This window comes from Alphaproteobacteria bacterium (assembly GCA_026400645.1).
Taxonomy (GTDB): Bacteria; Pseudomonadota; Alphaproteobacteria; order Paracaedibacterales; family CAIULA01; genus JAPLOP01.
The window spans coordinates 1-47902 of record JAPLOP010000016.1; the positions used below are offsets into that span (position 1 = coordinate 1).

Annotated in this window: 40 protein-coding genes; 21 read left to right on the forward strand and 19 right to left on the reverse strand. The window is 45.1% G+C overall.

Translation table 11 applies throughout. From position 1 onward, the window contains the following. Positions 1 to 69 precede the first annotated feature (69 nt). The 5 genes from NTX76_02230 to NTX76_02250 all read right to left on the reverse strand — a co-directional run bounded on the left by NTX76_02230 (position 70) and on the right by NTX76_02250 (position 7502). Entirely contained in the window at positions 70 to 1776 is a 1707-nt protein-coding gene (locus tag NTX76_02230; protein MCX7338086.1) for a hypothetical protein, read from the reverse strand. Positions 1777 to 2393: 617 nt separating this feature from the next. Further along, positions 2394 to 3224, reverse strand: coding sequence for a DMT family transporter (locus NTX76_02235; GenBank protein MCX7338087.1), 831 nt, complete (start codon positions 3222 to 3224; stop codon positions 2394 to 2396). A gap of 10 nt (positions 3225 to 3234) precedes the next feature. Beyond that, a complete protein-coding gene (gene rho / locus NTX76_02240) occupies positions 3235 to 4497 on the reverse strand; it encodes a transcription termination factor Rho (GenBank protein ID MCX7338088.1) in 1263 nt (420 codons plus the stop codon). Positions 4498 to 4530: 33 nt separating this feature from the next. Beyond that, entirely contained in the window at positions 4531 to 4971 is a 441-nt protein-coding gene (gene hemJ / locus NTX76_02245; protein ID MCX7338089.1) for a protoporphyrinogen oxidase HemJ, read from the reverse strand. Between the two features lie 134 nt (positions 4972 to 5105). After that, on the reverse strand, positions 5106 to 7502 hold the full coding sequence (locus NTX76_02250; GenBank protein ID MCX7338090.1) for an AAA family ATPase: 2397 nt from the start codon (positions 7500 to 7502) through the stop codon (positions 5106 to 5108). Positions 7503 to 7609: 107 nt separating this feature from the next. Here NTX76_02250 and surE point away from each other — a divergent pair, with 107 nt between their 5' ends. The 16 genes from surE (at position 7610) to NTX76_02330 (ending at position 21815) form a co-directional block, all read left to right on the forward strand. Then, on the forward strand, positions 7610 to 8380 hold the full coding sequence (gene surE / locus NTX76_02255) for a 5'/3'-nucleotidase SurE (protein MCX7338091.1): 771 nt from the start codon (positions 7610 to 7612) through the stop codon (positions 8378 to 8380). Then, positions 8377 to 9267: a M23 family metallopeptidase gene (locus tag NTX76_02260; GenBank protein MCX7338092.1), complete on the forward strand. Its 891-nt coding sequence runs from the start codon at positions 8377 to 8379 to the stop codon at positions 9265 to 9267. The genes surE and NTX76_02260 overlap by 4 nt, the downstream gene beginning before the upstream one ends. 23 nt (positions 9268 to 9290) lie before the next feature. After that, the gene (gene yajC, locus NTX76_02265; protein ID MCX7338093.1) at positions 9291 to 9698 is read left to right on the forward strand and encodes a preprotein translocase subunit YajC; all 408 of its coding nucleotides are present in this window, start codon (positions 9291 to 9293) and stop codon (positions 9696 to 9698) included. Further along, complete coding sequence (gene secD, locus NTX76_02270) at positions 9699 to 11300, forward strand: protein translocase subunit SecD (protein ID MCX7338094.1); 1602 nt, start codon at positions 9699 to 9701, stop codon at positions 11298 to 11300. A gap of 26 nt (positions 11301 to 11326) precedes the next feature. Further along, positions 11327 to 12265 carry a protein translocase subunit SecF gene (gene secF / locus NTX76_02275; GenBank protein ID MCX7338095.1) on the forward strand — a complete coding sequence of 313 codons (939 nt, stop codon included), beginning with the start codon at positions 11327 to 11329 and terminating at the stop codon, positions 12263 to 12265. 88 nt (positions 12266 to 12353) lie between these two features. Next, positions 12354 to 12707, forward strand: coding sequence for a type II toxin-antitoxin system RelE/ParE family toxin (locus NTX76_02280; protein ID MCX7338096.1), 354 nt, complete (start codon positions 12354 to 12356; stop codon positions 12705 to 12707). Continuing rightward, a complete protein-coding gene (locus NTX76_02285) occupies positions 12704 to 13078 on the forward strand; it encodes a helix-turn-helix transcriptional regulator (GenBank protein MCX7338097.1) in 375 nt (124 codons plus the stop codon). Before NTX76_02280 ends, NTX76_02285 begins: the two co-directional genes overlap by 4 nt. Before the next feature lie 29 nt (positions 13079 to 13107). Then, the gene (locus NTX76_02290) at positions 13108 to 13425 is read left to right on the forward strand and encodes a nucleotidyltransferase domain-containing protein (GenBank protein ID MCX7338098.1); all 318 of its coding nucleotides are present in this window, start codon (positions 13108 to 13110) and stop codon (positions 13423 to 13425) included. Positions 13426 to 13433: 8 nt separating this feature from the next. Beyond that, on the forward strand, positions 13434 to 13913 hold the full coding sequence (locus tag NTX76_02295) for a hypothetical protein (GenBank protein MCX7338099.1): 480 nt from the start codon (positions 13434 to 13436) through the stop codon (positions 13911 to 13913). Positions 13914 to 13929: 16 nt separating this feature from the next. After that, positions 13930 to 15900 (forward strand): NADH-quinone oxidoreductase subunit NuoG, encoded by a 1971-nt coding sequence (gene nuoG, locus NTX76_02300; protein ID MCX7338100.1) that lies wholly within the window; start codon positions 13930 to 13932, stop codon positions 15898 to 15900. A 23-nt stretch (positions 15901 to 15923) separates the two neighbouring features. Then, positions 15924 to 16925, forward strand: a complete 1002-nt coding sequence (nuoH, locus tag NTX76_02305) for an NADH-quinone oxidoreductase subunit NuoH (GenBank protein ID MCX7338101.1) — start codon at positions 15924 to 15926, stop codon at positions 16923 to 16925. Continuing rightward, the gene (gene nuoI / locus NTX76_02310) at positions 16925 to 17425 is read left to right on the forward strand and encodes an NADH-quinone oxidoreductase subunit NuoI (GenBank protein ID MCX7338102.1); all 501 of its coding nucleotides are present in this window, start codon (positions 16925 to 16927) and stop codon (positions 17423 to 17425) included. The genes nuoH and nuoI overlap by 1 nt, the downstream gene beginning before the upstream one ends. 15 nt (positions 17426 to 17440) lie before the next feature. Further along, positions 17441 to 18058 carry an NADH-quinone oxidoreductase subunit J gene (locus tag NTX76_02315; protein MCX7338103.1) on the forward strand — a complete coding sequence of 206 codons (618 nt, stop codon included), beginning with the start codon at positions 17441 to 17443 and terminating at the stop codon, positions 18056 to 18058. Next, positions 18058 to 18366: an NADH-quinone oxidoreductase subunit NuoK gene (gene nuoK, locus NTX76_02320; protein MCX7338104.1), complete on the forward strand. Its 309-nt coding sequence runs from the start codon at positions 18058 to 18060 to the stop codon at positions 18364 to 18366. Before NTX76_02315 ends, nuoK begins: the two co-directional genes overlap by 1 nt. A 3-nt stretch (positions 18367 to 18369) precedes the next feature. Next, positions 18370 to 20319, forward strand: coding sequence for an NADH-quinone oxidoreductase subunit L (gene nuoL / locus NTX76_02325; GenBank protein ID MCX7338105.1), 1950 nt, complete (start codon positions 18370 to 18372; stop codon positions 20317 to 20319). Further along, positions 20319 to 21815 (forward strand): NADH-quinone oxidoreductase subunit M, encoded by a 1497-nt coding sequence (locus NTX76_02330; GenBank protein ID MCX7338106.1) that lies wholly within the window; start codon positions 20319 to 20321, stop codon positions 21813 to 21815. Before nuoL ends, NTX76_02330 begins: the two co-directional genes overlap by 1 nt. Before the next feature lie 14 nt (positions 21816 to 21829). On the opposite strand, the gene NTX76_02335 is transcribed toward NTX76_02330, so the two are convergent. The 7 genes from NTX76_02335 to NTX76_02365 form a co-directional block, all read right to left on the reverse strand. Beyond that, positions 21830 to 26263: a hypothetical protein gene (locus tag NTX76_02335; protein ID MCX7338107.1), complete on the reverse strand. Its 4434-nt coding sequence runs from the start codon at positions 26261 to 26263 to the stop codon at positions 21830 to 21832. A gap of 133 nt (positions 26264 to 26396) precedes the next feature. Continuing rightward, positions 26397 to 27203, reverse strand: a complete 807-nt coding sequence (gene lpxA / locus NTX76_02340) for an acyl-ACP--UDP-N-acetylglucosamine O-acyltransferase (GenBank protein ID MCX7338108.1) — start codon at positions 27201 to 27203, stop codon at positions 26397 to 26399. 13 nt (positions 27204 to 27216) lie between these two features. Then, positions 27217 to 27717 (reverse strand): 3-hydroxyacyl-ACP dehydratase FabZ, encoded by a 501-nt coding sequence (fabZ, locus tag NTX76_02345; protein ID MCX7338109.1) that lies wholly within the window; start codon positions 27715 to 27717, stop codon positions 27217 to 27219. Beyond that, positions 27717 to 28751 (reverse strand): UDP-3-O-(3-hydroxymyristoyl)glucosamine N-acyltransferase, encoded by a 1035-nt coding sequence (gene lpxD, locus NTX76_02350; GenBank protein MCX7338110.1) that lies wholly within the window; start codon positions 28749 to 28751, stop codon positions 27717 to 27719. Before lpxD ends, fabZ begins: the two co-directional genes overlap by 1 nt. A gap of 23 nt (positions 28752 to 28774) precedes the next feature. Then, a complete protein-coding gene (locus NTX76_02355; protein MCX7338111.1) occupies positions 28775 to 29365 on the reverse strand; it encodes an OmpH family outer membrane protein in 591 nt (196 codons plus the stop codon). Further along, a complete protein-coding gene (locus tag NTX76_02360) occupies positions 29355 to 31271 on the reverse strand; it encodes a SurA N-terminal domain-containing protein (protein MCX7338112.1) in 1917 nt (638 codons plus the stop codon). Before NTX76_02360 ends, NTX76_02355 begins: the two co-directional genes overlap by 11 nt. Before the next feature lie 89 nt (positions 31272 to 31360). Next, complete coding sequence (locus NTX76_02365) at positions 31361 to 32248, reverse strand: LysR family transcriptional regulator (protein MCX7338113.1); 888 nt, start codon at positions 32246 to 32248, stop codon at positions 31361 to 31363. A gap of 109 nt (positions 32249 to 32357) precedes the next feature. Here NTX76_02365 and NTX76_02370 point away from each other — a divergent pair, with 109 nt between their 5' ends. Together NTX76_02370 and NTX76_02375 are read left to right on the forward strand one after the other, a co-directional pair. Beyond that, positions 32358 to 32960, forward strand: coding sequence for a hypothetical protein (locus NTX76_02370; GenBank protein MCX7338114.1), 603 nt, complete (start codon positions 32358 to 32360; stop codon positions 32958 to 32960). Positions 32961 to 33013: 53 nt separating this feature from the next. Further along, the gene (locus NTX76_02375) at positions 33014 to 33868 is read left to right on the forward strand and encodes a cytochrome c oxidase subunit 3 (protein ID MCX7338115.1); all 855 of its coding nucleotides are present in this window, start codon (positions 33014 to 33016) and stop codon (positions 33866 to 33868) included. A gap of 723 nt (positions 33869 to 34591) precedes the next feature. Here the strand turns inward: NTX76_02375 and NTX76_02380 are convergent. From NTX76_02380 to tpiA, 3 genes are all read right to left on the reverse strand, one after another. Beyond that, a complete protein-coding gene (locus tag NTX76_02380) occupies positions 34592 to 35758 on the reverse strand; it encodes a hypothetical protein (protein MCX7338116.1) in 1167 nt (388 codons plus the stop codon). Positions 35759 to 35964: 206 nt separating this feature from the next. Continuing rightward, a complete protein-coding gene (gene recJ, locus NTX76_02385; GenBank protein ID MCX7338117.1) occupies positions 35965 to 37752 on the reverse strand; it encodes a single-stranded-DNA-specific exonuclease RecJ in 1788 nt (595 codons plus the stop codon). Continuing rightward, positions 37742 to 38458, reverse strand: coding sequence for a triose-phosphate isomerase (tpiA, locus tag NTX76_02390; protein MCX7338118.1), 717 nt, complete (start codon positions 38456 to 38458; stop codon positions 37742 to 37744). Before tpiA ends, recJ begins: the two co-directional genes overlap by 11 nt. A gap of 90 nt (positions 38459 to 38548) precedes the next feature. Here tpiA and grpE point away from each other — a divergent pair, with 90 nt between their 5' ends. Next, a complete protein-coding gene (gene grpE, locus NTX76_02395; protein ID MCX7338119.1) occupies positions 38549 to 39151 on the forward strand; it encodes a nucleotide exchange factor GrpE in 603 nt (200 codons plus the stop codon). Here grpE and NTX76_02400 read toward each other — a convergent pair. Beyond that, positions 39148 to 40185 carry an L-threonylcarbamoyladenylate synthase gene (locus tag NTX76_02400; GenBank protein ID MCX7338120.1) on the reverse strand — a complete coding sequence of 346 codons (1038 nt, stop codon included), beginning with the start codon at positions 40183 to 40185 and terminating at the stop codon, positions 39148 to 39150. The genes grpE and NTX76_02400 overlap by 4 nt on opposite strands. 193 nt (positions 40186 to 40378) lie before the next feature. On the opposite strand from NTX76_02400, the gene pflB reads away from it, so the two are divergent. Beyond that, the gene (gene pflB, locus NTX76_02405; protein ID MCX7338121.1) at positions 40379 to 42637 is read left to right on the forward strand and encodes a formate C-acetyltransferase; all 2259 of its coding nucleotides are present in this window, start codon (positions 40379 to 40381) and stop codon (positions 42635 to 42637) included. A 222-nt stretch (positions 42638 to 42859) separates the two neighbouring features. After that, entirely contained in the window at positions 42860 to 43591 is a 732-nt protein-coding gene (gene pflA, locus NTX76_02410) for a pyruvate formate-lyase-activating protein (protein ID MCX7338122.1), read from the forward strand. A gap of 8 nt (positions 43592 to 43599) precedes the next feature. On the opposite strand, the gene NTX76_02415 is transcribed toward pflA, so the two are convergent. The 3 genes from NTX76_02415 to NTX76_02425 form a co-directional block, all read right to left on the reverse strand. Next, positions 43600 to 44097, reverse strand: coding sequence for a DnaA/Hda family protein (locus tag NTX76_02415; GenBank protein ID MCX7338123.1), 498 nt, complete (start codon positions 44095 to 44097; stop codon positions 43600 to 43602). A 194-nt stretch (positions 44098 to 44291) separates the two neighbouring features. Further along, positions 44292 to 46880 carry an ATP-dependent chaperone ClpB gene (gene clpB / locus NTX76_02420; GenBank protein ID MCX7338124.1) on the reverse strand — a complete coding sequence of 863 codons (2589 nt, stop codon included), beginning with the start codon at positions 46878 to 46880 and terminating at the stop codon, positions 44292 to 44294. Positions 46881 to 46892: 12 nt separating this feature from the next. Further along, a complete protein-coding gene (locus NTX76_02425; GenBank protein ID MCX7338125.1) occupies positions 46893 to 47450 on the reverse strand; it encodes a DUF4167 domain-containing protein in 558 nt (185 codons plus the stop codon). Between the last annotated feature and the right edge of the window lie 452 nt (positions 47451 to 47902).

A 47902-nucleotide genomic window follows, 5' to 3' on the forward strand; every position in this document is an offset into this window, starting at 1 on the left:
CAAAAGATCTATGGCACTTGTGTGCAAAGGTTGGAAGAAAGATCTTAGCTCATACAGTTTGTTTTATGTTTAATAAGGTCGAGAATCCAGATCAGCCACTAGCATTGGAATTGCTGATAGGGTGAAACTTGCACACTGCGTGCTATAGATAAATGACTCATCCATTTGCGGTTGCAAAGGAAACGACGAAAAATTATTTAAAAAGACAAAAGGCCTGCAGAGGTTTTCATCACCATTCCTTGGTCCATTGATGACTATCTTATGAAGATCTGTGAGTGTGTTAGGAATCGATATTTCCGGGTGTTTTTCTTTGAATTGAATAAAAAATCGCTTGTGTTGCGCACCCTTATAGGTACTGACGTTTTCGCCAAACAATCCAAATAAATTTTCAGCATATTCAAGAAGTTCAGCATTTGAAACTGCCTTTCTTATGCTGTCACTGAATTTTAAAATTTCTTCCCTAAACGTGGTGGCAGAAGGGAGGCCCCGTAAATGAAAAACTTTGTTTGTTAAAGATTCGACGCGATTTTTTAAAGATGCGCTCTCGTCATAAAGAATAAGATTGCTGACAGTTTCTAAAAGTTCTGGACGCAACAGTGCAAAAAAATGATTTGTTTTGCTCCAAGTTGAAACTTCTCTAGCTGCTTCAATAAATGCATGGACTTTTGTGAGGGCAACAGTTCTATCTGTAACAACCTTATCAAGCGTCAAATGACAAAATTCAGCCCATGGCAAATGCAGATTAATCCCACTGGAAATATCCCAAAAATCTATAAACTGTTCACGAAGTTTTATTTGGTAAGGTTCTTTTAAGGAAGGCTCTGTCGCTTCACTCAGATGGGTCCAGAGACTCTGCAGTACATGCAAAAATTCATGTCTTTTAGAGATCGCATAAAGGTCATCGTATCTATATAGGGGTTGATTAACTAAAAATTCTTGGTAGTTTTCAAAAAGTTTAGTAATAAAAAAATCTTCTCGCCAGGAAAATTCACTTTTATTATCAAGATTTCTGAGTATCGCCGTAAATGCTCTATCAGCCTTTTCTTTTTCAAGTTTTAAAAAAGGTAAAAATTTGTCTGCCCCCACGTTATCATTCCGGAGAATCACGGGCATTGCATCCAGAATTTCTGCATGATAATCAGAGAACTGGCTCAAATGACGCAAGATAAATTCTAATGCGTTCTTGAAATTCGTATCCTCTTCAGGCTCACAGTTCTTTGCTAAAGTGGTCCTGACCAGGAGTTGTAAATGAATAGGTGTATCATTAAAAAGTGAGGCAACTTCAGGGGTTTCTATATAAGCTTCAATTAATTCTTTAGCCCACTCATTGAACAATTCTTGAGCAAGCGTTAAAAACGCACCCGGGTAAAGTTCATTGAGCAAAGCAAGCGTTTTTAAAGATCGAGAGGTGGGATATCTATTGAGTTCTTTAACAGCATAAAAAAGACTTGACTTGCAGGCAACAGGGTCGATCTCGTAATACTCACGCGCAGCATCAAAAAAATCGTGGCTTATTTCCACTGAAGATGGCGAATCTGTTACCCCGTAGATAATGTCTGAAAGATTTTCCGCCCGTCTTTTTTGAATCTCAGTGTTGGCTATTACACCAAGCGTTATCGAAGGGGATGGACGTAATGCTGTTGCAGATGAGTGATCTTCTGACGTATATGCCATTGTACAAAGCGGCACACTGCTTACAATTGCAAGGGCTCTTAATGTCATTTTTAAAGTAGATGTCGTTGATGTGGTGAGTTTCACTGGTGCAGTTACTTTCATTAGAGATATACCCAATTACCTGGCAGGCACGGCGTACGTTCACCTGGATATCATTGGGTTCTATTAAAGCATGGCTAAAGTGGACCTCGTTGTCTAGAGCAATTTTTTGAATAGACCCATTCCCGATCATTTCCCGAGGATGACAAATGCGGAAAATCATGCGAAAGGGGTATATACGTCATTGGCGTATAAGAAGCAGCTCAATAAACTTATATTCGCTATGATATAGTGTTTTTCTACGTGATCAATAGAGAGATAGATTTCTGGATGGCCACACTCTCTTCGTTCGTTCGCCATGACGTCATGGCGAGGAGGGCGAAGCCCGATGGGACCATCCAGAAATCTATCCTGTTGTCAATTGACTTTGCAGGCAAATACTATAGTTCAGTCGTTTATTTGATCATAAAAAATGATCTTCCCGTCATTCCGCGACTTGATCGCGGGACCCATGTATTCTGTTGTGGATCCCGTGGTCAAGCCACGGGATGACGGGAGTATTCTTTGGGATTAAATTAAAATAGTAAATAGCGTGAACTCGTATTTATGTAATAAATACGAGTTTGTTGAAATGCTTCTAAGTCAAGAACACATAAAACGTGGCTACGGCGGCGGCCCGCTTACCCCTGGCGTCGTTCTTGTTCCTCTAGGCGTGTCAAATAATACGTAATCGAAATAATGACAGCCGCCCCAACCAGGACATGGAGGGTTGGATACTCACCAAAGAAGAAAATTCCAAAGGGGACCGCCACAACGATTCGTGTGTACTCAAACGGTGACAGGAATGAGGGATTCCCCAATTTAAGCGCCCGTATATAACAAAATTGTGAAAATGCACCAAACAACGTGACTGCGGCGGATATCAGCAGGCTGGCTATGTTTGTATAGGTTATGATGAGTAACGGATTCTCGGTCGCCGATAGTTTTTTGGTGGTGATTAAAGCCAGGCTAGCCAAAAAATTCGCCGCTATCAAAACGTAAAACGCCTGATTAACGTCCAGGCTTGCTGGTTCAACCACGATAAGGACCCCAAGATACCCCCCCAGGATAGCCGCCAATTTTTTCCACGTGACGTGATCTTTTAACAAGATGATCGCCAACGTGGTGGTGATTATGGGGCCTGTGAATCCGATGGCAGAGGCGGACGCCAGCGGCAATCGGCGATAGGCATAATAGGTGCATCCCATGCTGCAGCAGACCAACAAGGTTCTGACCAAATGCAACCCAGGACGCTTTGTTTTAAAAAACGTTGGACCCAATTTCACAATAAAAGGTAGCGAGAAAACCAACGCAAAACTGCTTCGGAAAAAAACTAACAAGCTTTCATGAATGGACGAATCCAAAGATTTTGCGAAAGACATGGCGGTCGTGTGGCTTAATGCCCACAGGAGCATCCAGCAAATGGACACACCCATGGGTGACAGGGCAAAGCGACCTTTTAAACGCGACATACCTTTGTGCTTAGCTGTTCATTGTCTGAAAGAAATCAGCATTCGTCTTGCAATATTTTAGCTTATCAAGCAAGAATTCCATGGATTCTGTCGTGCCCATTGGGTTCAAAATACGACGCAGGACCCACATTTTGGAAAGCTCAGCCTTGTCGGTGATGAGCAATTCTTCTTTTCGTGTGCCTGATTTATTGATGTCGATCGATGGGAAAAGTCGTTTATCGGCTAATTTGCGATCCAGGATGATTTCTGCGTTTCCTGTGCCCTTGAATTCTTCGAAAATGACTTCGTCCATTCTGGATCCTGTATCAACCAGGGCCGTTGCGATAATGGTCAGCGATCCACCATCCTCGATATTACGGGCTGCCCCAAAAAAGCGTTTTGGGCGTTGCAGGGCATTGGCATCCACGCCACCGGTTAACACCTTTCCAGAGGAAGGGATGACGGTGTTGTACGCACGCGCTAGGCGGGTGATTGAATCTAACAAAATAACGACATCGCGTTTTTGTTCCACCAATCGTTTGGCTTTTTCAATCACCATTTCGGCAACCTGTACGTGGCGGGATGCTGGTTCATCGAATGTAGAGCTCACAACTTCGCCCTTGACGGATCGGGCCATGTCGGTGACTTCCTCTGGGCGTTCATCAATCAGCAAAACGATCAGATAAACTTCGGGATGATTTGCCGTAATGGAATGCGCGATGTTTTGCAGCATGACGGTTTTTCCGGTCCGCGGAGGGGCCACGATTAGGGCGCGTTGTCCTTTGCCCATGGGGGAAACTAAATCAATCACGCGGGATGTATTGCCGCGTCCATTGGATTCGGATTCAACCTCTAGCTTTAATTTTTCATCGGGATACAGGGGGGTCAGGTTATCAAAGTTGATGCGATATTTGATCTTGTCGGGGTCTTCGAAGTTAATTTTGTTGACTTTGAGCAGGGCAAAATAACGTTCACCATCCTTTGGGGCGCGAATTTGCCCCTCGACCGTGTCACCAGTCCTAAGACCGAATCGACGTACTTGGCTTGGTGAAACATAAATATCATCAGGTCCGGCCAAGTAGTTAGATTCAGGTGATCGTAAAAAACCAAATCCATCTTGCAAGATTTCAACAACGCCATCGCCATAAATAGCGATTTCTTTTTCTGCGAGTTTTTTGAGAATAGCAAACAGAAAGTCTTGTTTCCGCAAAGCGCTTGCGTTTTCGATTTCGTGTTCTTCTGCGAACAACAACAAGTCAGCGGGCGACTTACGCTTTAATTCTTGCAAATGCATATATTTTTCCTGGGGTAAGATACTTTGATGAGATTAAAAAGGTTTAACAACAACGGAAATGATGATGATGATCAAAAGGATGGTTGGTATTTCATTGATGATTCGAAAGAATCGAGATGTTTTTTGGCAACTGCCAATCAATAACTGGCCCCGAAAGACCTCTAGGGAATAGTGAAACATAATTAATAAAAAAACGCAAAGGAATTTTACATGAAAGGAGGGGCTATAATAATTTCCAGTGGCAATTAAAAGCAGCGTCCCTGAACCAATGGTGGCCATCATGGCGGGTGCCATGATCATTTTATACAGCTTTCTTTCCATGATCGCCAATGTGTCTTTGGTTGTTTTTTCTGTGGCTTCTGTGTGGTACACAAAAAGTCTGGGCAGATAAAACAAGCCAGCCATCCACGCTGTTACGCTAATCAGATGAAATGCTTTAATCCATAGGAAATAGTCAGACAAAAGAACGGTCATTTATATCGATTTCTGGTGATTTTTGGACAGCATAAAACGCTGTCAGATTTATATAGTATCATTTTCGTTCTAATACCATTTTCATAAATAGTCAATCAATCGTTCAAATCCTGGAGTGGCCAAAATCTCCTTTCTCATCCTTTGCGTCCAGCCCCTTTTGTCTGGGCGGATTTTGAGTATTTCTCAAGTTGCTTGGCGACGGCTGAAAAAACGCTGTTTGTTGAAAAGCAATAATCGGGATATCCACGAAATGTTGGCATCGCATCGGTCAGGCGAATTCCGCATTTTGTGCCCATGAGAATCTCGATCGCCTCAAAAACAGAACGGACACTCCAGATAAAGAATTTTTCTTGCGCGATGTCCGCTGTGACATTTTCCCGTAATGTTAAGTGTGCCATGTTGGAAAAGGGGACAATGACCCCTTGTGTTCCGGTGAAGCCCTGAGATTTGCAAACCCGGTGAAACCCTTCGATCTTATGGTGAACGCCCCCAACGGATTGCGTCAGGCCAAATTGATTCATTGATCCCGTGATTGCAATATCTTGTCGAACGGGGATGCCGGAAAGGGATGAGATGATGGCGATAACTTCTGCCATGGATGCGCTGTCCCCCTCGATCCCGCCGTAATTTTGTTCAAACGTCAACGAACACGAACATGACAATGCATTTTTTTGGGCGAATAGGGCGCTTAAAAATCCCTCTAGAATTAACGCGCTTTTTTGTTGGATGGGCCCGCCCATATCCGTTAGTTGTTCGATGTTCACAACACCCGCTTCACCCGCAAATGTACGGGCACTAATGCGACAGGGCATCCCAAAGTCATGATCCCCTGTTCCCTGAACGGACAAGCCATTGACCATGCCGATGGCTTTTCCGGATGTTTGGATTAGAATTTGACCTGCTGAGATTTCGGCGTGGGCGCGGTCCTCTGTTCTGGCATTCCGAAGGCGTCTATTGGAAAGGGTTTGTTCAATCAAAGCTTTTGATAGGGTATTTTCTTCGCAAGAAATCGCCGCAGCCTCTGTCAAGATATCGCCAATCAATTCAAACCGGGCGCTCAGTTTTTCGCGATGGCCGGCCCATCGGGTGCTGTATCCGACTATGTAATCGGCGGCGTCCTCTGATATAGTTCTGTCAACCAACGTCCTGGCTGTTTGGTGTATTAGGCGCTTATACACATGAATATTGTCCGGGGTTGCATCCATGTCGGGATCAATATCAGCCTTAATCTTGAAATGGGATTTAAAATCAGGATCATTGATAAAAAACGAATAATACCAAAGCGGGGAAGCGATTAAAAATACTTGCACATCCAATGGGATCGGCTGTGGTTCTGGTGCATCCAAAAGGGGAAACCCGTTTTCTCGGTTGGTTTCTTCGGTTCGAATGCATCGATCTCTAAGGGCAGATTTTAACGCCTCCCACACATCTGGATTTTTGGCGATGGCATCCGCCCGCAGAACAAGAATTCCACCATTCGCATGATGCAGGGCACCTGGCTTAATCATGGTAAAATTTGTTTCCATATTTCCGTTGGATCCACCCCGATATTTGATTGACCCAAATAAATTTGCATACGTGGGGGACGCCTCTAATAAAACTTGCGGTGATTCTTTGTTTGCATTATCAACAAACAAATTAACGCCATACCATTCATCACTATTAAGGCTGGGCCCGGCTGAATCTGCGTCTTGGTCGATCACAAAGGCATCGATATTCTTTAGGATGTCTGCCTTAAATTCATCAATCCAATCCCCGAGATGAGTCGAAAATTCATTCTGAAATTGATACATCAGCGGTTTGATCGCTTTTTGTGCGGTCCGATTTTTAAGATCTGCCGCTTTCCTTGCAGCTTTTTGTCCGGTCAGATGCACCAACAGGGAAAGCCGATTCAAACGATCCTTTATTTTTTGTAAGACTGGATAAGGACTTTCATCGATGTTTTCGCCGCCTTTTACTGCCTCAATAGTGAACCCTTCTGGGCCTTGGATAACGTCGTACCCATGGCTTTTGGAAAAATCCTGTAATTCTGAAAGGTTTTTGTCAATTTTATATTGAAAAGAATCTGTTAAAGAATCGAGCTGTCGCAAATAATGGGGGCTGGTTAATGTTTTTTCCAGGACATGCCCCAGGTTTACAATTAATTCTTTTAGGGCGTTCCGTAATACCCTGCCCATTCCAGCAGGTAGGGAATACGCTTTTGGACTGCAGGGATGATTGAAATTATTCAAATAAACCCAATCCAGGGGTGGGGGCATATTTTTAACATGCTGTTTTAAATAGGAAAGCGTCGCATTCATACGCCCGCTTTTATCCTCGCCCACAACAAAAACATGAAAGCCCTTGTCGCGCATCTTTAACCCAAAACGAATCGCATCGCGTGCCCGTGTGTGAGAGGAGAGATCAAAAAGGGTTAACTCAGGGCCGCTATCACCCTGGGTTTTTTCGGCAAAATCCTCCCCCGGATTTGTACAACCCGTTGAAAATGATGGAATGCCGACTTGGTCATAAGATAAAGATTTTGCTTTCATAAGATCAGTATCACAAAAAAAGATTAAGGATACGTAAAGAACGATACATTTTCATAACGTTTGGGTATAATCGCTCCATACACGTAAAAATTAGGGAATCATGTTCAATGCGTATATTAATTAGTAATGATGATGGAATTCATGCGCACGGCCTGAAAGTTTTGGAAAAGATAGCACATACGTTGTCGGACGATGTATGGGTTGTTGTGCCAGAGCTGGATCAAAGTGGTTCCGGGCATTCCCTGACATTGCGGGATCCATTACGCCTAAGGGAAGTCAGTGACCGCAAATTTGCCGTATCGGGAACCCCGACGGACTGCGTGATGTCGGCGATTTATCATCTGATGAAGGATCACCCGCCGGAACTTGTCCTGTCAGGGGTCAATAATGGCGCAAACCTTGCCGAGGATGTGACCTATTCCGGGACCATTGCTGCCGCGATGGAGGCGAAATTGCTGGGGGTTCCGTCAATTGCCCTCAGTTTGGTGACGTCCAACAAGCATCCGCCAAAATGGGCAACGGCAGAACATTATGCGCCGGATATTTTGAAAAAATTAATCGCCCAAAAAATTCCCGAACATGTTTTGATTAATATCAATTTTCCTGATTTTATTGTGCCGTCGGTCAAGGGGATCAAGATTACCAGTCAGGGATATCGGAATATGACGGATAATTTGGTTCAATGTACGGACCCAAGGGGGAATTTTTATTACTGGATTGGGGCCGGTGATCATCGCTTTTGCGAGCCACCCGTTCCACCGCCAGCGGGGACTGATTTAGCTGCCGTGAGGGAGGGTTATATTTCCATCACTCCGCTTTCGCTTAATCTAACGCACAAGTCAACCGCAAGCATGCTAGAGGGAGTTTTTGCTGAATGAGGACCAGTGTCGATCGTGTTTTTATTTTGATTGGGACATCTTTTCTTGTTTTGTTAAGTGGCTGCGCCAGGGACGAAGCTCCATCAGAGGTTGTCCAGATTCGCCGTCCGTCACCCTATCATGCCGTAAAAAAGGATGAGACTATAGCGGATATTGCGCGTCAGCATGGCATGAAGGAAGACGAACTTATCCAATTGAATAAATTGAATCCCGAAAAAGAATTGATTCCAGGGAAACGTTTGTTGGTACACCCACGGGATTCTGGCGCAGCTGAATCCGTTGAAAAAGCAGAGGGTGATGTGTCTGTTCGTCACCTGGATGACAAGGTCACCTCGGATAAGGAGGCTCCCCACTCGGATGAGGCGCCAAAATTGGGCGAACAAAAACCAGGGGAAGGTGGCGAGGAGCCCCCTGTTTCAATTTCCCCTAAAGCCGAATCTGCTGCACCCGCACCAGAAAAAGCCGCAATGCCACAGGCTGCCGCGGCAACAACAACCTATGAATGGCCCGTAAAAGGGGATATAATTCAAAAGTTCGGTCAAAAACTTCCCGATGGAAGCCTGAACGAGGGAATCAATATCAGTGCCCCGGCTAATTTGCCCGTCAAGGCTGTTGCTGATGGCGTTGTTAAGGATGCTGGTTCCCGCATTAAGGCCTATGGTAATATGGTGGTGTTGAAGCATCCGGATGGTAAGTTATCCATTTATGCTCATTTGCAAGAAATTGCCGTAAAGCAACCGGCCACTGGGGAGGCGATCACTGTAACCAAGGGTCAAGTGATTGGACGAATCGGAAAGTCAGGTATTGCAAAGAAACCACAGCTTTACTTTCAGATCAGAGGAAAGGATTTGAAGCCCATTGATCCAACGACAATATTGCCGCAATAACAACCAACTTTTAAGGAAAAAAAATGTTTATTAGTAAAGCGTTCGCCGACACCCCGGCAGCAGCCGGTGCTGCTGGTGGATTTGATTTTATTGGATTTCTTCCGCTCGTATTAATCTTTGTTGTTTTCTATTTTTTGATCTTAAGACCGCAACAGACAAAACTAAAGCAACACCAACTATTATTGTCAAACCTTCGCAAGGGTGATCGCGTTTTGACGGGTGGTGGCATTATCGGGACGATTTCAAAGCTGACCAATGATAAAGAGGTTCAGGTGGAAATTGCGGATGGCGTGAAGGTTCGACTTGTTCGATCAATGATCACCGAAGTATTGGCAAAGACAGACCCTATTGCCAACAAGGATCAAGATAAGGCACAATCAAAGACATCTAAAAAAGAACCCGTTAAAACAGAAGAAGATGAGTCTGCATAAATGTTGATGATACCCCGTTGGAAAATTTTCGCTAGTATTGGTTTGTGCGTATTGGGGATGGTTTTTGCCTCCCCCAATCTTTTTCAGCCGCAAACGGTGGAACAGTTTCCATCTTGGCTCAGGCATACAGTTAACCTGGGCCTGGAATTACGGGGTGGATCTCATTTACAGTTGGAGGTTGACTTACGGGGTGCCACAAAAGAATATCTAGCCAATCTTTTGGATGATGTTCGTGCGGGTCTGCGTAAGCAGCAGATTGGATACCTTGGTTTGTCGATTGACACAAAAACAACAAAGCCGACCTTGTCGCTTACTTTGCGAAATCCAGCGGACGCTAGCAAGGTTGAGCCCATATTAAAGGCCGTTGATCGCAACCTGGATGTCAAGATTTCAGCAGATGGACAGGTGTTAGCTGTCTTGTCTGAGGAGGTTTTACATCAGCGCAATAAATCCATTATCGACCAATCCATAGAAGTCATTCGCCGACGTATCGATGAATCGGGAACAAAAGAACCGATTATCCAACGCCAAGGGGAGGATAGAATCATTGTGCAGTTGCCAGGGGTGGATGACCCAGCGGAGGTTAAAAATACGATCGGTCGTACGGCAAAAATGTCATTTCGTTTGGTTGATCCGAATTCATCACCTGTAGCAGGAGAGGGCCCATCCAATGCAGTGCCAAAGATAGCGCCGCCAGTCGGTTGTGAATATCTGGCCGAAACCCATGACGACGGGCGGGTTTTATATTTGCCCGTTAAAAAGCAAGTCATGGTTAGCGGGGAAAGTCTAATCGATGCCCAGGCAACCTTTAATGAACATGGGCAGCCTGTTGTCAGTCTAAAATTCAATTCGGTTGGTTCCAGAAAATTTGCCGATATGTCCGCTCAAAACATTAAAAAGCAATTCGCCATTGTTTTGGATGACAAAATTATCAGCGCGCCCGTTTTCCAATCAATCATTAATGATGGCGGTGGTGTTATCAGTGGCCATTTTACTGTCAAAAGTGCCAATGATTTTGCCTTGCTATTGCGTGCTGGTGCATTGCCGGCACCATTAAAAGTAATCGAGGAAAGAACCGTTGGGCCAAGCCTGGGGGCCGATTCCATTCATGATGGACGCAAGGCAACTGTTATTGCGTTTGGGATGGTATCTGTTTTCATGATCCTGAGTTACGGTGTATTCGGGGCGTTTTCCAGTATCGCCTTGGTGTTCAACCTTATCCTGTTGTTTGCTGGATTATCTGTTTTGCAGGCCACGTTGACGCTGCCGGGTATTGCTGGTATTGCGCTTACAATTGGTATGGCTGTCGATGCCAACGTTTTGATTTACGAACGCATAAAAGAAGAATTACGGGGCGGTGCCAAACCGATTACGGCGGTTGATGCCGGGTACAAGCGGGCGATGACGACCATTATCGATTCCAACCTGACGACGCTTTTGGGCGCGGCGGTTTTGTATGAATTTGGAACGGGTCCGATCCGGGGGTTTGCTGTCACGCTGGCGCTTGGTATTCTTATTTCTTTGTTCACGGCATTGTCTTTAACGAAACTAATCATTGTTTTCTGGATGCGTAGTCGTAAAGTGGCGACTCTTCCTATATAAATAAACATTCCTAAAAGGATAACCCTATGCGCCGCCTGCACCTTGTTCCCTATAATACAAACTTTAATTTTATTGGATTCCGGTTCATCACCTTTTTGATTGCTGGGCTCATCACCATTGTATCGTTAACGGCGGTGACCTTTAAAGGGCTGAACTACGGGATCGATTTTAGGGGGGGCTATACCCTAGAAGTCAAAATGCCTGAGGTTGTTGATGTCTCTGTCTTGCGGGAAAAATTAACACAGCTAAAGCTTGGTGAAGTCGTTTTGCAGAATTTTGGCACTGAACATGATTTGTTGATTAAGCTTGAAAGACAAGAGGGTGACGATACAGTCCAAGCATCGGCGATTCAAAAGATAAAGGATGCGCTGGGACCCAATGTGGATTACCGCCGCGTTGAAACCATCGGACCAAAGGTTGGCGGGGAACTTGTTCGTAATGGTCTTAAAGCCGTTGCGTTTGCTTTGTTGGCGATGTTGGTTTATATTGCCGTGCGGTTCGAATGGCAGTTCGCGGTTTGTGCCATTCTGGCATTGGCCCATGACTGTATCGCCATATTGGGTTTGTTTTCTTTGACCCCTTTAGAATTCAACGAAACCGCCATTATTGCTGTTTTGATTACGGCCGGGTATTCGATTAACGATACCATTGTTATTTTTGACAGAATTCGGGAAAATATCAAGAAATTCAAACGAATTCCGTTGTCTGAACTGATTAACAAAAGCGTTAATGAGACATTATCCCGGACAACATTAACAGCAACAACCACCCTGTTGGCCTTGTTGGCGTTATACTTTTTTGGGGGCAAGGTTATCTCCACATTCAGTTTGCCGATTATCTTGGGAATTCTTGTTGGATCATTTTCATCAATTTGTTTAGCAGCCCCTTTGCTTTTGTATCTTAACGTCAAAAGAAATGATTTTGTGAAAGTGGACAAGGCAACCGAAGAGGGTTCCATTGTTTAGAGGAAGTCTATAGTACTTTTTGCGCAGTAAACTTTTGGCCTTTTATTTTTATGCTTGAACAGGCATACTACAAACTGTAGGATGGATTATGAAGTCAATCGAGTGGGTCGGCTCCTCAAAGAGGGATATCTTGGGATTACCTGAGGCCGTGCGCAGTGAAATTGGTTTTTCTTTGTTTCAGGTTCAAAATGGCATAATGCCTGAGCAGGCCAAACCATTAAAAGGGTTTGGTGGTGCTAGCGTTCAGGAAATTATGGCTGATCACAAAAGTGATACCTATCGGGCAGTCTACACGGTGCGGTTTACAGCAAAGATTTATATTCTTCATGTTTTTCAGAAAAAATCAAAGTCAGGAACCTCGACACCAAAAAAAGATATGGACCTTATAGAAAAACGTTTAAAGCAAGTTGTTGAAATGGAAAGCAGGAGAACGCAGCTATGACACAGCATACGAAGCACGAACCTATCGAGAGTGGATCTAATAATATTTTTGCCGATCTTGGTCTGTCAAATCCAGAAGAACATTTAGCAAAGGCAACGTTGGCAATCCAAATTGCTAAAATAATTAAGGAACGAGGGTTGAGCCAATCAGCCGCTGCTGCAATTCTTGGGATAGATCAACCAAAGGTGTCTGCGCTTATGCGAGGACAACTCAAGAATTTTTCCCTTGATAGGCTATGTCGTTTTCTTAACCACTTTGACCGGGATGTTGATATTATCGTTAGGAATAAATCCTGCAATCATGCCCATGGAGAAACACATGTGATTTTTCATGAATCAGCCGTGATAGAGACATCGTCAGCAAGGGCATGAGCTGAGTGTTGCACAAAAAAGTATTGGCAATGAAAGAAATACGTCTGGCTGATTGGGAAATATCGGCCATTCGCACAGCCTTTTCAGAATCTTTTCCGGATACCGATCATTTATGGTTGTTTGGATCGCGCATCTATCCAGAAAAACGAGGCGGTGATATTGATTTGTACATAGAAACAACCATGCAAGACGTAGATGATATCGGAAAATCAGAATCTAAATTCCTGTTCATGGTTGAGGATGCTATTGGTGAACAAAAAATTGACATTGTTATCAAGTGCGTTAATAGCGATTTTGATCTTTTGATTTATCACGTTGCAAGGAAAGAAGGGGTGCAACTCGTATGAGCACGACAATGGACACAAAAGACCTGTTGATTCACTCGTTGGATATCTGCAAAGTTCATGCTGAAAGATTAAGCCTGGCAATCGAAAAAACAGATCATCTTTTTCCTTTTTGTGAAAATACTGTTACCGCTCTGGCTGAGGAAAATCTTGCTTATCTAGAGCTACTCATGTCCAGATTTGGAAAGTTGCAAGATGTAGCGGGGGAAAAGGTTTTTACCTTCCTTCTTCAACAACTGGGCGAATCTGTCAGTAATAAAACTTTTATAGACAAACTCAATAAACTTGAAAAACTAGAGATTCTTCCTGATGCTCATTGGTGGATGGACCTTCGAAAGTTAAGTAATAAACTCACTCGTGACTATCCTGACAATCCTGATTTTATGGCTAAAAATATTAATAAAGCCATTATTCAAGCAAAAGAATTATTGGTTTTTTGGGAGTCACTTGTGATCTATATTGAGGCTAATGTTTTAACGCAACCAACATAAGTGCAAACCCTCACCCATGATCACTTTAACCATCAATGATACTCGTATTGACGTAGAACGGGGCACAACAATCCTTGGGGCTTGCCGAAAGCTTGGCATAGAAATCCCTGTGTTTTGTTACCATCCCAAACTTTCCATAGCGGGAAATTGTCGTATGTGTTTGGTGGATGTTGCAGGCTCCCCAAAACCAATGACGAGCTGCTGCACAGCCGTATCCGATGGGATGATCGTCAATACCAACACTCCCAATGTTGAAAAAGCCCGCAAGGGTGTTTTAGAATTATTGCTGATTAATCACCCGCTTGATTGCCCTGTTTGTGATCAGGGTGGCGAATGTGATTTGCAGGATATTACCTTTAATTACGGTTGCGGGACCAGTCGCTTTGATTTGGATAAACGAATTGTTGCTGACAAAAACATGGGCCCCCTGATTAAAACAGTGATGACGCGGTGTATCCATTGCACGCGGTGCATTCGCTTTGCCCAGGAAATCGCTGGCATTCCGGAGATTGGAACCACCGGGCGTGGGGACAATACCGAAATCACCACGTACCTCGAAAAGTCGCTGTCATCTGAATTATCGGGAAACCTTATTGACATCTGTCCCGTCGGGGCATTGACCAATAAACCAGCTGCGTTTCAATGCCGGTCTTGGGAACTTACAAAAATGGACACGATTGATGTGATGGATGCTGTTGGATCGAACATTCGTATTGATGCGCGGGGTCAGGAAATCCTACGTATTGTGCCGCGATCTAATGATCTGATTAACGAGGATTGGATTAGCGATCGCACGCGTTTTTCATATGACGGGCTGAAAGTTCAGCGGCTTGATAAGCCATATATGCGGGTCAATGGTAAGCTTCAACCCTGCAGTTGGGATCAGGCGTTTGCGGCCATACAATCCAAAATCAAGGGGGTCCAGGGTTCTGAAATTGCGGCCTTTGCGGGGGACCAGGCTGATTGTGAATCCATGCTGGTGTTAAAGGAATTGATGACGCATCTTGGCAGCCCCCATACGGAATGTCGTCAAGATGGATCCCGTTTGCCAGCAGATGCCCGATGCCATTATATTATGAACACAACGATTGCCGGAATTGAACGGGCCGATTGTTTGTTGTTGGTTGGAACGAACCCCCGTTTTGAAGCGCCTCTGGTCAATGCTAGGATTCGTAAACGATACCTAATGGGAAATTTTCCCATTGCCCTGGTCGGAGAATCGCTGGATTTAACATACCCCTATGAATTTCTTTCCCAAACACCATTAATTTTAACGGACCTGTTGCAAGGGTCACATCCGTTTAGCGAAACTTTGGGACAGGCTCAACGTCCCGCATTGATATTGGGGCAGGGGGCCCTCAACCGGGCGGATTCGCATGCGATTTTAAAAACAGTGCAAGACTTGCTGCATCGCTATCGTTTCCTTCGGGAAGACTGGAATGGATACAATGTCCTGCACACAGCTGCGGGACGCGTTGGTGGATTTGATATGGGGTTCACATCCGACCATAAAAAAAAGGATTCTAAGATTGTCTATTTATTGGGTGCCGATGAATTGGCGATGGATCAATTTGGGGATGCCTTTGTCATTTATCAGGGGCACCATGGTGATGTGGGGGCCAACAGGGCCGACGTGATTTTGCCAGGCGCTGCCTATACAGAAAAAAACGCTACCTTTGTTAACACCGAGGGGCGCGTCCAGCAAACCCGCCAGGTTATCGCCCCCCCAGGCGACGCAAAGGAAGATTGGCGCATCATTTGTTTGTTGGCTGAAAAACTTGGGGCACCGCTTTCCTATCGCAATCTGGATGATATTAGGATCAAAATCAATGATCGTATAGCACCGTCATTATGGCAGGATTTTACATCTTTAGTATCGGAAGACTTAACGGACAAACCATTTTCTTTGCCAATATCCAATTTTTATAAGGTCGATCCCATCAGTCGTCATTCCCAGATTATGACTCAATGTATGGATGCAGTGTAATGGATGAACTTTTAACAAATCCCATGCTCCTTGACTTGATGGACTGCTGCGCAACCCTTGTTTCGATTGCGATCAAAGTTATCCTTGTAATGATCACATTGGTTCTTGGTGTTGCGTATTTAACGCTTGCTGAACGAAAGGTCATTGGTGCCATGCAATTGCGCATAGGTCCCAATACGGTTGGGCCATTTGGGCTTTTGCAGCCCATTGCTGATGGTTTAAAGCTTTTGCATAAAGAAATAATCATTCCGGAATCATCAGACAAGCTTCTTTTTCTGTTTGCGCCTGTTTTTACATTTAGTTTAAGTCTTTCTGCTTGGGCTGTTATCCCCTTTGATAGGGAATTCGTCTTGGCCGATATTAACGTTGGTGCGTTGTATTTGTTGGCAATCTCATCCCTCGGGGTTTATGGAATTATTATTGCCGGGTGGGCAAGTAATTCGAAATACGCTTTGCTGGGGGCGCTTAGGTCGGCGGCACAAATGATATCGTATGAGGTTTGCATTGGATTGGTTTTGGTTAGCGTTATTCTGTGCGCGGGCTCGTTGAACCTTCGGGATATTGTCATGGCCCAAAGGCATATCTGGTTTGTTTTTCCATTATTTCCCCTGTTCATTGTTTTTTTTATTGCAAGCCTGGCAGAAACAAATCGCACACCCTTTGACTTGCCAGAGGCTGACGCAGAATTGGTTTCTGGGTACAATGTTGAATATTCTTCCTTTACCTATGCATTATTTTATTTGGGGGAATATGCCAACATGATCCTGATGAGTGCTATGAATAGCCTTTTATTTTTTGGCGGATGGCTGCCCCCTTTTGATCATCCTTTAACAAAGATGGTGCCAGCCCCGATGTGGCTTGTGATCAAAATTTGTGGGCTTCTTTTTGTGTTTCTGTGGATCCGTGCAACGCTACCACGGTATCGATACGATCAGCTGATGCGTCTTTGCTGGAAAATATTTTTGCCTATTGCTTTGATTGGGGTTATTGTTGTTTCTGCCTTTATTGTCTTTGGGGATTATTAATGCGCTTCTTTTTTCGCAAAATCAAACAGTTGCTGCAGGCTTTTGGTCTGGTGGAAATTCTTTTGGGGCTGTGGACGACTTTGCGGTATTTTTTTAAACCAAAAGTCACATTAAACTATCCCCATGAAAAGGGTCCCCTAAGTCCCCGCTTTCGGGGTGAACATGCCCTAAGGCGATATTCGGATGGTACAGAGCGTTGCATAGCGTGCAAACTATGCGAAGCAATATGCCCAGCACAGGCCATTACCATAGAAGCAGTCGAGAAAGAAGATGGCAGTCGCCGCACAACCCGTTATGATATAGATATGACAAAGTGTATCTATTGTGGTCTGTGCGAAGAGGCTTGCCCGGTTGATGCAATTGTCGAGGGGCCAAATTTTGAATTTGCCACATGCACCCGCAAGGAATTGCTTTATACTAAAGAAAAACTTTTGGCAAACGGTGATCGGTTCGAGGCTGAGATTGCAGCGAATAGTGAATCTGATGCAGCGTATCGTTAAAGGACAAGGCCCATCATGCTAACACATTCACTGTTCTATCTGTTTGCAACGGCGCTTCTTCTTGGCGGCTCCGGTGTTATTTTTCTTCGTAATCCTGTTTATGCGGTTCTGTGTTTGATTATTGTTTTCTTTAATACGGCGGGACTTTTCCTTCTGTTGGGTGCAGAATTTTTAGCTATGCTTTTGGTTATTGTCTATGTTGGTGCTGTTGCAATCCTTTTTCTGTTTATCGTCATGACCCTTGATATCCAGAATGAAGTTGCCCAAAAAAACACAGTGAAGGGCAGAAAAGGGGCATTTTTTTGTATACTTTTGTTTGCCTCAGAACTTTTGTGTATTGCTTATAATTGGTGGGAATCGCCGGATTCTATTGATTTGGCCGCTTATGAAATCCCAGCAAACATTACCAACACAGAAGCCATAGGTGATCTTTTGTACACACATTATTTTCTGGTATTTATTGTTTCGGGGCTAACGCTGCTTGTTGCTATGGTTGGTTCTATTGTGTTAACGTCACCATCGGCGGTAAAAAACACGCGTCGCAAGACTGATCCCCGGTCTCAAATAATGCGAACAAAAAAGGAAAGCATTATCCTGGCAAGGCCAGAATTTCACAAAGGGGTGGAGATTTAATGTTCACCGATGTGTACTATTTTTTAACTGTTTCTGGTGTTTTGTTTTCATTGGGAATGTTGGGGATCATTCTAAACAGGCAAAATATCATCAGAGTGTTGATGTCGATTGAATTGATTTTATTGGCCGGAAACATTAATTTTGTTGTTTTTTCGGTAAACCTTTCAGATCTTTCGGGTCAAATATTTTCACTATTTGTGTTAACAATGTCAGCGGCGGAGGTTGCTGTTGGTTTGGCAATAGTGGTCTTGTATTTTAGGGACAGGCATACAATTGCCGTCGATGATGCAAGCACGTTAAAAGGATAACGAATGATATTGGCTTGCACCATTCTGTTTTCTCCTTTGCTGAGTTTTTTGTTGGCTTTGTTATGTCGAAAGTACACGATTTTTTGCCAAGCGGTCACATGCCTTGGGGTCGGAACGGCGTTTTTTGCGTGTGTATTGTTATGGATGGACCTGGGGCCAAGTCTTTCTTTTTCCATCAATTTATTGCCCTGGATAAAGGTTGGAAATTTTCAGGCGCATTGGGGGATTAATTTTGATCCCCTAAGCATGGTTATGACAGGGATTGTGACGCTGATTTCTTTCTTGGTACATATTTATTCGCTTGGATATATGGCACATGACCAGGGGATCAGTCGATTCATGGCGTACCTAAGTTTGTTCACGTTCATGATGTTGCTTTTGGTGACCGCCCCGAACATGATGCAGCTATTTGCAGGGTGGGAGGGGGTTGGTCTTGCATCCTATTTGCTTATCGGGTTTTGGCATGAAAAACCAAAGGCATCAGCGGCCGCCCAAAAGGCCTTTATCGTTAACCGTGCAGGAGATATGGGGCTGATCCTTGGTATGTGTGCTTTGTATGCTTGGATGGGGACGCTCGATTTTTATGAAATTTTTATCCATTTGCCCGGTAAATCTGCGGCCGTTATTGATGTTGCGGGCTATGAATTCCATGCGGCAACATTAACCTGCATCCTTTTGTTTATTGGTGTCATGGGAAAGTCAGCCCAATTTGGTCTGCATACTTGGCTGCCAGATGCGATGGAGGGGCCAACCCCCGTATCGGCCCTTATCCATGCAGCGACGATGGTAACCGCTGGTATATTTTTGGTGGCACGTTTGTCGCCAGTCTTTGAATATGCTCCGCTCGCAAAACAAATCATGGTTGTCGTTGGAACGGTTACGGCATTTTTTGGGGCGACGGTTGCCCTTTCTCAGGATAACATTAAACGAATTATCGCCTATTCTACCTGTAGCCAGCTGGGGTATATGGTGGTTGCTTGCGGGTGTTCGGCCTATTCTGTGGCTGTATTTCACCTGTGCACCCATGCCTTTTTCAAGGCGCTCTTATTTTTGGGGGCAGGGTCTATTATTCATTCTATGTCTGATGAACAAGACATTAAAAAAATGGGGGGTATTTACCGGTTAATTCCCATGACCTATGGAATGATGTGGATTGGAGCCCTGGCCTTGTCGGGTATACCATTCTTTGCGGGATATTATTCAAAAGAAGCCATCTTGGATTCTGCCTTATCAACGGGACACATCGTATCCTTGTGTTTTCTGTTGGTTGTTGTGGTCTTGACCGCTTTTTACGCAGCGCGGTTACTTGTAGTTGTGTTCCATGGTCAGCACCACGCAGATGAACAAGTTATGGCCCATATCCACGAATCCCCTAAAACGATGTTGTTTCCATTGTTTGTTCTGACGCTGGGATCGTTGTTCAGTGGTTGGCTGGGGTGGCAGTGGTTCATCAAGCAACAAATGGGTTTTTCTTGGGGTCAATCCATATCCATCCCTGATGTATTGATCGATGCTGGTGGCCATGGCGGACACGGTTGGCTTTTGTCGATTGCATTAATAAGTGCTGTTGTCGGGATTGCTTTAGCTGTCTTTATTTACAACCTGAGGCCAGTTATTCAAAAAGCGATGGAGACCTCGATCCCCTATAAATTCCTTCATCACAAATGGTATATCGACGAACTTTATCAATGGATATGGGTTAGGCCCTGCATAACCATGGGGAGCATTCTATGGCACCAAGGGGATCTTCGGATTATTGATCGCCTGGGGCCGGATGGTTTGGCTAGCTTATCGCTGCGTCTATCGCTTAAAGCAAAAAATTTTCAAAGTGGGCAAATTGTTCAATATGCCTTTGTGATGTTTTTTGGGATTTTTGCCCTAACAACCATTTGTGGTCTTGTGTTCTATCATTATCAAATATTAATTTTTATCAAATCATTCTTAGGCTCGTAATGCACATCCCTCTCTTAAGCTTGATTATTTTTCTGCCTTTGGTTGGTGTTTTTTTTATTAGCACCATAAAGGTCGAGGATCAAAAGAATGCCCGGCTCTTTGCGCTTTGGATTTCTTTTGTAACATTTATATTTTCCATTTTCCTTTGGATATTTTTTGATCCCGACGATGCCAATTTTCAGTTTGTCGAATCCCATGCGTGGATTGCTGATTATGGCATTTCCTATCATATTGGGATTGATGGGCTGTCCTTGTTTTTTGTTCTGCTGTCTACGTTTTTGACGCCGCTTTGTATACTTGCCAGCTGGAACAGCATACAAAAACGCATTCGTGAATTTATGGCAGCGCTTTTATTGCTGGAAGCGCTTTTGTTGGGGGCTTTTTGCGCCATTGATGTTTTTCTTTTTTACATTTTTTTTGAAGGGGTTTTGATCCCCCTTTTTCTTATCATTGGCGTTTGGGGTGGGGATCGTCGCGTTTACGCCAGTTTTAAATTCTTTTTATTCACACTTTTGGGTTCAGTTTTCATGTTGCTGGCACTTATGAAGTTTTATACCGATGCGGAAATATGGTCGGGTGTTGTGGAACTCTCGGCTCTAAAATTATCTCTCTCCACGCAAAAATGGATATGGTGGGGATTTTTTCTGGCCCTGGCTGTCAAGATTCCCATGTGGCCAGTTCATACGTGGTTGCCCGATGCCCATGTGGAGGCCCCAACGGCAGGTTCGGCCATTCTGGCGGGGGTCCTTTTAAAACTGGGTGGATATGGCTTTTTAAGATTTTCTATCGCTTTGTTACCAGAGGCAAGCCATTTTTATGCTCCGTTTATCATGAGTCTGAGCGTTATCGGGATTATCTATACGTCCCTGATTGCTCTGGTTCAAACGGATATTAAAAAAATTGTCGCCTATTCATCCGTGGCCCACATGGGGTATGTGACGCTGGGGATTTTTACCCTAACTGTCGAGGGAGTTACTGGTGCCGTCATTCAAATGATCAGTCATGGTCTGGTCTCCGCTGCATTGTTTTTTTGCGTTGGAATTTTGTACGATCGATTCCATACGCGCGATATCAGTTTCTATGGTGGCCTTGTTAAAATTATGCCCCTATTTTCTGTTTTTCTGATGATATTTATTTTGGCGTCCATCGGTTTGCCAGGGACTAGTGGATTTGTTGGGGAATTTTTAACGCTTGCTGCCACATTTAATACGGCGCCGCTTTTCGCATTTCTGGCTGTCCCTGGAATTGTGTTAAGTGCTGCATATGGGCTTTGGCTTTATAAGCGTCTTTGTTTTGGAAAGCTTTCTTCAAGCCTAGTGTCAAATAAACCCACAAAGGACGTGACAACCCTTGAGAAGGTTATTCTGGGATCGTTGGCAGCTTTGGTGTTATGGATTGGGATTTACCCAATGCCCATTTTGACCATTGTTGAAAAGCCTGTGATAAAATTATTGGGCAAAAGCATCGTCCAAAAAACCAAGACCGCGGATTTTTGATTTCCTGTGTAATCCTACGATGCAGTGGCCTGTGTATTCGCTGTCGCTTCTTTGATCACGGGCTCGGGGATAGCCGCCTCTCTTGCTGGTTCCTTTTCCGACGAAGGCTTGTCGGCCTCCTCGGAATCTTCGGATTTTTCCTCTGATGATACTCCCTCGGTTAATACGGCTTGCCCGTCATATTTTAAAACTTCCTCTGAAAGGGTGGGGGCTAGCGCTGGAAACGCCGTTGGGATCCGAACCACCTTTCCGGGTGATTTTGGATTCGACGATGGCGCGGTCAGGGTTATTAGATTGTACACGGTTGCTAACGATCGCCCGCTACCCTCCGTTGGGACAGAAAATTTTAACATAAAGGGGTTGGGGTCCTTGAGCGGGGAATACTCATTCTGTCTGGCAGCCTGTAATCGCAAAAGCCATAGCAACGACCAGCGCCCCGGAAAACGAAAGGTTGCCCTTCCTTCTTCGACGGTTAGCAGAGGTTGGCCTGGATCTTTGGCTGGCTTTGCCGGGATGGTGTCACCCTCTGCCCATCTAAAGCTTGCCTCCACGGGGTCGCCGTAAACCCAGGTTCCGTTTCTTAGTTTGTCATTTTTATCGATAATAATATCGCTGTTTGGTTTAAAGGTCCAGTCAACGATCAAATCCCCGCCTTTTTCTTTGGCTCGGTTCACATGGAAATCCATCGAGAAATTAAAGGATGGAATATCACCGGGGGCATCCCCTTTTAGGTATGACCCAAGAAATACCTTTATGTCCTGCATAGCCTGTAGGAACTGCATGGCTTCTTGGGTTGATGGTCCCAATTGATGAATCTGATCAAGGATTTCTTTTGGATTTCCGCCGGCCTTGTCATACGCCTTGAAAAATTCCCAAATGCTTTCGGGGTCAGCCTCTGCAGCGCTTAGGGAAATATTAGTTCCAACAAAGGGGAAATTATTCTTTAAGTTTTTATTGAAAAGCGACACCAGGTTTTTATAATTTTCGATCCCCTGTTGCCGTTTGAGGATTTCAGCCCTGGCGCGGATTCCCTTTTTAAGCAAACGAATCGATTCCAAGAAATAATCACCAGATTTGCTTTGAATCTCTGGCTGGGAAATCGATGTCAGGCATTTATTCACATCGTAACTGTTTAGTGTGACCAGGATGAAATCTTCCAGCGCTGTCATGGAATTACCGGGTTGTTTTTTATTGAATGCCTCCGCTTGATCGATGATGCGCTTCCAACGGTTGAGGAGATCGCGGTCGCCCTGGGCATCCAGCATGATATCGGCTGTCAAAAAACTGACCAATGGCTTTGCGAATTCCAGTGCCATATTTTGAACTTGTTGACGTTGAATGGCCAGATAGGATTTCAGATCCTCTATATCCTTGGCTGAAAAGGCCCCCATGCCAGCGCCCATTTTTCCATTCCACCAGGCAAACGTCTGGTCATTGATGGCGTATGGATTCAGCGATTGCAACATTTGCTCGACTTGTGATAGCAACCAATACGTTGTTGTGCCCAAAAAATTCCGAAGCTCAACAAAGGAATCCCCCACGGCATCATGATTCAGAATTTCCAAAAGTCGTATGAATTTGGGCGCAATATCCCGTGCATCGCTAATTTTTGATCGCAAGATTTCCTCGGCTGCTAACCCTTCGGTCATGGCGAACGGCAAATCAACAAAATTTTGTGCTTTTGACACAAGGTCAATAATCGTATATTGCAGGTTTTGACGTGCCACAAGGCGCATGTTTTCCTGGAGGATAGGGGGGAAATTCGCTAGTTCTTTTGTATTGAATTCATCATACCGCTTGCCAATGTCATAGGCCATTTGGGTCAGTTTATCATCCCAAAAAATCGTCTTTCCCTTTGGCAGCTGTGTTGCAAACGAACACGGTGCAACCGGGGCCATGTAGGGTTCGGCAAATAATGCGGTCAGGCTTTTTTCCAAAAGCACTATACCATCTGATGGAAAGGAGGGGGCTGCCGGCAAAGGTATAGCAGAAATAGGTTTTGAAAATTGTTGATTCTTTAGCAAAAGATTGAGGGACTGTAAATATTCCTTAAAGCTTGCAAATCCCATGGCTGCCCGGTCCACAAGGGTCTGCGTTACAGTTTTACCAAATAATGGGGACGAATCCACCAGATCCAAAAGATCCTCAAATTCCTTGCCTTGATTGCCCCCTGGGTTAAAAATCTCCCCATCCATCCATGTTTTGCCAGCCTCACCCAGCGATGGTCGTGCCTGGGCAAGTTCCGCTGTAAAGCGACGCAACGCGGTGATATCTGGCAATTGTTGTGAGTTTTGTTGGCCAAGGCTTTGTATAAACGTATTGATATGAACCGGCAAGCTGGATGGATTCTTTGAAAAAAGCGCGTTCAAAAAATTCTGATATAGAATATCCAGCGTTTCTTTGGCTAATTGATTATAGGGGGTCAAATCAATCGATGGGAACGGTGATTTTTGTAATGCTGTTCGAAACTTTTTATAATGGACATAAAAGGATGGCGGTAATTCCGCTTTAAATGTATACAAAACCAAATCATTTAAGTCTTTTGGATCGGCCGATTTCCGCAAATTTTCGAACGTGTTGATCTTTTTTTGAAGTGTCGCAAGGCCTTCTATGTACCGCTTCAAAAGGACATATTCCGCACTTTGCGTTGGTTGCAAAAGTTGCGTAATCGTCGTGGATTGGTCATGGGCCGTGGGGCGTAAATGTAACAGATCGCGTGCCTTAAGCAATAAATCGATATAAATCGTCCGTATAATAACCTGTTGATAGGCGATCTGCAGGGTTTTGTGAAGATCCGCCTGCAGCGGGCTAAACCAGGAACCAGGCACGAATATAGAAAAGAATTGCGTATCCTGAAGCTGGTCCATCATATTGATCAATTGGCGCGCATAATCGTTAAACAGGTCTATTGATTCCCCTGATTGACCAAGGTTTATGGTCTGCATTTCCTTGAGCGATGTGCCCATTTTCGATAACACGGGCATAATGTCATCGCGGTTTTTGGAAAACTTTTCATAGGCACTAAACAAACCGATACTGCCAATCAAAGCAAAACAAATGGTTCCTATCTTTGCACTATTGAGGGCCCTGTTCGCCGTCAAAAGCTTTCCTTTGAGGGGGTGGGCCAAGCCAGATTCGTAAAAAACTTTCTCCGATAGGAAATCTTTCAGGAAGAAAATCTTTCTTTTTCGTGTAGAATTATCCATATCACCTGTCAGGGTGGCCGCCATCGATGAATGGTCGCCATCATCTTTTGCATCCTCTGATAAAGACGAATCATCCAAAATCTTAAGCGGTGTCATTCCGCTATCCCCGCAAAAATAAAGACCGCGCAGTAAAAGCGAATCCTGAAAGGCGCTGTCCTTAAAAAGGCAATCCAGATAGATTCCCAAATTTTCTTTGACTGTTGACAATTCGCTTGGGAAAACAAATAATCCGTCATTTAAATCGCCCGAATGACCGCCCAGGTGCCCATCGGCGAACAGTTCTAATTTCAAATGCTGAAGATTGGATTCTAGGCTGGAAAAAGCTTCGTCCACCCATGATGGCGTATAGGCTGTTGTGACGGTATAGGGGGACGACCACCCAATCATATTGTTGCGATTGCTTGTTGGGATTGCGGCGCAAAAACTTTGAAATCCGGGGATTAAATCCGTTTTGGTAATCAGTACATAGACGGGCAGGCGTAACCCAAGGCTGTTTTGGGCGGTTGTCATTTTGGCGGCCAACAATTGCGCCCGGGCGTAAATTTCGTCCTTGTTAAACTTATGTCGACCATACAATTCATCTGCCGGCACTGTTAAAATGATGCCATTCAGGGGGCGCGCCGCACGATATCGGGATAACAATACCAACAGGGATCGCCAGGCATTTTGGTTTTCCTTAAGGCCAGTCTTGGCGATCAACAAGGAACCTTTAGCATCCAAAACGACCCCCTTGTTTAGGAACCACCACCGACAGTCTGGATTGGGGTTGGGTCCTTCAAATTTGGGTTGAAGGGCTGGCATGTTGAGTTCGGAATTTTCAAAAAAGGAGGTTTTTCCAGATCCATCAGCGCCAATCAATAAATACCAAGGAAGCTGATATTTATAGTTATAGGAATTAAGGGATTGTTTTAAAAAATCCAGCGCTTTTAAAAAGGAGAGACTGAGGGGGCTGACCTGAAAAAACCCTTTTTTGGATAGGAATTCGCTGATCCAGACACCTATGGGGGGGAGGTCGGTATCTTGGTCTGATGATTCTTCGTCCGTGGCGTTTGCCCCCGATGCAGGGGCGGTTTGCTTTTTGGCGGATCCCCGTCGCATGCCCCAGATCACCAATGCGATTGTCAAAATCATAACGATCAACGCAATGATCAGCAAGACAATGATGACAAACGGGACAGATGAAAAGGTATGCTGAATGGAATCAGCCATATTTTTAAGCAGAGCAAGCAAAGACTGTATCATTTATGCCTCAATAAAGTGAGTATTCCCAGCTACCCCTATGGTTAAAAACTGGTTAAGAATATGATACAGGTATTTTGTGTCCTCGTATAAGGCAAATTCCTTGTTTCTGCGGAATATGTAGCCTGAGCTCGGGTTATGCAAGCTTTGGAAGGCATAGGGGGCGCTTTGAATCAGCCTTGATAAAATCAATAAGGTAAAGAACTTCGGGTCCATAATGGTGGCTATCTAGCGATAGTTTTTCTATGCGCTTCGCAAGCGTTTCATCCTGATTGACCCCAAAAAGCTGGGTATAAATATTCATAAGCTGTTGAATTGATTTCGCCGAAAAGCCACGACGCCGCAAGCCAATGATATTGAGCCCCTGAAGAGAGGCGCGTTCTCCCATAACCGTGCCATAGGGGATAACATCCTTTTCAACCGCTGACATTCCGCCGATAATTGCATGCTTTCCAATTCGAACAAATTGATGGACGGCCGAAAGACCACCGATAATCGCATGATCCTCCACCGTTACATGTCCAGCAAGGGCGACATTGTTGGCCAAAATGACATGGTTTCCAACGCGGCAATCGTGGGCAATGTGGGCCCCAACCATCAGCAGGCAATGATCGCCAACCTCCGTCAGCATACATCCCGTTTCGGTTCCGGGATGAATGGTCACATATTCGCGGATGGTTGCATCAGTGCCGATGATGGTACTGGAAGCCTCGCCATGATATTTCAAATCCTGTGGTGGATGCCCAAGTGATGCAAACGGGTAGATTGTGGCCCTGTCCCCGATGGTTATATCGCCAGCCAGCGAGACATGGGAAATCAACCGGCAATCTTTGCCAAGCTTGACCTTTGGCCCGATGCAACAATAGGGGCCAACGAAAGTGCCGTCCCCAATGATGGCGCCATCTTCGATAATAGCTGTTGGATGAATTTGACTTGTGTTCATTTTGCTCATGATTTTACTCTACGAGCATTGCAGAAAACAGGGATTCACAAACAAGCGCACCATCCACAAAGGCTTCGCCCTTAAATTTCCAAACGGGTCCGCGTCTTCTTTCTTTTGATACTTTCAGATGTAAAACATCACCAGGGACAACGGGTTTTCTGAATTTTGCTTCATCAACAGTCATGAAATAGACCCCTATATTCATTCCATCTGGAGGCATGATCCCTTTTTCTTTGTCAACAAGCACGCCTTTTGTGACAAGCGCTGCTGCTGTTTGTGCCATGGCTTCTATGATCAGAACGCCTGGCATAATTGGCTTTCCGGGAAAATGTCCCTGAAAGTAATTTTCATTCACAGATACATTTTTAATGCCAACAGCGCTTTCGCCGGGACAAACATCGATCATGCGATCAATCATTAAAAAGGGATAGCGATGAGGAATTAATAATTTAATCTCATTAATATCGATGTTGTATAATTCAGTCGGTGTTTTTTCAATGGACGGTGTGCTCATTATTTCTTTCCCTTAATTAATTGATTTAACGCAATGGTTTGACGATGCCAATCCCGAATGGGGATGCCTGGCGCGCCGGCAATTGTTTCACCCTTGGCAATGTTTTTCATGATCCCGCTTTGGGCGGCAATCCGAGCACCATCACCGATAGTCAGATGTCCCGCAATGCCAACCTGGCCGGCTACGATCACAAATTGCCCAAGCTTACTGCTGCCTGCGATTCCGGCTTGTGCCACCAGGACAGAATTATCCCCGACGACAACATTGTGGGCGATTTGTACTAGGTTGTCGATTCGAACGCCATTTCCAATAACCGTATCGACAAGGCTACCCCGATCAATGGTTGTGTTCGCGCCAATATGGACATTATTCCTGATAACAACCTGCCCCAGCTGGGGAATATCGAAATGCCCAGCTGCATCCATGTGAAAACCAAAACCTGGCTGACCGATTTTGGCCCCTGGTTTTATAAATACGTCGTTTCCCAAAATGCTGTGACTGATTGTGACATTTGATTCTAGTACGCAATTATTCCCCAGGATGCAGCCGGATTCGATACTTGTAAAGGATTTGATTTGACATCCATCACCAATCACAACATCGTCCCCAATTGTGACAAAATCGCCGATGGTGCAGTTTAACCCGATCTGTGCGCTTTTGCTGATGGATGCTTTTTCGGAAATAAATCCGCCCCCTGAGGCAACTGAATAAAACTGCTGTGCAATTTTTCCATAGGCTCTATAAGGATTTTGAATGACCAGGGCAATGGTCGTTGGCGGCACGTGGTGTGCGTGTTCGGCTGAGACAATGCATAGGCCAGCTTTTGTGTGCTGTAGGTCGGTTAAATATTTGGCATTGTGAAAACAACTAACATGCGAAGGTTCGGCGCTATCCAATGGCGAAACATCATCAAACAGGGGTGTGAGTTCGGGGGCTTTTGGGGGTGATATGCCCAGGATCTCGCAAATAGCGGATAGCGACAAAGGGGTTGGTTTTTTAAAAAAGCGCCTATTGATTGTTTGGGTGTTTGACATCTTTGTTTCGCTTTTCTTGTTTCTTACTCAAGTTCCGGAAGGGTTATTTTCTCTAACTTTTTATTCAATCGTTTAATTGTTTCATCGGTGATATCCAAAAAATCATCAACATACAAAACGGCTTCTGTTCCCTGGATGTTGGAATTTAGAACAAGATTAACACCTTTTTCACGTGCAATCATGGAAATTATATCATATAGCGAAGTTTCCACCCGTTCCATGAGTGCGCCAAATTGCTTGTTTAATTTTTCTTGTTTTTGTCGAACGTGTTGCTCTAGTTCAGCTACTTTCTTGTCGAACTGAATTTTTCTTTTTTGACGATCTTCTGATGACAGCTTGCCCTTTTTAATTTCTTCCATTTGTTTTCTGAGGGATGTCTCCTGGGCCAAGATTTCCTTATGAGATTGCGTGTGTTGTTCCTTTAAAAGGTTCCCAACTTTCACAAATGGCTCTGCTTCGTTTTTTATTCGGGGGCTATCAATAACGGCAACAAAGGCACCCTGCCTTTTTAGCGTACTTTTATAAACTGAAAATGCGCTATAGAAACCATAAAACAATAAAGCCAGGCAACCGGCACTAATGCCGATTGCAATCGCTGTTCGTTTATTCCGCATTGATAACCATAGTCAAGATGTCTTGGTTTATTGATACAGGGTTATGATGGCGGAACGATTGAACCAACAGTGTCAAAAAATCCTTTTCATACAATTGATCAATGTTTTTGGTGAACGTATCAAGTTTTGCCTTGTCCACTGTAAATGGATTCGTTTTTTGCAGCATGAGGATAAAAAATCCATCAGCTCCTTGCCCAGATGCAGTCTGGTTTGGTGCTAGCAAGAGCCCCTTGTGGATCAGGTCAGTGGGGATATCCGATTTTTTGTCAGCCTTGTTGGTGGCTTCGATTCCAATGCGGCTATATGTGTGATTGGATGTCAGCGTCAAGCCATGTTGACTTGCCAGTTTACTGAAATCCATAAAAGTCTTTGCGTTTTGAGCAATAGAATTGGCCAGTTTGGCAGCTTCTTTTAATTTACGATCTTTGATCCAATCTTTTAGAATTGTTTCCTTGATGTTTGCTTGTTCAGGAACATGGGATGCTGTGATTTTTTCGACGCGCAAGATAAAGGATCCGCCACCACCGCCTTGGGTGTTTGGAATATCGATCGCGGCGCTTTCACCTCCCTCGTTAAGGGTGAAAGCGTTTTCTGCAATCAGCTTCATCGTTTCGGGGGATAAATCTTCCACGGCTGGCTTTCCTGCAGTGTTTTGCCCTTGCTGATCAAGATCAACGGACTCAATAGGCAGGTTGTGTTGCTTGGAAACCTCGGCCAGGCTGGCGCCGCCGGCTAGGGTGTCTTCTATTTTATTTTTGATGTCCTGAATATGGGCATCAAAGTTTTTTGCATATAAATCAGCAATGATCTTTTCGCGAACTTCTTTTAAAGGTTGGGCGCGTTTTGGTTCAATTTTTGTTGTTTGATAAATGTCGAACCCTGTAGCCGTTTCAATCACGGGGGAATAGGCACCAACATCCAATGAAAATACGGCGTCAGCCGCAACATCAGGCAGGTTGCTTTTTTCAATCATGCCAAGATCATTCAGCTGACCCCCATGGATTTCGCGAATTACCGTTGTGATTAACTTTCCTTTTTTCAAAAGATCCAAAGCTTTTTCTGCTTGGTCCCTGGAGGCATAACTCAGGCGCTTGATGGATCGCTGTTCTTTTTGCGTGAATTCATCCAGGCGTGCATCGTATTCTGCCTGTATATCAGTCTCGTTTAGCGGGGTGGATCGTGACAGAGTTTTAGGCGTAAGCAGAACCAAAGTAACCCGACGGAATTCGGGAACCCCATAGTTTTGCTTGTTTTGTTGATAGAAAATAGTTAGCTCTTCCTTTGTTGGAATTACATCCAATTTTATTTTCTCAAAGGGAATAGATATTGCTGCAAATACTTTTTCTTCGGTCAGTGCTTTAAACAAAAGGTCTTTATAGCTGTTTGTTAATTTTGCCCCCATAACCAACGGACCCACAAGTTGTTGGGTCAAAAGGTTATGCCGGATATTTTGAATGAATTGTGATTCCGTCAAATGACTTCCGCTTATGGCTTTTGAGAAAAGCTGCTTGTTGAATGTGCCGTCTTGTTGGAAAACGGGCATAGAATGAATGTAGGATCGCACTAACATATCGGATGCAAACAGGTTATGGCGTTTTAATTCCTGATCCAGTGTTGCTTGGTTAATCAAATTATCCAGTACATGTGTGTGAATTCCCGCTTGCTTTAATTGTTCAGAAGTCAGCTTTCCTTTTGATGCTTCTTGAATGCGGGAGATTTCTTGACGCAATGCATGGGAATAGTCATCATAGGTGATCGAATGACTGCCGACCTTGGCAATGGGGCGCATTGCGCTATATCCCCTGATGACGTCGCCGATTCCCCAAATGACAAAACTGGCGATGATTGCGCCAAACAAAACCTTAACAAACCATTTTCCGGATTGCTCTCTCAGAGATTGCAGCATACGATATCTTTATGAAGATGAAAACATTAGGATCAGTCTAATCAAATTAACGGGTCCAGACAATAAAATTATCTTTTTTGTGCAGTGTGTTAACTCAGCACCATTTCCGTTTTGATGAAGTCACGAAAGACATGGAGTTTTTTGGAGCCTGCAAATGACTTTGGATAGACCAAATAGGCATCCACCGTTGGGCATTTGAGCTTGGGAAACAGGCAAATCAATTCAGGGTTATCCCGGGCGATGAATTCAGGCAAACAGGCAAGGCCCAGCCCGTTTTTAACGCATTGCAAAATACCATAGGCGTTATTGATGATCAAAAAAGGGTTGCGTATTGTGCCTGCTTTAGCGCCAACACCCAAAATCCAATTGACATTTTCCACGGGGGCCCGTGTATATCCACCAAAAACGATCAGCCTGTGCTTGTCTAGGTCTTCGGGTTTTTGGGGTGTTCCGTGTTGTGCCAAGTATTCTGGGCTTCCGTATAATTTTAGGGAAAAACTAAACAGCTTTTCCGAAATCAGATTTTGATCAGCCTCAGGATGACCCAAGCGAATGGCAATGTCGGCTTCCCGAGTGGAAAAATCCACCTCTTCATCAGTTAAAACGATTTCTAAATTCAGATCAGGGCAAAGTTGAAAAAAACGATGCAATCGTGGAGCAAGCCATACCGATCCCATGGCAACGCTTGTGGATATTTTCAGGTTCCCTTTTAAAGAAGAATAATTATCCGTTAATTGACTGGTCATTGTGGATATTTGTGTGTAAATTCCACGCGTGACTTTTAATAAACTTTCCCCCTCGGCCGTTAGCACCAACCCCCTGGCATGACGTTGAAAAAGGGGGACGGAAAGGGATTCTTCCAGGGCACTAATCTGGCGACTGACAGCCGATTGACTTAGGTTTAGGCTATATCCTGCATGTGTCAGATTTTTTGCTTCGGCAACGATGTGAAAAATCCTAAGCCTATCCCAATCCATGATTGCTCCCATTCATAATTTTTTATTAAATAATTTCGTTCATATTTACTTTTTATAAACGTATTAAACCTATTGTATATAGTATATCAATTTTATTGGTGTATTAATTATGCATATATTGGTGATAATATTGCTTTTTACAGTATCGGGCATAACTGGTCAAGCGACATCCTATTTTGAGGAGGAAGAGCTGCAATCCACATGCCAACCCCTCTATATGGTTTACAAAGAAGATCATATCTTAACGGATCGTTCGTTTTTAGAATTAGCGAATTTTGATTATAGTCGGAAAATTGCTTTATGTGAATTAGATAACCTTCGCCAAGAAAATGCCATTAAATTACAGGACATTTTTTCTGTTAGCGACATCACATTTTCTGTGATCGAGGATCAATCGACAGTTCATTATGAAAGCTGGATGCATACAGATCTAAATATTCATGATAGCTTTACAATGAAACGCAAGGAATCTTCTGCATGTTTGGAGTTATCTGAAATTGCTGCTTTTCTTAAGGAATGCTACAAAGATAACGTTTCTCATAGTTTTCAGCATATTTGTAACAAGGAAAACGACATGAACCTTCTTCGGCTGACGCTTACCGACCATTTTGTGAAATGGCCCCATAAATATTCAGACCTACCAGAATCTGAAAAATATACCTATTTTGATATAAAGCTGACTGTTCATATTGATTACCATATTGCGCCATAGGGTGATTATGTCGGATGATGGGGAAATATGTTTCCCGCAAAGGAATTAGCGGAATGAACGAAAAGAATAAACTTACTAGTATTGTACCCGGAGGGGATCGCGTGGCCATGCCCGAAAAGCATCCATTTCACCTTGTTGATCCCAGTCCTTGGCCATTTGTGGCGGCGTTATCGATTCTTGTGCTGGGCATAGGGGCGGTTTTGTCCATGCATAAAATTGATCACGGGGTATTCGTGTTGGGGGTGGCGCTTTTGGTGGCGACCTTTGTTGGCTGGTGGCGTGATGTTTTGATGGAAAGCAATACCTCGGGGGCCCACACGCAAGCTGTCCAAAATGGCTTGAAGATTGGGATGGGGTTGTTTATCTTTACAGAGGTGATGTTTTTTGGGGCTTTCTTTTGGGGATATTTCCACATTGCCCTGGATCCGGGGGATGTGATTGGTGGCGTTTGGCCCCCCAAGGGGATTATTACAATTGATCCCTTTGATTTGCCCTATTTGAATACGTTGCTTTTATTGTTATCGGGAACATCCATAACATGGGCCCATCACGAGATTTGTTTGGGTCGCATGTCCGATGCGATCAAGGGGTTGGCCGTTACCATTTGCCTTGGGGTGGTTTTTACGATTGTTCAGGCCCTTGAATACAGTCATGCCCCTTTTGGATTTAGCGGCGGTATTTACCCATCTTTGTTTTATATGGCAACGGGAATTCATGGCGCACACATAATTATTGGAACAATATTCTTGATCGTTTGTTGGGCTCGAACGAAAAATGGTGAATTCACAGCCACCCACCATGTCGGGTTCGAGGCTGCCGCCTGGTACTGGCACTTTGTGGACGTTGTGTGGTTGTTTTTATTTGTGTCTATTTATTGGTGGGGATATGTACCGTTCATGGGGTCATAGAGTAATCCCCTCTATCTTCTCGCCTCCCTTAAGCCTTCCTGGAGCCATGTATCATTTTAGTAGGTAATACCATTTTCAATAAATCTTCATGAGTTCGGGATGATTCCTGGATTGCTTTGTCGGGCCTCGCCCTCCGCGCAATGACGTTGTCATGGCGAGCCGACGAAGGCGGCGTGGCCATCCAGAAAACTCACTAATAATTTGTGAAAATGGTATAATCAATAAATAACCCCGGTTCAATATAAAAATCCCGATTGTGCATCCAAAGAAATTGGGCAGTCTACTGGAATCAGTGTTTCAATTGTCTTTAAATATTTAAAACGAATAGGTATATACCCAAGCTAAATGAAAATGCTGATTTTATATTTAATCCTTGTTTCATAAACGGCGACAAAAAATCCTTAAATAAGCGGATTTGTTATCTTGCTTCTAAAGCAAAGTTATTTCATAAAATTTCAACATTTCCATTTGTCTTGGGCATAACTCGAAGAGAGACAACGCTCCTCATTGAATGCTGATCGGTCGCTGTCTATCAGACTTGTGAGAAAATATAGTATTTTCCTGCAAAGTCAATAGACAACAGGATAGATTCCTGGATGGCCACGTCGGGCTTCGCCCTCCTCGCCATGACGTCATGGCGAACGAACGAAGAGAGTGTGGCCATCCAGAAAGCTATTTCTCTATTGATCACGTAGAAAAACACTATAGCATGGTATCTCCTTGTTATTTATGATCATTTTTTTCTAAGCTGTCTATTTTTTCTGACATAGCCTTCTCAAAAGCCCTGTCAAAGCCTTCTTTTTGTATTGTGCTATAGTGATCATTGATGGGTCTAGAAATCCTATCAATGGCGTCGCTGTCATACAATGCTTCTTTTTCATCACGTACAGGTTTAATTTTTAACTCCCACGCTTCTTGTATGGCTTTGATTTCTGCGGATATTTTAGAAAGCTTTTCTTCTGTTGCCGCTTTTTCGTCATCAATAGGTTTTTTCAGTGCAGCAATTTCATCATTAAGAACCGCTATTCTGGGTTCATTTTCCACGGCCGTTTTTGCCTGGATTTCTTTTTGTAATTTTATCATATCTTCTTTTGCTTGCGTGATTGGTTCATAAAGAGTGCTTTTTTTAACCTGTTCAAGTTGTTGTCTCAGTTCATTAAATTTGCTTAAATATTCCTGATTGCCATAGAATCTTGCTATAGCGGCCAAACTATCATCCCCCATCCCCTCTCGTAAATGAATATAACCGCTCATTTCCCCCTTCCCCATATCACCAGGAACAAACACAAGAGCGTTGTCATCTAGATCAGGGTTGCGCCCTTTGAGACAGTTATCCATCAATTTCGTCCTATAGAACGATATTATGCGCTCGAGATCTCTGACTTCCTTAGAATTTTCTACAGATTTTTCAATGTCACGGACCTGCTCAACGAGAGCCAGATATTGTGGATTTGTTTTATATCCTTCATTATTTTCTAATTCAATCTGTTGCACTTCTTGTTCTTTTTTATAAACATCTTCCGGGTATAGGCTCTTTTTCCAATGATCCCGCTCATAATGCCGGTTCATCTCGTCTAATTTTTGCTGCAGCGAATCGCGCTGTTCTATGAGAGGCCCAAACCCGTCAACTCCTTCCTCGGATAGTTGCATGAATTGTTGCTTAGCCCTGGTAAAACCGGGTAATTGTTGAGCGAGGGCATCTGCCACTGCTGCTTCTCTTTGTTTGCCTAAATCCTGAATGAGCTCGGATGAATCTCTTCCCGCTCTATGTTCAAGTTCCCTAACTGCAGCCCCCTCTTCACGTTGATTTATAACTCTTGGTTGTTGCATGGCATGAACATCGTGCATATTCGTTGCAACTATAGCGCCAATAAAAAACAAATTTTTCATAAATTGTCTCCTTAATAGGGTGATAAATAAACATAACCTCTAATTACAGAGTAAAATAATAATTCGAATATAGCAAGAAAATATTAATCACTATACTTCATTAAGAAGAATACCTATCGACTCCTGTATGTCATCTTGCCAAAACAAAACAATTTTTTGACATTATAATCAAATTATTTAGGATCGGATATGCTAACGATGTTAAATCACGGTATTGTTGATCGGGCATCCTCGATCGTTAAACTAACCTGTTCTTGTCCATTCCAGCTGTCCAATCGGATAGTTCCGGCTATATCGACGGGGATTTTGCTTGCCCCTTCCAGCAGATCCCCAAGTGGCGTGTTTTTAGCCCGAAATGCGATGGCCTTGATCCGTTTTCCTGTTGGATCCTGAAGCTGACAGCTTAGGTGATTGGCGCCAACAACTTTCGAAAAAGGGATCGTTACTTGGCTAAATGCAAACCGCGGGGTGGAATTTCCATTGCCGTATGGTTCTAGCTTTTGCATTGATTTCAGCAGCTCCGTTGTGGCACCAGCAAGCGATAAATATCCATCCAATTTCAGAATCGGTGTTACGGTTTCGATTTGTTTACCCAAATGATCATTCAGAAAATCGTAAAACGCATCAAACTGCAGGCGATTGACCGTGAATCCGGCCGCCATGGCATGTCCGCCACCCTTTTCCAGCAGCCCCAAATGCACGGCAACATGCATGGATGCACCCATTTCCACGCCATAAATGGAACGGCCTGACCCCTTGCCAACGTCATTATCAAACGCCACAACACATGCCGGGCGATTGTACCGTTCTTTTAGGCGGCTGGCGACGATGCCGATCACGCCGGGATGCCATCCATCATTCCCGACCAATAGAATCGGATTTTTATCCAGGTTTTTCGATTCTATTAATTCAATGGATTCCTCCAGGACTTGTTTTTCGATTTCCTGTCTTTGCACATTATAGTCATGCAGACTTTTGGCAATTTTTTGTGCCTCCAACGAATCGCTGGTTGATAACAGGCGACTGCCTAAATCAGCTTGCCCAACGCGGCCGCCGGCATTAATGCGCGGACCCAGAACGAACCCCAGGTGATAGGCGGAAATTGCTTCGGAAACGCTGGCCACATCTGCCAGTGTAGCAAGCCCAAGGTTACCTCGTTTTTTGAAAACTTTTAATCCTTGGCTGACAATGGCGCGGTTTAGACCCGTCAATGGCATCACATCGCAAACGGTCCCCAATGCAACCAAATCCAGATAATTCAGCAGATTTGGTTCTGGCGTAGTTTGAAACCACCCCTTTTGACGCAGGGCCCGTTGCACGCCCACCAGGAATAAAAACGCAACCCCAGCCGCACATAAATGACGCATGTTCACACTGTGTGTGGTTTCGGGTGTTGGCAAATCCTGATCCAGGCGGTTGGGATTGATAACGGCGACGGCCTGGGGTAAGGCTGCCTCTGCACTGTGGTGGTCAAGCACAATCACATCCAGCCCCAAAGAATGGGCGTGCGACAGCGGTTCAAACGACGTCGTTCCACAATCAACCATCAGGATAAGATTCGTCCCTTGTGTGTGCAATTGTTCCAATGCCTGGCTATTGGCGCCGTACCCTTCCTCGATACGGTCGGGAATATATAAACCGATGGGATGTCCGATATCGTGGAAATAGCGCCGCAACAGGGACGATGCCGTTGCCCCATCAACATCATAATCGCCGTAAACAACGATTTTTTCTTTTTTATCCAGGGCGCAAAGAACCCGATCAACCGCCTTGTCCATATCAAGCAAGCTGGATGGATCGGGTAAAAGGTCGCGCAAGGTTGGGGTCAGGTATCCCGAAACAGTTTCGGTTATGATGCCCCTGCCAACCAAAAGGCGCGCCACGATTTCTGGCAAGCTATGGCTTTGGGTGATGCTCCAGATATGGCGTTCATCCGCGGGGCGAAGCTGCCATAATTTCCCCGTAACAGACAGGGGCTGATTATTAGTCTGCATTCATCATCATTTTGGCAAAATCCTCTTTTTTCAAGCTGGCGCCGCCTACCAACACACCATCAACATTGGGAATCCCCAGGATTTCTTTGTAATTGGCGGCTGTCACAGACCCACCATAAAGCAATCGACAATCCAGACCAAGGTTTTGCCTTAAAAACTGATGAACTTCGGCGATATTTTCCGGCGCCGCTGTTTTGCCAGTACCGATGGACCAAATGGGTTCATACGCAATAATGATGCGGGTGCTTTTTTCTGGTAAAGATTCCGTGACCTGTTGCGCCAAAAATTCCAGCGTTAGGCCACTTTCCCGATCAGCCAGATTTTCGCCAATGCATATAATGGGGGTCAGGTTGCAATCGATTGCGCGCTGGGCTTTTTCCCGGACCAATGCGTTGCTTTCTGCATGATATTGGCGGCGTTCCGAATGACCAACAATCGCGTATTGGCAGCCAATATCGGCCAGTTGTTGCGCGCTGATGTTTCCGGTGAATGCGCCCGAAGCCTGGGGGTGGCAATCTTGTGCACCAAGGCCTAAAAGTGGGGAGGATATAAGATTTTTGCACGCCTCCAAATAGACAAATGGCGGACAAACAACAGTTGGATTAACAATCTGCTGATTGTTCCAGAATGATACAGTTTCCTTTATGAACGACAAAGATCCATTCATCTTCCAGTTGCCAACGATCAGGGGCTTATTCGGGGTCATAAAATTGTTATCCTTGCGAAAAAATGGTTCCTTAGTATAATGATTTTTATCACAAAAAATAAAGATGAATGAAAAATTTCAGGAGTATTAATGATGGATCGCGACGATACCTTAATAAAGGAAATGCATTTGGATGACGAAATGGTCGAGTTGCAGGCCCACGACATAGAATTAGTTGAGGAGGTCACCCCCCAGCAACAGATAGAGGATCTCACCAGTCAACTGGACGCCATGCGGGACAATTGGTTGCGGTCCATGGCAGACAGTGAAAACATCAGAAAGCGGGCACAGCGCGAAAAAGAAGATGCGATGAAATATGGGGTTATTTCCTTTGCGCGCGATATGGTGGGAATCGCTGATAACCTGAGTCGTGCCTTGCAAAGCTGTCCCCAAAGCACGGATGAGGGTTTGCCCGATTCCATTAAATCGTTGGTTGTGGGCGTTGATATGATCGCGCGGGAAACCCTGGCAGCTTTTGAAAAGCAGGGAATTAAAAAAATCTCTCCGTTGAATGAAAAGTTCGATCCAAACTTTCACCAGGCTATGTTTGAAATCGAAACCAACGATCAACCTGTTGGCACGGTGGTTCAGGTTCTGCAAGAAGGGTACATGTTACATGACCGTTTATTGCGCGCCGCTATGGTTGGTGTTGCAAAGGCGGTCGTTGTTCCAACAGAAATCTTGGCAGACTAAGATGCTGCCCGTGCTAACCGATCGTTAATCGCTATGCCCAATCCTTGTTCGGGGATGGGCATAATCGCAATGCCGCTGTAATGATCGGCCCGGTCAACGCATCGCAGGGTTTCAAACAAATTGGCTGCAGCCTCTGCCAGGTTTCCGCTGGGGCTGAGGTTTGCCGCGATATCTTTTGGTGAATCGGGGCCGAACCCAATAAAAGCTTCGCCCCTGTGTGACGTGTCCGCATTTAACCGGAGGGGGAGGGATGGCGAATAATGCCGTTTCATCATGCCGGGGGCTTTGATGGCTGCCGATGGCGCGTGCCTTTGAATGTGCTTGCCCAGTGCGATTTCTAACTCTTCTGTGGTGGTGCCGCCTGGTCTTAGCAGAACTGGATTCTCGCCAGATAAATCAAGGATGGTGGATTCAACCCCAACCGCACAGGGGCCGCCATCCAAAATAAGTGGGACCTTGTCGCCCAATTGGTGGTGGGCCGCCTGGGCTGTTGTCGTGCTGAGTGAATTCGATATATTCGCACTGGGCGCGGCCAATGGTTTTTCAAATGCTGCCAACAGTTGCAGGGCGATGGGATGACCCGGAATGCGGATCGCGATTGTATCAAGTCCGGCGGTTGCGAGTTCGGAAATTGGTGCGCCCTGTTTTTTGTTTAACACAAGGGTCAATGGCCTGTGGTTGGGGCCGGGCGTCCAGAATTGCGCAGCAATCGCCAGGGCATCATCCGTAAAATCCGCATATAATTGTGCTGCTTCTAGGCTGTGCACGTGAACGATCAGCGGATTAAACTGCGGCCGACTTTTTATTTCATAGATTTTTGCAATGGCCAGGCCGTTTGTTGCATCGGCTGCCAATCCATAAACCGTTTCGGTTGGCATGACAACGACGTTACCCTGGGATAAAAGGGTTACGGCTTGTGTGATTTCCGGAAAACTGGTTTCCTTGTCATCCTCCATAGATTCCATGGTCAAACCACAGGATGATGGGGAGGGGTTGTTTTGCATCAGATATTCAGAGATAAGGGTGTTGGGCATTTCTGTATTATTTGAATTTTGTTGCAGACGTTATGACGACTATATACTCAACCCCCTTGCGATAGGTCAATAAAATAGGGTAAGGCAATATCTTTTCTGTAAACAAAATTGATTTTACCTTCTTTAAATTCTGACGATTTGGGCGCATCATTAATCTATCCGTATAATGAAAACACAAAAAAAGGACAGAAACATGAACGCGGTCATCGAACTTCCGACAACCGAAAAGTCCTGGCGTAACTTTAAGGGAGAGGACTGGAAACAGAAAGTCGACATGCGCGATTTCATCCAGAAAAATTACACGCCTTATGATGGCGACGAATCCTTTCTTGTGGGGCCGACCGCTCGTACCAAGGGCGTTTGGGAAAAACTTCTGCCCTTGCTGGAAAAGGAACGCGAGAAGGGCGTCTTTGATATTTCGACTGACAAGCCCGCAAGCATCACCGCGCATGCGCCAGGCTATATCGACAAAGACAATGAAATTATCGTTGGTCTGCAAACCGACGAGCCGTTGAAGCGCGCCATCATGCCAAACGGTGGGTTGAGGACTGTACAATCGAGTTTTGATGCCTATGGCTATCAAATGGATCCAATGGTTCAAGAAATCTGGACCAAATACAGAAAGTCGCATAATCAGGGTGTGTTTGATGTTTATAGCCCCGAAATTGGTGCAGCCCGAAAATCGGGAATCATTACTGGTTTGCCCGATGCCTATGGCCGTGGTCGCATCATTGGTGACTATCGCCGCGTTGCGCTTTATGGCACCGATTTCCTGCGTCAGGACAAGCTGCGCGACTATCATGAACTCGACGACCAGCCATTTGATGATAAAATCATCCGCTTGCGCGAAGAATTATCAGAACAACATCGTGCTTTGGATGAATTAAGGCAGATGGCGGCGTCCTATGGCTTTGACATCGGTCGTCCGGCGGAATCTGCACGCGAAGCGATTCAGTGGACCTATTTTGCTTATCTTGCTGCCGTCAAGGAACAGAACGGCGCAGCGATGTCGATCGGCCGTATCTCGACCTTTCTTGATATTTATATCGAACGCGATCTGTGCGAGGGCAATATTACAGAGGAACAAGCGCAAGAAATGATTGACGATTTAGTCATCAAGCTGCGCATTGTCCGTTTTCTGCGTACGCCCGATTATAATGCTTTGTTCTCTGGTGATCCGACATGGGTCACTGAATCCATCGGCGGCGTTGGTCTTGACGGCCGTTCTTTGGTGACCAAGAACAGCTTTCGCTTTCTACATACGCTTTACAATCTTGGCGCTGCGCCGGAACCGAATTTAACGATTCTATGGAGCGTGCAACTACCCCGCGGATTCAAAGAATATGCGACTAAGGTATCGGTTGAAACCAGTGCAATCCAGTATGAAAATGATGACATCATGCGGCCACAATGGGGGGATGATTATGGAATTGCTTGCTGTGTGTCGGCAATGCGTATCGGTAAGCAGATGCAGTTCTTTGGTGCGCGGGCCAATCTGGCCAAGGCTATTCTTTACGCCATTAACGGTGGTGTTGATGAAAAGTCGAGCAAGCTGATCGCCAAAGGGTTCGAACCAATCAAGGGCGACGTGTTGAATTATGATGAAGTCATGATGAAGCTCGACCAGATGATGGACTGGCTCGTCAAGACCTATGTGAAGGCGCTGAACTGTATCCATTATATGCACGATAAATATGCCTATGAACGTATCGAAATGGCGCTCCACGATCGCGACATTCTGCGCACCATGGCCTGCGGCATCGCGGGACTATCGGTCGCGGCGGACTCTCTGTCAGCCATCAAGTACGCCAAGGTTTCGGTTATTCGCAATGAACAAGGGCTGGCTGTCGATTACAAAATCGAAGGCGATTATCCGGCTTACGGCAATAATGATGACCGCGCTGATCAGATCGCCGTTAACCTCGTCAAGAGTTTCATGGACAAGCTCAAGGCACAGCCTTATTTCTATCGGGATGCCACGCCGACACAGTCGGTGTTGACGATTACATCAAACGTTGTATATGGGAAAAAGACTGGCAACACGCCCGACGGTCGCCGTGAAGGTGTGCCATTTGCTCCCGGGGCAAATCCCATGAACGGGCGCGATGTGGAGGGATTTGTTGCCGCCGGCGCATCCATTGCAAAAATCCCTTATAGTTGTTCCTTGGATGGTATCAGTTGGACGGCTTCGGCTACACCCGATGCGCTTGGTCATTCGCTGGAGGAACGCAAATGTAACCTTGCTAATTGCCTCGACGGATTTGTTGAGGCAGGCGGGTTCCATATCAACGTCAACGTCTTCAACCGTCAAATGTTGGAAGATGCAATGGAACATCCGGAACTCTATCCCCAGGTAACGGTGCGCGTGTCGGGCTATGCGGTAAATTTTGTCAAGCTGACGCGCGAGCAGCAGCTGGATGTTATCAGTCGCACATTCCACCAGAGCATATAGCAATATTTATCTGAGTTCGACGTAAGAATCCCAAAAAGCATTGTTGAGCCTGGTGCTTTAAGGCCTGGATTGCTTTGTCGGGCTACGCCCTCCGCGCAAAGACGTCATTGCGAGGAGCGAAGCGACGAAGCAACCCAGGATTGTCCTGGAAAAGACGAGGTTTTTAGGGATTGTTACGTCGAGCTCAGATACAAGGTTATTTAAATTCTAAGGAAATATAAAATGCTAGAAGGTTATTTTCATTCCATTGAAACAGCGGCTGCGGTTGACGGGCCAGGTATGCGCTTTGTCTATTTCATGCAAGGCTGTTTGTTTCGGTGTCAGTATTGTCATAATCCTGATACGTGGAAGCTGCATGCTGGGCGCAAGGTCTCGCTCGACGAGGCGGTGGCAGAGGTCGCACCATACGCAAAGTTTCTAAAGCTAGCAGGCGGAGTGACGATTTCTGGGGGCGAGCCTTTGGTGCAGGCCCCCTTTGTTGGGGCATTGCTGCGTCGAATCAAAAGCGATTTCGGTTTGCACACGGCACTTGATACACAGGGGTTTTTGCATACGCATGTGACTGACGATTTCTTCGACGATATCGATCTGGTTCTGCTTGATATCAAACATAGCGATCCCGAAAAGTATCAGGTACTAACGGGGCATACGTTGCAGCCGACGCTTGATTGCGCGCAACGCCTTTCACGTCTGCACAAAAAAATGTGGCTTCGTTATGTGTTGGTGCCTGGTTTGACCGATGACGAGGGGGACATCCTGCGTTTGGCCGATTTCGTTGCTGACCTTGGTTCGGCCGTCGAACGTGTTGAAATCCTGCCTTTCCATCAAATGGGGGCTTACAAGTGGAAAGAGCTCAGCCTTCCTTATGCTCTTGAAAAAACGTTGACTCCATCGGTTGAAGCAATTGAACGTGCCCGCAGCCTTTTTGCGTCAAAGGGGCTGACAGTTTTTTGAAACTTGCATTACTCTCCCAACAAATCCTTGACCAGCGCAACGGTAACGGGGCGCTTGGTTTGGGCTGAATGCTGATCGAGCAAAGTCACCCAATGGGTAACATCCGCAAAGGATCGCTCTATTCTGTTAAGAATAAAATCAATCACAATTTCTGATACCCTGATCCCTTTTTCAGTTAATTGCTTTTGAAAAACGGCCCAGAGGGTTTCCTCGTCAGGCTGTTTTAATTCAATCGATGAAACCGTTGCCAGGCGGGATTTGAGATCCGGCAAGGAAACCGACCAATGTGTTGGGGGTGTGCGACCCGTCATTAAAAAAGAAATCTGTCGTTCATTGAGGGCATTATAAAAATGAAACAACCATTCTTCGTCTTTTATACAATCGGCATCATCCAAGATAACCGCCTTGGTGGATTCATCAATCAGATCATAGGGAGAATCATAATCCATGCTTTTGCCGCTGAACCACAGGGCATCCGATTGATTTTGCCATAAGCTTTGCCACATAAGGGCCAGATGCGTTTTGCCAGAACCCTTGTCACCATAGAGGCAAGAGAATTTTGAACTTCTCCAATGATCTCCAGAATTGATCCACTTGAATGCCTCTTGGTTGCAGGGGCCCGTAACCCATATGTCTGCCGTATAATTTTGATACGATTTTATGGGAAGGATCAATTGTGTTACGATCATCATGGCCCTGTTTAGGCCACTGATGGCGGTTGTGTGGGAATAATTTCCAACCCATCATGATTGCATCGCACGGTCAAAAATGTACCATCGCCTGCTTCGCCAGATAATATCTTTAACGATAACGGATCCTGAATTTGTCGTTGGATAATGCGCCTTAGGGGGCGGGCACCATAGTGGGGATCATATCCTGCCTCCACAAGCCACAACAACGCATCATTCTCAAACCGGATCGTAATTTTACGTTCTGCTAAGCGTTTTATGAGTGTGTCTAATTGAATGCGCACAATATTTAAAATATCTTCCCGACGCAGGCGATTAAAGATTAAAATTTCATCCAATCGGTTCAAAAATTCTGGCCGAAATGATTGGCGCACGACCTGCATAACATAGTCACGGGTTTTTGGTGTTATCGTATCCTCGATATCTTTATCAAGAAAAGCTTCGGATCCCAGGTTCGATGTTAAGATAATAATCGTATTCTTAAAGTTAACTTTGCGTCCCTGACCATCTGTTAAATGCCCCTCGTCCAATACTTGCAGCAGAATATTAAACACATCCTTGTGGGCCTTTTCCACCTCGTCAAACAACACGACAGAATAAGGACGACGACGAACGGCTTCGGTTAACTCGCCCCCTTGTTCGTATCCAACATATCCGGGCGGGGCACCCATCAATCGCGCCACGGAATGCTTTTCCATGTATTCGGACATGTCAATACGGATCATATTGGCTGCGTCATCGAATAAAAATTCTGCCAGGGCTTTTGTTAATTCGGTTTTGCCGACGCCGGTTGGCCCCAGGAACAAAAAGGATCCCATGGGGCGATTCGGATCTTGCAATCCGGCCCTTGACCGTCGAACAGCGTTACTGATCGCCTTGATCGCGTCATCCTGACCAATCACGCGCCGATGTAGATAATCTTCCATATGGGTTAATTTTTCTCGTTCACCTGTCATCATTTTTTCGACAGGAATCCCCGTCCAGCGCGACACGATCAAGGCAATGTCCGCTTCTGTTACTTCTTCTTTTAACGACTTTTGGGGTTGCTGTCCATCAATGGAATTCAATTTTTGTTCCAGGCTTGGGATCAAAGAATAAAGAATTTCCCCGGCACGCGTCAGGTTCCCCTGGCGTTGGGCGCTGTCCATTTCTGACCGCAGGCTGTCGATTTGTTCCTTGATCTTGCGTGTTTCGGCCAAGCTGCTTTTTTCTTGTTTCCAAACGGCGCTCAGCGATTCTGACTTTGCCTCTAGTTCCGCCAATTCATTTTCAAGCTTGACTAGGCGATCTTTCGATGCAGCATCCGTTTCTTTTTTAAGGGCTTCTTTCTCAATCTTTAGCTGGATGATTCGCCGGTCCAGCTCATCAATATCCTCTGGCTTGGAATCAACAATCATCCGAAGTCTGCTGGCAGCCTCGTCCATTAAATCGATGGCTTTATCCGGCAAAAAACGATCAGTGATGTACCGATTGGAATAGGTGCAGGCCGCAACGATGGCCCCATCACTGATGCGGATACCGTGATGAAGTTCGTATTTTTCCTTTAACCCGCGCAGTATGGAAATGGAATCCTCTACGGTTGGCTCCTCGATCAACACGGGTTGAAAACGTCGTGCTAGGGCTGGATCTTTTTCGATGTGCTGACGATATTCATCCAATGTTGTGGCGCCAATGCAGTGTAATTCTCCCCGTGCCAGGGCGGGCTTTAGCATGTTGGATGCATCCATGGCGCCATCCCCTTTGCCGGCACCAACAAGGGTGTGCAATTCGTCAATGAATAGAATGATTTCGCCCTCGGCATGGGTGATTTCGGCCAGAACAGCCTTGAGCCGTTCTTCGAAATCTCCGCGGAATTTGGCTCCGGCAATCAATGCACCCAAATCAAGCGACATCAAGCGTGTTTGTTTCATGGCTTCTGGGACGTCACCGTTAACAATACGTTGCGCTAACCCTTCGACTACGGCTGTCTTTCCAACGCCGGCCTCCCCAATTAAAACGGGATTGTTTTTGGTGCGTCTGGATAATACCTGAATGGTGCGGCGAATTTCTTCGTCCCGTCCGATTACCGGATCAACCTTTCCCTGTCGGGCAGCCTGGGTTAAATCGCGCGCATACCGCTTTAGGGCGTCATAGGAATCTTCTGCTGTTTGGGAATCGACTTTTTTGCCTTTTCTCATTTGAGCGATGGCTTCGTTTAATTTTTTTGAATCGGTCCCACAGGTTTCTATAATGGATCGGGCAGGGGGCGACATCGACAATGCCAGCAACACCATTTCGGCGCTAACAAAAGAATCTCCGGCTTGGGTGGATGATTTTTCTGCTGTTTCCAGCGCCTTTGCTAATTCGGGGCTCATGTAGACTTGGCTATTCCCGCCAGAAACTTTTGGAATTTTTTGAAGGGATTCATTGACCAATTCCAAAACACGCTTTTCATTGGCGCCGGCTTGTTTAAGCAGGCCAGATGCCATTCCATCGGGATCGTCAACAAGGACCTTTAGCAGATGGAGGGGGCTTAATTGCTGATGACCCTCCCTTAGGGCCAGCATCTGCGCATTTTGCAGAAAACCCTGCGTTCGTTGGGTAAATTTTTCTAGGTTCATGAGACGCCTCCTTTATGGAGTTGGGACATTCTCTTGTTTGGATTCTACCGGTTGTTGAACTTTTTTTCTATACCTATTATGTCGTGGGGCGGCAATTTTTGGGGCGGCATCTTGAGGTTGTTCGATTTGTGCGGGGATGCTTGGTGCGGGGATGCTTGGTGCGGGAATATTTGGTACGGGAATATTTTGCACAACTGGAGCCTGTTGTGGGGAGTCATTTTGTCTTGGTTCGCGACTACGATCGGTTCGCTCGCTTGCCGCCCGTTCATTTATCAAACGAAGATAATGATCCGCGTGTTGGTAATGGAATTCTGCTTCCACGCGATCCCCAGCTGATAGGCAATCCCGGGCCAAGTTCATGTATTTATCGAAAAGCTGTTGATAGTTGCCAGAATTGCGGTTTCCCTGTTGGCGTTGGTTGTTACCCGAACGCCCTTCCGACCCCTCGAAAGATGATGGATGGGCGTGATGGTGACCTTGGGACAATCCGGTCCCTGGTTGCCTTGGTCTATTGCGCCCCGCATTGTTGTTATGAGGGCGAGTATTTCGTGGTGCGATATTTTGTTTCATGAGACTCTTTGTGCTTTTTGTTATGTGTATTTTTTAAAACGAAGACGCTGGATATTGATGCCTAATCTAAACAGAAATGTTGATTTTTATGTTGGCTATCCCCTTGGTTTATAATTTGGCCATAAACGGCGATTCAAAAGCCTTGCATAGAATAGCTATGCGCGTCTTTTTCACCTTGTTTCTGAAAAAACTATCTGTCATAAAATTTCAACATTTTCATTCATCTTGGGTATAGGTTCTTCTTGTTTGCTTATCGTAACATCGTAACGAGGCTCGATAGGACAAGTGGTATCTTTAGGTTGAAAGGGTATAACTTATTCTACAAAGGCAAAAGTTAGAGACTGTCCTTCAATTTAACACATAAGTTTATTTAAATTTATTCGGATAAAGGCAAGCCGAACCATTTCTTCTGACGATGATGTTTTTGTCTCAAAATCCTTTGCAAGGCGCCT

Coding starts and splice junctions, on each gene's coding strand:
- nuoG (MCX7338100.1), top strand. CDS start 13,930: ATGATCACTTTAACCATCAATGATACTCGTATTGACGTAGAACGGGGC.
- hemJ (MCX7338089.1), bottom strand. CDS start 4,971: ATGACCGTTCTTTTGTCTGACTATTTCCTATGGATTAAAGCATTTCAT.
- NTX76_02415 (MCX7338123.1), bottom strand. CDS start 44,097: ATGTGGCAAAGCTTATGGCAAAATCAATCGGATGCCCTGTGGTTCAGC.
- rho (MCX7338088.1), bottom strand. CDS start 4,497: ATGCATTTGCAAGAATTAAAGCGTAAGTCGCCCGCTGACTTGTTGTTG.
- NTX76_02400 (MCX7338120.1), bottom strand. CDS start 40,185: ATGCCCAACACCCTTATCTCTGAATATCTGATGCAAAACAACCCCTCC.
- nuoH (MCX7338101.1), top strand. CDS start 15,924: ATGCTCCTTGACTTGATGGACTGCTGCGCAACCCTTGTTTCGATTGCG.
- pflA (MCX7338122.1), top strand. CDS start 42,860: ATGCTAGAAGGTTATTTTCATTCCATTGAAACAGCGGCTGCGGTTGAC.
- recJ (MCX7338117.1), bottom strand. CDS start 37,752: ATGCAGACTAATAATCAGCCCCTGTCTGTTACGGGGAAATTATGGCAG.
- NTX76_02235 (MCX7338087.1), bottom strand. CDS start 3,224: ATGTCGCGTTTAAAAGGTCGCTTTGCCCTGTCACCCATGGGTGTGTCC.
- yajC (MCX7338093.1), top strand. CDS start 9,291: ATGTTTATTAGTAAAGCGTTCGCCGACACCCCGGCAGCAGCCGGTGCT.
- NTX76_02360 (MCX7338112.1), bottom strand. CDS start 31,271: ATGCTGCAATCTCTGAGAGAGCAATCCGGAAAATGGTTTGTTAAGGTT.
- NTX76_02290 (MCX7338098.1), top strand. CDS start 13,108: ATGAAAGAAATACGTCTGGCTGATTGGGAAATATCGGCCATTCGCACA.
- surE (MCX7338091.1), top strand. CDS start 7,610: ATGCGTATATTAATTAGTAATGATGATGGAATTCATGCGCACGGCCTG.
- nuoK (MCX7338104.1), top strand. CDS start 18,058: ATGTTCACCGATGTGTACTATTTTTTAACTGTTTCTGGTGTTTTGTTT.
- grpE (MCX7338119.1), top strand. CDS start 38,549: ATGATGGATCGCGACGATACCTTAATAAAGGAAATGCATTTGGATGAC.
- nuoL (MCX7338105.1), top strand. CDS start 18,370: ATGATATTGGCTTGCACCATTCTGTTTTCTCCTTTGCTGAGTTTTTTG.
- NTX76_02335 (MCX7338107.1), bottom strand. CDS start 26,263: ATGATACAGTCTTTGCTTGCTCTGCTTAAAAATATGGCTGATTCCATT.
- lpxA (MCX7338108.1), bottom strand. CDS start 27,203: ATGAACACAAGTCAAATTCATCCAACAGCTATTATCGAAGATGGCGCC.
- NTX76_02260 (MCX7338092.1), top strand. CDS start 8,377: ATGAGGACCAGTGTCGATCGTGTTTTTATTTTGATTGGGACATCTTTT.
- NTX76_02365 (MCX7338113.1), bottom strand. CDS start 32,248: ATGGATTGGGATAGGCTTAGGATTTTTCACATCGTTGCCGAAGCAAAA.
- clpB (MCX7338124.1), bottom strand. CDS start 46,880: ATGAACCTAGAAAAATTTACCCAACGAACGCAGGGTTTTCTGCAAAAT.
- NTX76_02380 (MCX7338116.1), bottom strand. CDS start 35,758: ATGAAAAATTTGTTTTTTATTGGCGCTATAGTTGCAACGAATATGCAC.
- NTX76_02315 (MCX7338103.1), top strand. CDS start 17,441: ATGCTAACACATTCACTGTTCTATCTGTTTGCAACGGCGCTTCTTCTT.
- fabZ (MCX7338109.1), bottom strand. CDS start 27,717: ATGAGCACACCGTCCATTGAAAAAACACCGACTGAATTATACAACATC.
- nuoI (MCX7338102.1), top strand. CDS start 16,925: ATGCGCTTCTTTTTTCGCAAAATCAAACAGTTGCTGCAGGCTTTTGGT.
- secD (MCX7338094.1), top strand. CDS start 9,699: ATGTTGATGATACCCCGTTGGAAAATTTTCGCTAGTATTGGTTTGTGC.
- NTX76_02295 (MCX7338099.1), top strand. CDS start 13,434: ATGGACACAAAAGACCTGTTGATTCACTCGTTGGATATCTGCAAAGTT.
- lpxD (MCX7338110.1), bottom strand. CDS start 28,751: ATGTCAAACACCCAAACAATCAATAGGCGCTTTTTTAAAAAACCAACC.
- tpiA (MCX7338118.1), bottom strand. CDS start 38,458: ATGACCCCGAATAAGCCCCTGATCGTTGGCAACTGGAAGATGAATGGA.
- NTX76_02330 (MCX7338106.1), top strand. CDS start 20,319: ATGCACATCCCTCTCTTAAGCTTGATTATTTTTCTGCCTTTGGTTGGT.
- NTX76_02375 (MCX7338115.1), top strand. CDS start 33,014: ATGAACGAAAAGAATAAACTTACTAGTATTGTACCCGGAGGGGATCGC.
- NTX76_02230 (MCX7338086.1), bottom strand. CDS start 1,776: ATGAAAGTAACTGCACCAGTGAAACTCACCACATCAACGACATCTACT.
- NTX76_02370 (MCX7338114.1), top strand. CDS start 32,358: ATGCATATATTGGTGATAATATTGCTTTTTACAGTATCGGGCATAACT.
- NTX76_02425 (MCX7338125.1), bottom strand. CDS start 47,450: ATGAAACAAAATATCGCACCACGAAATACTCGCCCTCATAACAACAAT.
- NTX76_02250 (MCX7338090.1), bottom strand. CDS start 7,502: ATGAAAGCAAAATCTTTATCTTATGACCAAGTCGGCATTCCATCATTT.
- NTX76_02280 (MCX7338096.1), top strand. CDS start 12,354: ATGAAGTCAATCGAGTGGGTCGGCTCCTCAAAGAGGGATATCTTGGGA.
- NTX76_02285 (MCX7338097.1), top strand. CDS start 12,704: ATGACACAGCATACGAAGCACGAACCTATCGAGAGTGGATCTAATAAT.
- secF (MCX7338095.1), top strand. CDS start 11,327: ATGCGCCGCCTGCACCTTGTTCCCTATAATACAAACTTTAATTTTATT.
- pflB (MCX7338121.1), top strand. CDS start 40,379: ATGAACGCGGTCATCGAACTTCCGACAACCGAAAAGTCCTGGCGTAAC.
- NTX76_02355 (MCX7338111.1), bottom strand. CDS start 29,365: ATGCGGAATAAACGAACAGCGATTGCAATCGGCATTAGTGCCGGTTGC.